The 57010-nt window shown below is 61.0% G+C and carries 55 protein-coding genes and 1 riboswitch (1 of these 56 running past the window's edge); of the genes, 31 read left to right on the forward strand and 24 right to left on the reverse strand.

All coding sequences use genetic code 11. The features are described 5' to 3' along the window. Positions 1–239: 239 nt before the first annotated feature. A complete protein-coding gene (locus ABID19_RS22150; RefSeq protein ID WP_354493099.1) occupies positions 240–1337 on the forward strand; it encodes an AI-2E family transporter in 1098 nt (365 codons plus the stop codon). Here ABID19_RS22150 and ABID19_RS22155 read toward each other — a convergent pair. The 5 genes from ABID19_RS22155 to ABID19_RS22175 all read right to left on the reverse strand — a co-directional run bounded on the left by ABID19_RS22155 (position 1307) and on the right by ABID19_RS22175 (position 7132). After that, positions 1307–3016, reverse strand: coding sequence for an ABC transporter ATP-binding protein (locus ABID19_RS22155; protein ID WP_354493100.1), 1710 nt, complete (start codon positions 3014–3016; stop codon positions 1307–1309). The genes ABID19_RS22150 and ABID19_RS22155 overlap by 31 nt on opposite strands. Before the next feature lie 252 nt (positions 3017–3268). Beyond that, positions 3269–4570 (reverse strand): LLM class flavin-dependent oxidoreductase, encoded by a 1302-nt coding sequence (locus ABID19_RS22160; RefSeq protein ID WP_354493101.1) that lies wholly within the window; start codon positions 4568–4570, stop codon positions 3269–3271. Continuing rightward, positions 4567–5580 carry an ABC transporter substrate-binding protein gene (locus tag ABID19_RS22165; protein ID WP_354493102.1) on the reverse strand — a complete coding sequence of 338 codons (1014 nt, stop codon included), beginning with the start codon at positions 5578–5580 and terminating at the stop codon, positions 4567–4569. The genes ABID19_RS22160 and ABID19_RS22165 overlap by 4 nt, the downstream gene beginning before the upstream one ends. Continuing rightward, positions 5577–6335: an ABC transporter ATP-binding protein gene (locus tag ABID19_RS22170; RefSeq protein ID WP_354493103.1), complete on the reverse strand. Its 759-nt coding sequence runs from the start codon at positions 6333–6335 to the stop codon at positions 5577–5579. The genes ABID19_RS22165 and ABID19_RS22170 overlap by 4 nt, the downstream gene beginning before the upstream one ends. Beyond that, positions 6332–7132, reverse strand: a complete 801-nt coding sequence (locus ABID19_RS22175; RefSeq protein ID WP_354493104.1) for an ABC transporter permease — start codon at positions 7130–7132, stop codon at positions 6332–6334. The genes ABID19_RS22170 and ABID19_RS22175 overlap by 4 nt, the downstream gene beginning before the upstream one ends. 123 nt (positions 7133–7255) lie before the next feature. Beyond that, a riboswitch (TPP riboswitch) is annotated at positions 7256–7368 on the reverse strand. 281 nt (positions 7369–7649) lie between these two features. Here ABID19_RS22175 and ABID19_RS22180 point away from each other — a divergent pair. The 4 genes from ABID19_RS22180 to ABID19_RS22195 all read left to right on the forward strand — a co-directional run bounded on the left by ABID19_RS22180 (position 7650) and on the right by ABID19_RS22195 (position 11102). After that, positions 7650–8426, forward strand: a complete 777-nt coding sequence (locus ABID19_RS22180) for a sulfite exporter TauE/SafE family protein (RefSeq protein WP_352933231.1) — start codon at positions 7650–7652, stop codon at positions 8424–8426. A gap of 160 nt (positions 8427–8586) precedes the next feature. Beyond that, a complete protein-coding gene (locus ABID19_RS22185; RefSeq protein WP_354493105.1) occupies positions 8587–9096 on the forward strand; it encodes a superoxide dismutase family protein in 510 nt (169 codons plus the stop codon). Positions 9097–9291: 195 nt separating this feature from the next. After that, complete coding sequence (locus tag ABID19_RS22190; RefSeq protein ID WP_354493106.1) at positions 9292–10299, forward strand: ATP-binding cassette domain-containing protein; 1008 nt, start codon at positions 9292–9294, stop codon at positions 10297–10299. Then, positions 10296–11102, forward strand: coding sequence for an ABC transporter permease (locus ABID19_RS22195; RefSeq protein ID WP_354493107.1), 807 nt, complete (start codon positions 10296–10298; stop codon positions 11100–11102). Before ABID19_RS22190 ends, ABID19_RS22195 begins: the two co-directional genes overlap by 4 nt. A 237-nt stretch (positions 11103–11339) precedes the next feature. Here the strand turns inward: ABID19_RS22195 and ABID19_RS22200 are convergent, their stop codons facing one another. From ABID19_RS22200 to ABID19_RS22225, 6 genes are all read right to left on the reverse strand, one after another. Continuing rightward, positions 11340–12176 (reverse strand): carbon-nitrogen hydrolase family protein, encoded by an 837-nt coding sequence (locus ABID19_RS22200; RefSeq protein WP_354493267.1) that lies wholly within the window; start codon positions 12174–12176, stop codon positions 11340–11342. Beyond that, positions 12173–12970, reverse strand: a complete 798-nt coding sequence (locus tag ABID19_RS22205; RefSeq protein WP_354493108.1) for an ABC transporter permease — start codon at positions 12968–12970, stop codon at positions 12173–12175. The genes ABID19_RS22200 and ABID19_RS22205 overlap by 4 nt, the downstream gene beginning before the upstream one ends. Beyond that, entirely contained in the window at positions 12967–13824 is an 858-nt protein-coding gene (locus tag ABID19_RS22210) for an ABC transporter permease (protein ID WP_354493109.1), read from the reverse strand. Before ABID19_RS22210 ends, ABID19_RS22205 begins: the two co-directional genes overlap by 4 nt. Next, positions 13821–14858, reverse strand: a complete 1038-nt coding sequence (locus ABID19_RS22215) for an ABC transporter ATP-binding protein (protein ID WP_354493110.1) — start codon at positions 14856–14858, stop codon at positions 13821–13823. The genes ABID19_RS22210 and ABID19_RS22215 overlap by 4 nt, the downstream gene beginning before the upstream one ends. 70 nt (positions 14859–14928) lie before the next feature. Continuing rightward, positions 14929–16014, reverse strand: a complete 1086-nt coding sequence (locus tag ABID19_RS22220; RefSeq protein ID WP_354493111.1) for an ABC transporter substrate-binding protein — start codon at positions 16012–16014, stop codon at positions 14929–14931. Beyond that, a complete protein-coding gene (locus tag ABID19_RS22225) occupies positions 15995–16222 on the reverse strand; it encodes a hypothetical protein (RefSeq protein ID WP_354493112.1) in 228 nt (75 codons plus the stop codon). The genes ABID19_RS22220 and ABID19_RS22225 overlap by 20 nt, the downstream gene beginning before the upstream one ends. A 414-nt stretch (positions 16223–16636) precedes the next feature. On the opposite strand from ABID19_RS22225, the gene ABID19_RS22230 reads away from it, so the two are divergent. The 8 genes from ABID19_RS22230 (at position 16637) to ABID19_RS22265 (ending at position 24025) form a co-directional block, all read left to right on the forward strand. Continuing rightward, positions 16637–17080, forward strand: coding sequence for an SRPBCC family protein (locus tag ABID19_RS22230; RefSeq protein ID WP_354493113.1), 444 nt, complete (start codon positions 16637–16639; stop codon positions 17078–17080). Between the two features lie 262 nt (positions 17081–17342). Further along, entirely contained in the window at positions 17343–18185 is an 843-nt protein-coding gene (locus ABID19_RS22235; RefSeq protein WP_354493114.1) for a MurR/RpiR family transcriptional regulator, read from the forward strand. Positions 18186–18256: 71 nt separating this feature from the next. Next, the gene (locus ABID19_RS22240; RefSeq protein WP_354493115.1) at positions 18257–19408 is read left to right on the forward strand and encodes an ABC transporter ATP-binding protein; all 1152 of its coding nucleotides are present in this window, start codon (positions 18257–18259) and stop codon (positions 19406–19408) included. Between the two features lies 1 nt (position 19409). After that, positions 19410–20345 carry a carbohydrate ABC transporter permease gene (locus tag ABID19_RS22245; RefSeq protein ID WP_354493116.1) on the forward strand — a complete coding sequence of 312 codons (936 nt, stop codon included), beginning with the start codon at positions 19410–19412 and terminating at the stop codon, positions 20343–20345. After that, the gene (locus tag ABID19_RS22250; RefSeq protein ID WP_354493117.1) at positions 20342–21178 is read left to right on the forward strand and encodes a carbohydrate ABC transporter permease; all 837 of its coding nucleotides are present in this window, start codon (positions 20342–20344) and stop codon (positions 21176–21178) included. Before ABID19_RS22245 ends, ABID19_RS22250 begins: the two co-directional genes overlap by 4 nt. A gap of 39 nt (positions 21179–21217) precedes the next feature. Next, a complete protein-coding gene (locus ABID19_RS22255) occupies positions 21218–22474 on the forward strand; it encodes an ABC transporter substrate-binding protein (RefSeq protein ID WP_354493118.1) in 1257 nt (418 codons plus the stop codon). A gap of 58 nt (positions 22475–22532) precedes the next feature. Then, complete coding sequence (locus ABID19_RS22260; protein WP_354493119.1) at positions 22533–23342, forward strand: phosphodiesterase; 810 nt, start codon at positions 22533–22535, stop codon at positions 23340–23342. Next, on the forward strand, positions 23339–24025 hold the full coding sequence (locus ABID19_RS22265) for an HAD family hydrolase (protein WP_354493120.1): 687 nt from the start codon (positions 23339–23341) through the stop codon (positions 24023–24025). The genes ABID19_RS22260 and ABID19_RS22265 overlap by 4 nt, the downstream gene beginning before the upstream one ends. A 93-nt stretch (positions 24026–24118) precedes the next feature. On the opposite strand, the gene ABID19_RS22270 is transcribed toward ABID19_RS22265, so the two are convergent. The 3 genes from ABID19_RS22270 to ABID19_RS22280 all read right to left on the reverse strand — a co-directional run bounded on the left by ABID19_RS22270 (position 24119) and on the right by ABID19_RS22280 (position 26207). Further along, positions 24119–25375 carry an RNA polymerase sigma factor gene (locus tag ABID19_RS22270; protein ID WP_354493121.1) on the reverse strand — a complete coding sequence of 419 codons (1257 nt, stop codon included), beginning with the start codon at positions 25373–25375 and terminating at the stop codon, positions 24119–24121. Next, positions 25375–25731: a YciI family protein gene (locus ABID19_RS22275; protein WP_354493122.1), complete on the reverse strand. Its 357-nt coding sequence runs from the start codon at positions 25729–25731 to the stop codon at positions 25375–25377. The genes ABID19_RS22270 and ABID19_RS22275 overlap by 1 nt, the downstream gene beginning before the upstream one ends. A gap of 89 nt (positions 25732–25820) precedes the next feature. Then, positions 25821–26207, reverse strand: coding sequence for an MAPEG family protein (locus tag ABID19_RS22280; RefSeq protein WP_354493123.1), 387 nt, complete (start codon positions 26205–26207; stop codon positions 25821–25823). Between the two features lie 220 nt (positions 26208–26427). On the opposite strand from ABID19_RS22280, the gene ABID19_RS22285 reads away from it, so the two are divergent. Next, complete coding sequence (locus ABID19_RS22285) at positions 26428–26571, forward strand: hypothetical protein (RefSeq protein WP_354493124.1); 144 nt, start codon at positions 26428–26430, stop codon at positions 26569–26571. A 152-nt stretch (positions 26572–26723) separates the two neighbouring features. Here ABID19_RS22285 and ABID19_RS22290 read toward each other — a convergent pair whose 3' ends face one another. The 8 genes from ABID19_RS22290 to ABID19_RS22325 form a co-directional block, all read right to left on the reverse strand. Beyond that, complete coding sequence (locus ABID19_RS22290) at positions 26724–27797, reverse strand: serine hydrolase domain-containing protein (RefSeq protein WP_354493125.1); 1074 nt, start codon at positions 27795–27797, stop codon at positions 26724–26726. A gap of 83 nt (positions 27798–27880) precedes the next feature. Beyond that, positions 27881–28810 (reverse strand): beta-keto acid cleavage family enzyme, encoded by a 930-nt coding sequence (locus tag ABID19_RS22295; protein WP_354493126.1) that lies wholly within the window; start codon positions 28808–28810, stop codon positions 27881–27883. 36 nt (positions 28811–28846) lie between these two features. Continuing rightward, positions 28847–29629: an HpcH/HpaI aldolase family protein gene (locus ABID19_RS22300; RefSeq protein WP_354493127.1), complete on the reverse strand. Its 783-nt coding sequence runs from the start codon at positions 29627–29629 to the stop codon at positions 28847–28849. A gap of 89 nt (positions 29630–29718) precedes the next feature. Then, the gene (locus ABID19_RS22305) at positions 29719–31224 is read right to left on the reverse strand and encodes a tripartite tricarboxylate transporter permease (RefSeq protein WP_354493128.1); all 1506 of its coding nucleotides are present in this window, start codon (positions 31222–31224) and stop codon (positions 29719–29721) included. Continuing rightward, positions 31217–31861 carry a tripartite tricarboxylate transporter TctB family protein gene (locus ABID19_RS22310; RefSeq protein WP_354493129.1) on the reverse strand — a complete coding sequence of 215 codons (645 nt, stop codon included), beginning with the start codon at positions 31859–31861 and terminating at the stop codon, positions 31217–31219. Before ABID19_RS22310 ends, ABID19_RS22305 begins: the two co-directional genes overlap by 8 nt. A 101-nt stretch (positions 31862–31962) precedes the next feature. Further along, entirely contained in the window at positions 31963–32967 is a 1005-nt protein-coding gene (locus ABID19_RS22315; protein WP_354493130.1) for a Bug family tripartite tricarboxylate transporter substrate binding protein, read from the reverse strand. Between the two features lie 362 nt (positions 32968–33329). Continuing rightward, positions 33330–34082, reverse strand: a complete 753-nt coding sequence (locus ABID19_RS22320; RefSeq protein ID WP_354493131.1) for an SDR family oxidoreductase — start codon at positions 34080–34082, stop codon at positions 33330–33332. A 98-nt stretch (positions 34083–34180) separates the two neighbouring features. Next, complete coding sequence (locus ABID19_RS22325) at positions 34181–35110, reverse strand: hypothetical protein (protein WP_354493132.1); 930 nt, start codon at positions 35108–35110, stop codon at positions 34181–34183. A gap of 230 nt (positions 35111–35340) precedes the next feature. Here ABID19_RS22325 and ABID19_RS22330 point away from each other — a divergent pair, with 230 nt between their 5' ends. Further along, a complete protein-coding gene (locus ABID19_RS22330; protein WP_354493133.1) occupies positions 35341–36288 on the forward strand; it encodes an IclR family transcriptional regulator domain-containing protein in 948 nt (315 codons plus the stop codon). Between the two features lie 11 nt (positions 36289–36299). On the opposite strand, the gene ABID19_RS22335 is transcribed toward ABID19_RS22330, so the two are convergent. Together ABID19_RS22335 and ABID19_RS22340 are read right to left on the reverse strand one after the other, a co-directional pair. Next, positions 36300–36761 (reverse strand): nuclear transport factor 2 family protein, encoded by a 462-nt coding sequence (locus tag ABID19_RS22335; protein WP_354493134.1) that lies wholly within the window; start codon positions 36759–36761, stop codon positions 36300–36302. A gap of 403 nt (positions 36762–37164) precedes the next feature. Continuing rightward, positions 37165–38022 carry an alpha-hydroxy acid oxidase gene (locus ABID19_RS22340; RefSeq protein ID WP_354493135.1) on the reverse strand — a complete coding sequence of 286 codons (858 nt, stop codon included), beginning with the start codon at positions 38020–38022 and terminating at the stop codon, positions 37165–37167. Positions 38023–38303: 281 nt separating this feature from the next. On the opposite strand from ABID19_RS22340, the gene ABID19_RS22345 reads away from it, so the two are divergent. The 16 genes from ABID19_RS22345 to ABID19_RS22420 all read left to right on the forward strand — a co-directional run. Next, positions 38304–39386, forward strand: coding sequence for an ABC transporter ATP-binding protein (locus ABID19_RS22345; RefSeq protein ID WP_435528765.1), 1083 nt, complete (start codon positions 38304–38306; stop codon positions 39384–39386). A gap of 30 nt (positions 39387–39416) precedes the next feature. Next, positions 39417–40466: an ABC transporter substrate-binding protein gene (locus ABID19_RS22350; protein WP_354493136.1), complete on the forward strand. Its 1050-nt coding sequence runs from the start codon at positions 39417–39419 to the stop codon at positions 40464–40466. Between the two features lie 22 nt (positions 40467–40488). Beyond that, the gene (locus tag ABID19_RS22355; protein ID WP_354493137.1) at positions 40489–41793 is read left to right on the forward strand and encodes an ABC transporter permease; all 1305 of its coding nucleotides are present in this window, start codon (positions 40489–40491) and stop codon (positions 41791–41793) included. Positions 41794–41795: 2 nt separating this feature from the next. Further along, positions 41796–42596, forward strand: coding sequence for an ABC transporter permease (locus tag ABID19_RS22360; RefSeq protein WP_354493138.1), 801 nt, complete (start codon positions 41796–41798; stop codon positions 42594–42596). 4 nt (positions 42597–42600) lie between these two features. Further along, positions 42601–43959 carry an NAD(P)/FAD-dependent oxidoreductase gene (locus tag ABID19_RS22365; RefSeq protein ID WP_354493139.1) on the forward strand — a complete coding sequence of 453 codons (1359 nt, stop codon included), beginning with the start codon at positions 42601–42603 and terminating at the stop codon, positions 43957–43959. A gap of 12 nt (positions 43960–43971) precedes the next feature. Next, positions 43972–44778: an IclR family transcriptional regulator gene (locus ABID19_RS22370; protein WP_354493140.1), complete on the forward strand. Its 807-nt coding sequence runs from the start codon at positions 43972–43974 to the stop codon at positions 44776–44778. 225 nt (positions 44779–45003) lie between these two features. Continuing rightward, positions 45004–46494, forward strand: a complete 1491-nt coding sequence (locus tag ABID19_RS22375; protein WP_354493141.1) for an aldehyde dehydrogenase — start codon at positions 45004–45006, stop codon at positions 46492–46494. 75 nt (positions 46495–46569) lie between these two features. After that, positions 46570–48615 carry an oxidoreductase gene (locus ABID19_RS22380; protein WP_354493142.1) on the forward strand — a complete coding sequence of 682 codons (2046 nt, stop codon included), beginning with the start codon at positions 46570–46572 and terminating at the stop codon, positions 48613–48615. A 21-nt stretch (positions 48616–48636) separates the two neighbouring features. Beyond that, positions 48637–49950 (forward strand): aspartate aminotransferase family protein, encoded by a 1314-nt coding sequence (locus ABID19_RS22385; RefSeq protein ID WP_354493143.1) that lies wholly within the window; start codon positions 48637–48639, stop codon positions 49948–49950. A 31-nt stretch (positions 49951–49981) separates the two neighbouring features. Then, a complete protein-coding gene (locus tag ABID19_RS22390; protein ID WP_354493144.1) occupies positions 49982–50368 on the forward strand; it encodes a RidA family protein in 387 nt (128 codons plus the stop codon). A 10-nt stretch (positions 50369–50378) separates the two neighbouring features. Beyond that, positions 50379–51254 (forward strand): beta-keto acid cleavage family enzyme, encoded by an 876-nt coding sequence (locus tag ABID19_RS22395; protein ID WP_354493145.1) that lies wholly within the window; start codon positions 50379–50381, stop codon positions 51252–51254. Between the two features lie 382 nt (positions 51255–51636). After that, a complete protein-coding gene (locus tag ABID19_RS22400) occupies positions 51637–52626 on the forward strand; it encodes an ABC transporter substrate-binding protein (RefSeq protein WP_354493146.1) in 990 nt (329 codons plus the stop codon). A 79-nt stretch (positions 52627–52705) separates the two neighbouring features. Then, complete coding sequence (locus ABID19_RS22405) at positions 52706–53572, forward strand: ABC transporter permease (protein ID WP_354493147.1); 867 nt, start codon at positions 52706–52708, stop codon at positions 53570–53572. A 13-nt stretch (positions 53573–53585) separates the two neighbouring features. Continuing rightward, entirely contained in the window at positions 53586–54389 is an 804-nt protein-coding gene (locus ABID19_RS22410) for an ABC transporter ATP-binding protein (RefSeq protein ID WP_354493148.1), read from the forward strand. Positions 54390–54399: 10 nt separating this feature from the next. Continuing rightward, on the forward strand, positions 54400–56004 hold the full coding sequence (locus tag ABID19_RS22415; protein WP_354493149.1) for a GMC family oxidoreductase: 1605 nt from the start codon (positions 54400–54402) through the stop codon (positions 56002–56004). Between the two features lie 146 nt (positions 56005–56150). Further along, positions 56151–57010 carry the 5' portion of a flavin-containing monooxygenase gene (locus ABID19_RS22420; RefSeq protein ID WP_354493150.1) on the forward strand. It continues 415 nt past the right edge of the window, so the window shows 860 of its 1275 coding nt (coding positions 1–860); the start codon lies at positions 56151–56153; the stop codon falls past the right edge of the window.

Consider the following 57010-nt stretch of genomic DNA (forward strand, 5'->3'; position numbering starts at 1 on the left):
TATCGCCCTGTGAAGCTGCGCGACGGCGAGCGAGCTGTAAAACCGCCGTGGTCAGAGCATCCACGGCCAAGCAGGCCGCAGAGCTGACCAGCGCACGGACGCCCAACCGCATAACCAATTTTGCCACGCTCGATAGCGGCCTAGGCGTAGGGGTGCGGCAACGGAAGCTGCCATTTTGTCAGGAAATCCACTAGGCTCTCTTAGTTTGCGAGACGGCGAGAGAGGCCTGACCGGAAAAGATGCCCGATATAAAACAAATGAGATTGCTCGGCATCGTGGCAGCGACGGCGATTGGTTTGTATGTCTGCTATCTCTTGGCGTTGCCTTTTTTGCCCGCATTGACCTGGGCGCTGGTGTTGGCGATTATCTTGTACCCGGCTCATCGGCGGGTCGAGCAAAGGCTCAGGAATAAAAACCTGGCCGCGCTGATATCGGTGAGCGTCGCGGCGGTGGCGGTCGGCCTGCCGCTCATCTTCATTGCACAGCAGCTTGTTAGCGAGGCGGTAAACGGCGCTACCTACATGGAAGGAGTTATCCGGGGTTGGAACACGGATGCCTTCCTGTCGGACTATCCCAGGCTATCGGCCGTTGCCCAGTGGGTCGAGAACCAACTCGATCCGGCAGGCACGGTCGCCGCGTTTGTACAATGGCTGACAGGACGAAGCACATCGCTGTTGCGCGGCTCGATCAATCAGGCCGTGATGTTCGCGCTGACGTTCTATCTGCTGTTCTATTTTCTGCGGGACCGCGAGCCCATTCTGCAGGGAATCGAGGGTCTCTCGCCGCTGCGTGCAGCGGAGACGGCATATATGCTGCACCGCCTTGCAGAGACGGTGCATGCGATCCTGATAGGCACCGTGCTTGTCGCCGCTGTGCAGGGAACGCTGGGCGGCCTGATGTTCTGGTGGCTGGGCCTGCCCACTCCGGTCTTCTGGGGCCTGGTAATGGGACTTCTTGCCATCGTGCCAGCGCTCGGCGCATTCGTGATCTGGGTGCCGGCAGCGATCTATCTCGCACTGGAAGGGGCGTGGACGAGCGCGGCGATACTGACCATCTGGGGCGGCGTCATCGTCGCCGGTATCGACAATCTGCTCTATCCGATGCTTGTCGGGAGTCGCCTGCGGCTCCACACAGTGGTGGCTTTTATCGGCGCGGTCGGTGGCATCGTCCTCTTTGGAGCATCCGGGCTCGTGCTTGGCCCTGCGGTGATAGCGCTCACGATCAGCCTCATTGACATCCTTAAGAAGCGATTGAACGACAAACCCGAGGCGGAACCGTCGTCAAAGCGCGACACGAAGCCATCACATCAGTCCGGAGCCGCGCCCAGTCGTGAGTAGGCACCGCCGCGCGCGACCAGTTCATCATGCGGACCTTGTTCGACGATGCCCGTTTCGGCGACCACGACGATGCGATCGGCATTGCGGATTGTCGCCAGCCGATGCGCGATCACTAGTGTCGTCCGGCCCTGCGCAAGCTCTGCCAGCGACCGCTGGATCTCCCGCTCGGTCTGCGTGTCGAGTGCCGACGTCGCCTCGTCCAGGATGAGGATCGTCGGGTTCTTCAGGAACATCCGCGCGATTGCCAGGCGCTGCTTCTGACCGCCCGACAGTTTTACGCCACGTTCGCCAATGATCGTGTCGAGGCCTTCCGGCAGGGAAGCGATGAGTTCGTGGAGGCGCGCGCGGCGCGCGGCCTCGACGATCTCGCTCTCGACCGCGTCCAGCCGGCCATAGGCGATGTTCTCGCGGATCGTACCGCCAAACAGGAACACGTCCTGCTGCACGATACCGATCTGGCCGCGCAACGAGGCCAGCGTCATGTCGCGGATATCCAAACCGTCGATTGTGATGGCGCCGCTGTCGACTTCGTAAAAACGCGGCAGCAGCGAGCACAAAGTCGTCTTGCCGGCCCCGGACGGCCCGACGAAGGCGATGGTCTCTCCTGCTGTTATGTCAAGATTGATGTTGTTCAAAACCGGCCGTTCGCCGCTATAGCCGAAGGTGACATCGCGGTAGCTGATGTCACCTCGGAGCGTCGGTGCATCAACAGCGCCAGGCCGATCCGCGATGTCGGGTTCAGTGTCGAGGAGAGCCGTATAGCGGCGGAATCCGGCGATGCCTTTCGGATAGGTTTCGATCACCGAATTGATCTTGTCGATCGGCCGGAAGAACACATTGACCAGGAGCAGGAAGCCAACGAAGCCGCCGCTGGAAAGTTCGCCACGCAGCACGAGGTAGCTTCCAGCGATCATTACCACCAGCTGGATCAACCGCATGCTCATATAGCTCAGCGACGTGCTGGCAGCCATGATGCGATAGGCATCGAGCTTGGTCTTGCGGTAGCTGGCGTTGTCGCGCGCGAAAAGATTGCGCTCGTGGTCCTCATTGGCGAAAGCCTGCACCACCCGCATGCCGCCGACATTCTCCTCGATGCGAACATTGAAATCGCCGACCCGCCCGTAAAGCGCCTGCCAGTTGCGCGTCATGCGCGCGCCATAGCGGCTTGTCACCCAGGCGACCAGCGGCACAATTGCCGCCGTAATCAGTGCAAGCTGCGGATTGACCAGGAACATCAGTGCGAAGGCGCCGAGGAAGGTCATGATCGCGATGAACAGGTCTTCGGGACCATGATGGGCGACCTCGCCGATTTCCTCCAGGTCCTTGGTGACGCGGGCGATGAGGTGGCCGGTCTTGTGGTTGTCATAGAAGCGGAACGAGAGCTTCTGCAGATGATCGAAGCTCTTCCGGCGCATCTCGGTCTCGATGTTGATGCCGAGCATATGACCCCAGTAAACCACAACCGCCATCAGTCCGGTGTTCAACACATAGATGGCAAGCAGGCCGGCCGACGCAGCAAGGATCAGCAACCATTGCTGAGTCGGCAGCAGTTCGTCGACGAACACCTTGACCGCCATCGGGAACCCGAGCTCCAGCATGCCGGATAGAACCGCACAGCAGAAATCCAGGATGAACAGACCCTTCCAAGGGCGGTAGTAGGAGAAGAATCTAAGAAGCATTGGAACCGCTTTTTCTGGCTCGAAGGTCTGGACTGCCAGGAGCATGGCTATGCGAGGGTGTCAATTCCGGCATTCTCGAAAGGGCGGGACATAACGCTTGCAAGCGGCCGACACCGGTGCATCGACCGAGCCCGATTGCGCAGGAGAATCGATGTGACGATGGACGATGATGACCTGCTCGCGCAGGCAAAGCAGCGCCTGACGGCTTACGGCGCTCTCACCGGACGACGGGATTGGGTCTGGACTCTGGACCTAAAGTCTTGGAAGACCGTATCGCTCGCGAAGGGTGCGGCTAACCCCGGCGTCGAAAATGTCCGAACGCTCAAGCAAAGGCATCACATCGTCGATGAAGCTTTGCAGGTCACCGGGCATGACGGGCGTCATGACGTTGAAACCGTCGGCCGCTCCGCCCTCGAACCATTGCTGCATCGTGTCGGCTATATCGCGGCCATTTCCGACGGCGAGCAGATGACCGCGGCCGGCTGCGAGGCGCATGAGCAATTGCCTCAGCGTCAGCCTGTCCCGCCTTGCGATTCCGACCAGCACGCCGACCCGGCTCTGGCTGGACTGGTTCGGCCGTGTGTTCAATGGGGGCGGTAGCGGCGCATCGAGATCGGCATTGGTTAAATCCTCGCCGAGGAACTCGCCGAGCTTGGCAAGGACATGGTCGGTTACAGTAAAACCGTTCAGCACTGTCAGCCGCTCTTCGGCTGCTTGTCTGGTATGCGCGACGATCGGCACGATCCCCGGAAAGACCAGGATCGTATCCGGATCGCGCCCGACGGCCGCCGCTCGTGATTTGATGTCGCGATAGAATTCCTGCGCTTCCGTCAGCGTCGCCTGCACGGTGAACACGATGTCGGCGTAACGAGCGGCGAAGGCACGGCCTGCTTCCGACGAGCCGGCCTGTGCCAGGATCGGCCGACCTTGAGGCGATCGCGGCACGTTGAGCGGGCCAGCGGTGCGCACGAACGGACCGGCGTGATCGACTGACCGCACCTTGTCTGGATCGAAGTATCGCCCGGCGGCCTTGTCCGGCTTCCTCGCATCGGGAGCCCAACTTTCCCAGAGCGCTATGGCTGCGTCGACCACGTCGGTTGCGCGGGCATAGCGTTCGTCATGCTCCGGCATGGCGTCCAGTCCGAAATTACGGGCCTCGAGCACGTTGGACGAGGTGACGATGTTCCAGCCCGCACGGCCTTTGCTGATGTGGTCGAGAGAGGCGAAGCGCCGAGCCAGGTGGAACGGGTGATCGAAGCTGGTCGATGCAGTTCCGATCAGTCCGATCCTGCTGGTGACGGCTGCGAGCGCCGACAGAATGACCACGGGATCCATGGCGTCGGAAAGATGCCGATCAGCGCCGCTCTGCAGGGCCAGCACGTCGCCGAGGAACAGGGCGTCGAAATCGGCAGCCTCGGCGCGACGGGCGATATCGACCCAATAATCGAGGCTGGTCGAGGCGAGCGGGTCGCTTTCGGGCATGCGCCAACCGGCCTCGTGACTGCCGAGGCCAAAAATCACAGCATTGAGATGCATGCGCCGCGGCGGGCTCATTTTTCGTCGGCCAGGTAGGCGTTGCTGTAATAGGCTGCGAAATCGGGTCGTTCGCCGACCGGGTTTCCATCGCCGTCGCGCAGGATTCCGGCCTTGAACAGGTAGTCGCCGATAGCCTCCATCTTTGCGGGATCGATCGTGCCGATCGCGCCGGCGGGGCTTTGCAGATAGTGGCCGTCGACCAGAGCCTTGAGTGATGCCTCGATCAACGGACGGTTGGTCAGCACGTCGCTGTTTGCTGCGATCAGCATCTCGGCCGCTTCTTGCGGATGTTCGACGGCGAAGGCATAGCCGCGCCTGGTCGCGGCGATGAACGCGGATGCCGTGTTCTTGTTCTTCTCGAGGTAGGCTCGGCTCGAGCCAATGAAATTGGTGTGTTGGTCGGGCACGCCGAAGTCAGCGTAGCGGAAGGCGCGCTGGGCCTTGCCCTCAAGTTCCGCTTTGATCCCCTCCCAAGTATAGACTTCGAGGGTAAAATCGACTGCGCCATTGGCCAGGGCCTCATAGGCGGAGGTGCCCAGCGTCACCGTTTCGAATTTGCCGTCGCCGCCGTCATGGCGGATGATGGTGCCGATCAGCGCATTCTCCCAGGCGCTGCCGAAACCGCCATAGGTCAGCCCGTCCAAGTCCTTGGGGGAGTGTATATCGGCGCGGTCGGCATTGAACACCAGCCTGCCGGTTTCTGTCTGCATGATGGCGTAGGTGGCGACGAGGTCGGCGCCGGCCGTGCGTTGGGTGAACAATCCTATGGATCCCAGTATACCGAAATCGGCCACGCGGTTGGCGATCAGCGTACCGGCCGCTGTGTCGGTGTAGGGCAGGATCTGCACGTCGAGCCCGGCCTCGGTGTAGAAGCCTTTCGCCTGGGCGACATAGAGCCCGACATGGTTTGTGTTCGGCGTCCAGTCTAGCGCGACGGTGACAGTCTGCTGGGCGCAGACGGATGTGACGGGTCCGAGCCCGGCGATCAATGCGGCAGTGATGAAGAGGCGTCTGGAAAGCATGGTCATGTCCTTTGATCGGGCTGTTGATCGAGAAGAGTGTCGAGGATGTCGGCTTCGATGGCGCTGGCTTCCGGCGAGGCAAGATCCTTGCGCGGGTGCGGAAGAGGTATGGCGATTTCGCGCAGCACGCGGGCAGGGCGGCGGCTCAGCACATAAATGCGATCGGACAGGAAGACCGCCTCGCGGACATCGTGGGTGATCAGCAGGACGGTCCAGCGGTGCCAGTTCCACATCGTCTGAAGCCAGCGCTGCATGCCGGTGCGCGTGAGGGCATCGAGTGCGCCGAACGGTTCGTCGAGCAACAGCATGGCGCGGTCCTGCACGACGGTGCGCAGCAGCGCGGCGCGCTGGCGCATTCCGCCCGAGAGCTGTGCGGGATACTTGTGCTCGAAGCCCGCAAGGCCGAATTCCCCGAAGAGCGGTGCTACTTTGCTGCGGGCCGCCTTGCGGGACATGCCCTGCACTTCAAGTCCGAGCGCGGTGTTGTCGATAACCGTGCGCCAGGGCATCAGGGCGTCGCGCTGCGGCATGAAGGCAAACGGTCGTCGCGCTTCGGCAAGTGGCCGGCCGTCGAAGTTGACATCGCCGCCGTGGCCTTCGAAATCGCCCGTCAGCAACCTGAAGATCGTGGATTTGCCGGCTCCGGAGGGCCCGAGGATTGAAACGAATTCGCCCGCCTCGACATGCAGGGTGATGCCGGCAAGCACGTCGATATCGCCAAGACTCTTGCTGACTTCGCGCAGTTCCAGCCGCCTGCTCATGGTTTTCGTGCGGTATCGAGCCGCTCCCATGGCATGGCGGCGCGCTGGATCAGCACAGTCGCGGCAAACAGGGCCAGCGTGAGCAAGGCGCTGACCAGCACAGCCGCGAGCACGAGATCGGGCCGGAAATTGTTCTTGGCGTTGAGCATGTAGATGCCGAGCCCTTTGGCCGCGCCGGCATATTCCGCGAAGATGGCGCCCACCACTGCATAGGTGATCGAGATGCGCAGTCCGGCGAAGAAATAGGGCAGCGAGGAGGGCAGGCGGGCCAGCAAAAAAATGCGCATGCGCGAAGCGCCCATCGAACTTAGAAGCGCCGAGATATCCCGATCGGTCGATTCATAACCCTGCACCAGCGCGACCAGCATGGGGAAGAAAGTCACGAGCGCGACCAGCATGATCTTCGGCGTCAGCCCGAAGCCGAACCAGAGAACGACCAGCGGGGCGATCGCCACCAGCGGCAGGGTCTGGCTGATGATGAACACCGGGAACAGGGCGCGGCGCAGCGGCTTGAAGAAATCGATCAGCACCGAAAGGATGAAGGCAACGGCCAGCGAGCAGGCGAAACCCGCTAATGTGGCGCTGATCGTCGGTATGGTGTTGTCGAATAGCGCCTGGCGCTGCTGGATGACCTGGGCGAGGACTCGTGACGGCGCCGGCAACGTGGTGGGCGAGATGCCCGAGATACGCGCATAGAGCTCCCAAGCCAAAACCAGCGTGCCGGCCGATAGTAAGGCCGGTCCAACCTTGGCGAACAAGACCGCGATTCGCGGTGCGGCGCAGAAGGGCTGGGACATGCGGGACCTCCGGCGCGAGAGATCAGCGCGGGGTCGGGCTGTTGGCCGAGACCGCGATCGTGACATGGCCCTCGAGCGGGCCGACGAAATCGCCGGACATCGGAAAAAGAAAGATCTGTGCGCCAGAAAACATCGCCCGCCTCGCTCCGCTGGTATTATCCAGATCAGCTCTAGGGTTTACGGGCTTGCAGCCCATCTCTCAGCCCCGACGATACGGAGCACCCCTGTGGATGGCGGCAATTAAACAGATAAAGCGTGGGGGTGCAAGTCTGCGTCTAGCGTGAAACTTCAGGGTGGGAGTTTGAGGTGCCGTCAGGGACATTTGAGCAAAACAGAAAAGCCGGCATCCTGTCGAGATTTGGGAACAGGCGTCGGTCGAGCGGATGTTTTCCGTTCGTCGCCACCATTATCGATGCCGCGCGTTTGATGAATTGTGGAAGCGTGAAGATATAATTGCATACGTTGTAGGCAACGGGTTTCTCTATCGCCAATTGCGACCCGCGCCTCGGAGAGCCAAATGCAAGAATTCATTCTTTTTGCGATCGTGGGGTTTGTAGCCCAAGCTGTAGACGGGGCTCTCGGCATGGCCTATGGGGTGGTTTCCTCGACGACACTACTGGGGTTTGGTGTGTCTCCTGCGCACGCTTCGGCGTCAGTTCACGCAGCTGAGCTGTTTACCACCGCAGCCTCAGGTTCGGCTCATCTCTATCACCGTAACATTGACTGGAAGCTCTTCTGGCGGCTGATGCCATTTGGCGTGCTCGGCGGCGTTCTCGGCGCTTTTGTGCTCACCTCGTTCGAGGGAGCCGTCATGAAGCCATATGTGACCACATATCTTGCGCTCGTCGGAGCTTGGCTCCTGTTCCGTTCATTCCGGCGGATTCCCAGTAACCCGGTCCCTGCAGGCGCGGTGCCTCCTCTTGGACTTGGTGGTGGCTTTCTGGATGCAGCAGGCGGTGGCGGATGGGGACCCATCGTAACGACGGGCCTTCTCGGTTTTGGCGGAACGCCCCGCTACGTTATTGGTACGGTAAATGCCAGCGAGTTCCTCATCACGCTCTCAGTGTCTCTGACCTTCTTGTTTGCATTGCTGACGGGCCATTGGGAAGAGGCAGGAGAGCTGACCGAAAATCTGGTCGCCGTTGCCGGCTTGGTTCTTGGCGGCGTGATCGCAGCGCCGATGGCCGGATTGATGGTGAAGTCGATCGCTGAAAAGACGCTCCTCAGACTCGTTGGAGGTGTCATCATACTGCTGGCAGGCTGGCAAACCGCGGAACTTTTCGAATTGGTGTAAATGTCGTGAGGTTCCAGTTCCCATGACACGCAGACTATCGAGTTCCACGCACTGTCTTCGTTTCTCCGGCAGCCGTGACGGAGACAAAAACTCACTTCCAAAATGGAACGAAGAGTCCCCTTTGTTGTTTGGCTCGCTTGGACAACCGGAGGCCGAGTCTATGAACAAATTGCTTGCGACAACAGGATTGGCTCTGGCGGTTGCGATGCCTGCAGCGGCTCAGGACACCGCGACCGCGAAAGCCGAATTCGTCAACATGGCTGGCGAGAAGAACGGAACGGCCACGTTGACCGAGACGGCCAAGGGTGTGCTGATAGAGTTGGAGGTAACAGGACTGCCGGCGGGTGAATGGGTGGCGTTCCATGTTCATGAAACCGGAAAGTGCGACCATCAGGCCGGCCATGAGTCGGCAGGCGGGCACTTCAATCCGACCAATGCCAAACATGGGTATCTCACTGAAAAAGGCCCGCACGCAGGCGATATGCCAAACCAGCGGGTCGGCGCCGACGGCGTTTTGCGGGCGCAGGCTTTCAACAGCATGGTCAAGTTGGATGGTGGAGAAACGGCGATACGAGGCAAGGCATTGATGATCCATGGCGGACAGGACGACTATAAAAGCCAGCCTGCCGGTGATGCCGGAAATCGTCAGGCCTGCGCCGTGATCGAGTGAGAAGCCCAAGACGAGTATAGGCCTCTCCGATATTGATCTGACTGGCTCGTAACCCTCGAGGGTTAGGTCACCTTGCGCGGTCGGGGCCTCTGGCATGATGATAAGCCGGACGGCAAGCTCGTGCGCCTGAAGAGGATTGACAACGCAGCCATCACGCCGAAATTGGCGTTCATTCTGTGACTGCCGGATGATTGCATGAACGATACTTCTCCCATGGGTGTGCCCTCCACGGGTCTTGCCCAGTCAGCCATTTCTGCCCGCGGCCTCGTCAAAACCTTCGGCAAGCTGCGCGCGGTCGATGGTATCGATCTCGACGTGCCGCGTGGCATGATTTTCGCCATCCTTGGCCCGAACGGCGCCGGCAAGACAACGCTGATGCGTATGCTCGCGACGCTGTCGCGCCCCGACGCCGGTTCTGCGACCGTGATGGGGCACGACCTCGTGCAGGCCCCGCATGAGGTCCGTGCGGCTATCGCGATGACCGGGCAGTTCGCTTCGCTCGACGAGGATCTGACGGGTCGGGAGAACCTCGTCCTGCTCGCCCGGCTCTGGGGCTTTCGTGGCCGCGCCGCGAAAGCCCGTGCGGACGACCTGCTTGCGGCTTTCGGCTTGTCCGAAGCGGCGACGAAGCAGGTGAGGGACTATTCGGGTGGCATGCGAAGGAGGCTCGACATAGCCGCGTCGCTGGTCGTCACGCCGGGCGTGCTGTTCCTCGACGAGCCGACCACGGGCCTCGATCCCAACGCCCGCAAGGATGTCTGGGGCATGATCCGCGGCCTCGCCGAGTCCGGCGTCACCATCCTGCTCACCACGCAATATCTCGAAGAGGCCGATCAACTCGCAGCGCGCATCGCCGTCATCGACCACGGCAGGAAAATCGCGGAGGGTACCAGCCGCGAATTGAAGGCGGCCACCGGCTCCGGCTATCTCCATGTCGCGCTCGCCGATGTTGCGCGGCTGGACGAGGCGGCGGCCATCCTGGAGCGACGGCTGGAACATCCCGTCCAACGCAGCGCCGAAGGTGGTGAGCTCTCCGTCCTTGCCGGCACGGCGAAGGCCGCCAACGAGGCGCTGGCCGATCTGGTCGCCGGCGGCATCGAGCTGTCGGATTTCTCCATGGGCCAGCCCAGCCTCGAGGAGGTCTTCTTCGCGCTGACGGGCCAGCCGGGCTTGGGTGAAAGCCGCAAGGACGACAGGCCATGATCGACACGACATCCCTGCAGCGGCTGCAAACGGTCGCTCGGCCCAAAACCCCATCAGCCGTTTCCAACGCACTCGTCTTCGGATGGCGCGCGGTGCTGAAATTCAAGCATGTGCCGGAGCAGCTCTTTGATCTGGTGATGACTCCGATCATGTTCACGCTGCTCTTCACCTTTGTCTTCGGCGGCGCGCTTGCCGGTTCGCCTGGTGAATACCTGCAGTTCTTCCTACCCGGCATCTTGGTTCAGACCGTGGTGTTCAACGCAGTCTATTCGGGCATGGGATTGTCGACTGACCTCGGCAAGGGTTTGTTCGACCGCTTCCGATCGTTGCCGATCTGGTCGCTCTCTCCGTTCGCCGGCCTGATGGTGGGTGACATCCTGCGCCATTTGATTGCCGCCTCGATCATTCTCACGATCGGGCTGATCCTCGGCTACCGGCCTGAAGCGGGCATCCTCGGCGTGCTTGCCGCCTTTGCCATGCTGATCGCCATCGGATTCGGCATGGGCTGGGTGTTCATCGTGCTCGGCCTGCTGATCCGCACGCCGACCACGGTGATGACGCTCGGCTTCACCTTCCTGTTCCCTCTCGTCTTTGCCTCCAACATCATGGTCGACCCCGGCACCATGCCGGCCTGGCTGCGGGCTTTCGTCGACGTCAATCCAGTGTCGCTGATGACGACGGCACTGCGCGGGCTGATGGGTGGCGGGGCGACACTCAGTCAGGTCGTCCTCGCCCTGATCGCGCCGGCGGCGCTGACCGCTATCCTGGCGCCGACGACACTGTGGCTGTATCTCAGAAGGTGAGAAGGCCGAACGGTCGCGATCCTGATCGCCTGCGCATCAACAATGCGCCCCGGCCGGATCTGCGCTTCTTAAAAGTCGACGCAAGGCGTGTCCTGCATCTGGCGCTCGATCAGAAGCCAGAACGGCGGTCCCCGGTTTCGGCTCCAACATCGTTCGCTCCTGTGAACCTGCGCGCCCTGGGGCGATACCAGCGACTGCTCTGGGCACGGAGGGACCACAGCTCGTTGAGCTCGAACTTCATGGCGCGAAGTGCCCATCGCGCGCATGAGCCGCGCCCTGATCCTGAGACCACTCGCTGCAGTGGTGCACGTCACGCAGATAGGGAGCGGCGATAGCTGACGCTGCGAAGTCGTCCGGCCGGATGTCGGCGACAAGCAGTGCTTCGGGCTTGCTGTCGGCAGCGGCCAGAAGGGTGCCGTCGGGGGCGGCGATTGCCGACAGGCCGGCATAGCAGAAAAGATCGTCGGCGCCGCAATGGTTCACATAGGCGACGAAGACCTGGTTCTCGAAGGCGCGGACCGGGATCATCTTGCGGGCAATGAGCTTGGCGTGGCCGGTTGCGGGCAGGGCCGTCGGAACGGCGATAAGATGTGCGCCGGCGACTGCAAGGCGACGCACGTTTTCGGGAAATTCGACATCGTAGCAGATGAGAATACCGATCCGGAGGCCGCGATACTCGATGATCGAGGCCGACGGGTATCCGGCGGTAAAGATGCCGCGTTCGTAGTCGCCGTAGAGGTGCGTCTTGCGGTAGACGATGGGGGGATTCCGGCCATCGACGAAGACGGCGCTGTTGTGGATCTCCTCCTCTGCCATTTCGGCAAAGCCGGCGATGATGGCGATCTTCAACTCGCTCGCAACCAGGGCAAGCCGGGTGACAAGATCGCCACCGGATGTTTGCGCCAGCATGCGCATGTCATCTCCCGCGCCGTAGCCGGGGAGCGCGAGTTCAGGTGCGATCAGGAGACTTGCCCCGGCGGCAGCCGCGGCGCGCGCGGCCTCTTCGATCCGCGCAAGGTTGGCTTCCTGGTCGCCGGCCACGGCGCGCGTTTGAATGGCGGCGATGCGCATCAGCTCTCGTCCAAAGCGCCCAGCAGCTTGCGCAGATCGCTGAACCTCGCAACGAGCGCGAAGACCAGCGCGGCAATCGCCGCGAAGAACACCGAGACCGAAGCCATGACCGGCGTGTAGCCGTAGCGCAGCGCGTTGAAAATCTTGATGGGCAGCGTTTCCACTGTGAAGCCGACCGTCATGTAGGCCACAATGTATTCGTTGAGAGACAGAACGAAGGCGAAGGCATAGCCGGAAATCAGATAGGGCAAGATCAGCGGCAGCACGACGGTTCGAAGCACTGTCCGGCTGTTTGCGCCCATGGTCGAAGCCGCCTCCACCAGCGAGCGGTCGATAGCGGAGAAGCCGAGCGACAGCGTGACCAGGGGTAGCGTCACAAAAAAGATCGCGTGGCTGATGACCGCTGTCCATGGCGCGCCGTAGGAGCCGGCCATCGCCCAGAAGGTCAACATGCCGAGCGCCGTGATGACCGGCGGCAGGATGAAAGGCGCCACGCCGAGAAGACGGAAGATATTCGCCCACGGCGCCACGTGCCGCCAGACAAACCAGGCGAGGGGCAGGGCAACGAGCACGGCGAGCGCAGCGGAAAGCCCTGCCAGCACGAGCGATGCGATGAGAGCTGCCCGCCAGCCCGGATCGGTGAAGATCTCGCCGTACCAGGCGAGCGAGAAGCCCTGAGGCGGGAATGTGAGAGATCGCTGCTCATTGACGGATACGCCGGCTACAACCGCTAGCGGTGCCGCCAGGAAAACCGCGACCGGGGCGAAGCTGAGCCCGCGCAGGAATTTGCTGGTCATATCGTGGCCTCCTTGCGGCCGCCGATGAGCAAGGTCAGCCCGACCAGCGCCAGCGAGATCAGCACCAGGAACACCGCCATGGCGGCAGCGAATGGCATGTTCGACTGATAGATCGCCTGGTCGGTGATGAGCACCGACAATGTCCAATGCTGCGGCCGGCCGAGGATCTGCGGCAGCAGATAGCAGCCGAGCGCGAAGACGAAAACCATGACCAGCGTGGCGACGATCGTGTTCCGGAGCGCCGGCACGATGATGCCGAGGAAGCCTCGGGCAGGCGAAGCGCCGAGGGTGCGAGCGGCTTCAAGGAGTGTCGGGTCAAGCCTGACCAAGGCGGGGTAGAGAACCAGGATCGTGTAAGGCAGCGCCTGGTACACCATGGCCGTCAGCACGGCGCCGAAGCCGGGCAGCAGCGCCCGCGGTTCGGCCATGAGGCCGGCCGCCGCAAGCAGGTTGGTGATGCCCGCCGTACGCGAAAACAAGATCGACCAGGCAAAGCCGGTAATGACCTCGGACAGCGACAGCACCGACAGCAGACAGACGAGCCACACGACCTGCACGCGCCGGGATGTCTGCGTGAGCAGGTAGGTGAAGGGAACGGCGATCACCACGCAGGCGATGGCGACAGTGACGGCCAGCATCAGCGAGAAGCCGAGCACGCCTGCGAAGAACGCGCTGACGAAGCGGGCGTAATTGTCGAAAACGAAATCGGGTGTGTAGAACCCGCCCTGCTGCCGCTGGAAGAAGCTGACGGCGATCATAGTCGAGAAGGGCACGACGAAAAAGACGATGAGCATGATGGCCGGGAAGACCAGCGGTGCGCAGTCGGCAACGGTACGGGGCGGCTCGTGTTTCATTGCTTGAGCATCACGCAGCACTCGGACGGCAGCACGACTCCGACGTTCCCGCCGGCTTCGAAACTGCCGCGCTCGCGCGGTGTCGAAACTGCGACGATGGTCGTCCCGCTCACATCGATGAAGGTCTCTATGGTCCCGCCGAGGTCGCGCACGAAGGTGACCTTGCCGGACATCGCGCCATCGGTGTCTCGTGTGAGGCGCACGTCCTCCGGACGGATCGAGACAAGGCCCTTCGGCATTCCGTCTGGCAGCGACAGGCCTGAAATGGCGTGGCCGAGAGCGATTGCGCGTTTGTCGCCATCAGCCTCGATCTGAAGCAGGTTGGTCGAGCCGATGAAGTCCGCCACGAATGCATCGGCCGGTTTGCGGTAGATCTCGAGCGGCGAAGCTATCTGCCTGATCCTGCCGTCGCCCATGACCACGACCAGGTCAGCCATGGTCATGGCCTCGCGCTGGTCATGCGTGACGACGATGGTGGTGATGCCGAGCTTTCGCTGCAGCTGCCGAAGCTCCACCTGCATGGCTTCGCGCAGCTTGGCGTCCAGGGCCGAAAGCGGCTCGTCGAGCAGGAAGAGAGACGGCGACAGCGCCAGCGCACGGGCGATCGCCACGCGCTGGCGCTGCCCGCCCGAGAGTTTTGAGACGGATCGGTCGGCGTAGCCGTCAAGGTGGATGGAAGCGAGGAGCTCTTCGATGCGCTTCTTTTGTCCTTGCTTTCCCGTGCCGCGGATGCGCAGCGGATAGGCGATGTTCTGGCCGACCGTGAGATGCGGGAACAGCGCCAGCGACTGGAAGACCATGCCGAGGTTGCGCTTGTGGGTAGGCACCCGCGTCAAGTCTTCGCCATCGAGACGGATCGTGCCGATGGTCGGTTCCTCAAGGCCTGCGATCATGCGCAGGAGTGTGGTCTTTCCGCAGCCCGACGGTCCGAGTAAGCAAACGAACGTGCCGTGCGGCACATCGAGGTCGACCTCATCTACCGCGGTGACTTTGCCGAACTGCTTCGACAGCTTGTCAAGTTTCAAACCGCTCATGACCAATCCCCGCCTCGCGTGATCATTCCTGTCCTTCCGACCCGCTCTGCGGACCGGAAGGGATGCGCCGTCAGCCGGCGATCAGTTCCGTCCACTTTTGGTTTAGCCAGTCGGATTTCGTCTGATAAAGATCGTAGCGCGGTACGATCGGGTCTATGTCCGACGCGACGGCTGCGAATTCCTTGTCCGTCAGGTCGAGCTTGTCGCGCTTCAATGTCGGCGCGGTGCCGACATTGCGCGACAACAGCGCCTGGGTCGCCGGCCGGCTCATGTAATCGATGAAGACATGGGCCTCATCGACCTTGGTCGATGCGCGCGAGAGCACCCAATTGCCGGAGTCCTGGATGCCGCCCTCCTTCGGGAAAGTGGAGCGGACCGGATGGCTGTCGGCGGCGGCAAGGCCGGTGACGTCATGATAATACTGGCCCATCGGGATCTCACCCGACTTCAGCGCCTGCTCGAACTGCGCCTCGTCGCGATACCACAGCCGCACGTTGGGCTTTAGCTCGGCGAGCTTTTCGAAGGCTTTAAGCAGGCCAGCCTCGGTGTCGAGCGCACTGGTGCCGCCCATGAAGGTCTTGGCCGTCACCTCGAGCAGGAAGGAGTTCGTAGCCAGCGCCAAAAGGCCGAGCTTGTCCTTGTTGGCCGGGTCCCAGAGTGCGGCCCAGGAATCGGGCGCCTGCGGGTAGGTGTCGGTGTTGGTCACCAGCGTGACGTACCATGCGACTGCCCCGATGCCGGCGATGCGGCCGTCCGGGTATTTGGAAATAAAGCGGTCGAGCAAGTCGCCGTAATTCGCAATCCTGGACGGATCGAGCGGCGTCCAAAGCTCGGTCTCCAGTCCCTTCAGTGTCGGCACTTGCGCCATCATCGAAAGGTCGGCCGGGGCTTGTCCTGCCCGGGCGGCCTGCTCCATCTGCACCAGCCAGGCCTCGCCGGTGGGCTCGGCGATCGATTCAACCGCTATGCCGGTGGCCTTGCTGAATTCGGGAAAGATGTTCTTGTCGAACGAATCCTTGAAGTAGCCGCCATAGACGCCGACCTTCAGCGATTTCTCCTGGGCACGCAGGACGGCAGGCATGGCAAGCATGCCCGCAGCGGCAAGGCCCAGCCTCAGGACCGAACGCCGGCTGGCGTTATTTGCATAAATATTCATTTTGATTTTCCTCTACAAAAATTATGTTTCTTGTCGCCGTTGTCGTGCCAAATGCTTCGTTCAAGCCTGCCTGCACTTGCGGGCGGGTTGAAAAATCACCAAGCTCGGAAACTCTTAGGGGGCGCGTCTTCGATATCGGGTTCGATTTGCATGGCGTCAGAAATCCCAGTCGTTTTCTGGCGCCACCATTGGCGGTGAGATGTTTCACTGCTTTGTCGGATTTCCACGCCACGGTTTCATTTGTGTCACCCCGTCGGTGAAGTTGGTTCTGAGCATCCGCAGACCCGCCGATCCAAATGAAACCGTCGAAAGCCCGCTGGCGTGATGTGCGCCTCGGCTCTTGATCGCTAAGCGCCGTCTTGGAGTCGGCTATGCAGATATTCCCTACGCGACATGCACCGTGCGCTGCCTCGGCTTTGATCGCGGCGGCCAGCAGGGCGACGATAAAGGCTGCGCCATCTCGATCTGTTATGACGTCGGAAGTCCGAGCCAGACGGACCTCAATGACCTGGGCATCGGATACGAAACTTTTTTCGATAAAAGCTCGACCCGCTGTCGGGCTGGTAAAGTTCCGTTCGTCCTTAGGGGCGTCAGTTTCGTCAATCTAAAAGGATAAACGATTATGCCGAATACCGTACGCTTGCACCGCGTTCTGGCGACCAGCCCTGAGAAAGTTTATCGTGCATTCATCGAGGCGGACGCGCTCGCCAAATGGCTGCCACCCAATGGCTTCACCTGCACGGTGCATCACTTCAAGCCAGAAGTGGGCGGCACGTTCAAGATGTCTTTCCGGAATTTTACGACGGGCGAGAGCCATGCGTTTGGCGGCGAATATGTCGAGCTCGTTCCGGGCGAACGCCTGCGCTACACGGACAAATTCGACGATCCCAACTTGCCTGGCGAGATGCAGGTGACTGTGACGTTAAAGAAAGTGTCGGTCGGAACCGAGCTTGATGTAACGCAGGCAGGTATACCGGACGCCATTCCGGCCGAGGCTTGTTATCTCGGTTGGCAGGAATCGCTGCGAAACCTGGCAAGGCTGGTTGAGCCTGAGATCAATCAATAGCCGCATCACGATAGCGCGAAGGCCAGGTTCGGATCGGGTCGACAACGACTTGCGCGATCCGTTCCGGGACCTTCAGCCTCGCTGAGGTGTGCACTTGCTATGCCGAGCGATCTTTAGGCCAAAGTCGCATCGGATGCATTGGGATCCTTCATTATCCCGACCTAATCCACTGTCCATAGCTTGGCCTATGCATTGCGGAAATGATGGAATAGTGAAGTACTGGATCCGACGAGCCCAAGCGGACACCGGAGAGATTTCCATCATGGCGCCCCGTCCAAACAGTGTAGCCAAGAACACCTCTCACGACGAGGAAACGATCGTCGACCGTCTCCAGCGCGAGATCGAGGAACTGCCAAATGCTCTCGCCCGTATCGCCAAATACATCCTCGAGAATCCGGAAAAGGTCCTGCGTCAATCCGTGGCCGAACTCGGCGAATTCTCGGGAAGCGGCGAGGCGAGCGTTGTCCGGTTGTGCCGGCAGGTTGGGTTCAGCGGGTTCCGCGATTTCAAGCTCGCGCTAGCCGCAGACCTGGGCAGGTCAGGGGTGCCGGCCCTTGCCAGCGCAGATCCAGACAGTGCGCTCCAGGCACTCCACGCCTCTATGGCCCAGTCTCTCGACAAGGCATATGGCCGAATAGACCCGAAGACCCTGGACGCTGTGGCCGAGAAGCTCTCGGTCGCGCGACGTATCGACCTCTACGGAGCGGGAATGTCGGGACTGATCACCGAAATGCTGGCTTATCGGCTACTGCGGGCAGGGCTCACCGTTCAGCTGTTTCGGGATGCCAACATGGCGCATGAACTGGCAAATGGCCTCGGTCCGGATTGCGTGGCGGTTGCCTTTTCCGTCTCCGGCCTGACAGTCGATACGCTTCACTTCGTCAAGGCGGCAGCAGCCGCCGGCGCCAGCACGGTGGCGATAACGAACCGGGCCCGTAGCCCGTTGGGGGAGGCTGCTCAATACACCTTGCAGACAGCGCGTGCGCATGACGGGGCCATAGGAGGCACGCTCTCGACCGTGACAGGTCAGATTTTCGTAATCGAGTCTCTTATGCTGAGCCTTGGTCGAGCGATGGCAACGCAGAAGCCGCCACTTCATAAATGAAATAAAACTCCATATTGTCACACATATGAAATAAAGCGCCAATATGGTCGCCCGCAACTGGGAAGCGGGACATGGCGTCACACGGACTTGATATTCAATCGGTCAGCAAACGTTTTGGCGACGTGGAGGTCCTCAGCGACATCTCGCTGAGCGTCCGCGCGGGAGAGTTTGTAACCCTGCTTGGGCCTTCCGGCTGCGGCAAATCCACATTGCTTCGTATCGTTGCCGGTCTCGAACATCCGGATACAGGATCGATTGGCATAGACGACCGCTCGATCGATCATGTCGCTCCGAAGGACAGAGGTGTTGCCTTCGTCTTTCAGAACTATGCGCTTTATCCTCATCTGACAGCCTATCAGAACATCGCTGCGCCGCTCGTCATGCGCGAATTGACGGCGATGCAGCGGCTGCCCTTCATCGGGCGCCGGCTGCCGGGCGCAGCGTCGGTGCACGTGTCCATCGATGAACGCGTTCGCAAGACGGCCGACAAGCTGCAGATTGGCTCGCTTCTTCATCGCCGACCAGGTGAACTCTCAGGCGGACAACGCCAGCGCGTGGCTGTCGGCCGGGCGCTGGTGCGGGCGCCGCAACTCTTCCTGATGGACGAGCCGCTCGCAAACCTGGACGCGGGCCTGCGCATCCACATGCGCTCAGAGATCGCACGACTGCATCAGGAAATTGGCGCGACCACGCTGTTCGTTACCCACGATCAGGCGGAGGCGGCGGCACTTTCCGACCGGGTTGCCGTCATCTTCGGTGGTCGCATCCGGCAGTTTGCGGCACCGCAGGAACTTTATCGCGATCCGGTCGATCTGGAGGTGGCCCGGTTTCTCACGCAGCCATTTCTGAATGTGCTGGAGACGCCCGTGCCAATTGCCGGGAGGGTGACGATCGGCGGGCTGCATGTGGCCGTCCGCGATACCGAAGGCGCCGCGAAACCGGGCAAACTGGCATTCCGGCCGGAACACGCAACGCTCGTCGCGGCTGGAAAGCCCGGCGCGCTGCCCGTCATCGTGAAACGTATCGAGCATTCCGGCACGGATGCTCATGTCTTCGTGGACTTGCAGGCCGGAGCGACAGGTCTCGTCGTACGGATTGCGTCAGAGGAAGCATCGTCGTTGCGGCCCGACGCGGCGACGGCTCTCCTCATCGACAGCGAGCGTGCCTGGTTCTTCCCCAATGGCGGCGCTCGCCATCTTGTCGGGCGCGCCAGGGCGGCGTGAGATGGCAATACTGACAGAGAATGCTGGCCCCTCGTATTTCCGACCCCGGTCGTCCGCAGCCGCTCGCGAGCGAAGCCTGGCAGGAACGGTACTCGCCCTGCCGGCTGCGCTGCTGCTCGCAGCGCTTCTTCTAGGCCCGTCAGGCCTGGTTCTGGTGCTGTCCTTTAGCGATGCCTCATTGGGATTGAGTTCGGTCCATTTCGTCGGTTTGAGCAACTATCTCCGGATGTTGGACGATCCCGGCTTTGCGATCAGCATCAGGAACACGGCGCTCTACGTCGTGATTGTCGTGCCGCTCTCCATCCTGCTCGGGCTTGGCGCGGCACTTCAGATCGAACGGCGAACGGCGCTGAAAGGCTTCTATCGGACCGCCTATTTTCTTCCCGTCGCCGCCACGCTGGTCGCTCTGGCGACGGCTTGGGAGGTGATCCTGCATCCGACATTCGGCTTTGCCAACGCCGTCCTTTCGCGCGTCGGGGTCGAACCGGCCCGTTTCCTCTCCAGTCCGGACAGCGCGCTTTATGCCCTCGCGGTCATCGGTGTATGGCAGTTGATCGGCTTCAACATGATCCTGTTTCTGGCAGGGCTCTCGACCATACCTCGCGAGCTCTACGAAGCGGCGGCGATCGATGGCGCCGACCGCGGACTCAACCGCTTCCTCCTGGTGACCTGGCCGATGCTGGCGCCCGTCACCCTGTTCGTCACCGTGATGACCGTCATCCGGGCCTTTTCTGTCTTCGAGACCGTTGCTGTCCTCACACAGGGCGGGCCGATGAAGTCGACGACCGTTGTTCTCTACACACTCTACGAGGAGGGGTTCCGGTATTTCCGGGTCGGCTACGCCTCTGCGATCGCCGTCTCGTTTTTCGCTTTTGTCCTGCTGCTCTCGCTTGTCCAGACACGCGCCAGCGACCGCAACCGCTGGAGCACGCGATGAGCCGGCAATTCCCCGCCTATCTCGCCAGCTTGTCGGCGCATGGCGTGCTGATGGCCGGTGCGATCATCATGGTCTTCCCGTTCTTTTGGATGCTGCTCGCCTCGTTCACGGCGCAGAGCGAGATCTTTAACGGCGGCCTGCTGCCCTCGCCGAGTTTCGTTGGGGCGATCGAGAACTACACCACTGCGCTGACGGCCATCCCATTGTTTCGTTTCATGCTGAATGGCGTCATCGTATGCGGGGCGATCCTGGTCCTGCAGATCCTGATAGCGGTGCCCTGTGGTTACGCGCTGGCGAAGCTGCCGTTCCCCGGCCGGCCACTGTTGTTCTCGGCAGTCCTTCTCGGGCTGCTCATACCGATACAGATACCGACGATCCCGCTCTACATCGCCATCGCCAACCTGGGACTGCTCGACAGCTATGCCGCCCTCATCCTGCCATGGGCGATTTCCGTCTTTGCCATCTTCCTCTTCCGCCAGTTCTTCGCGTCCTTTCCCGATGACGTGCTCGATGCTGCCCGGCTTGACGGCTTCAGCGAGTTCTCGATCGTCTGGCGCATCGTGCTGCCTTCGGCCTGGCCGGCCATCGCTGCCTTCTCGATCTTTTCCATCGTGTCCCACTGGAACGATCTCTACTGGCCGCTCGTCGTCATCACCGATCCCGATCTGATGACGCCGCCGCTTGGCATCGCCTATTTCCGCCAAGCCGGAGAGGGGGCGGGCCATGTCGGCGCGCTGATGGCGGGCGGAGTGCTGGTCACCGCGCCTCTCATTGTCCTTTTTCTCTTCACCCAACGCCATTTCGTCCGGGGCCTGACCTTAGCCCGGCACTAGCACCGCCTGCTTCGGCAGGCACAACCTCAGGAGACAGTCGTGAGACCAATCGCCGTCACATTTGCAACCCTAGCACTTGCCGGATGCCTGGCCGGAACGGCACGGGCCGAAACCAATCTCGAAGTGTTCTACGCCTGGCCCGACCATAAGGTGTTTCACGAACCGATCGCCGAAGCGTTCACCAAAGCCAATCCGGATGTCAGCATAAGCTTCCGGGCCGCGGCGCCAAGCTATGACGAAGCCGTGCAGACGCTGATCCGCCAGGGCATGGCGAGCCAGCTTCCCGATGTCCACTATGTCGGCTTTAACGTGATGCGGACCCTGGTCAATCGCGGGCTTCTCGATCCGATCTATGATCTGGTCGGTGAGGAGGATATGATTGCCGAAGGCTACACGAAACAGGTGCTGGCGCTGGGGCAGGTCGACGGCAAGCAATATGGCCTGCCTTTCGCGATGTCGACGCCGGTCGTTTACTGCAACGCCGATCTGGTCGCTCAGGCCGGTGGCGATGCCGACCACATCCCCACGAACTGGAACGATTTTATCGCGCTTTCCGGCAAGATCGCTGCGCTCGGCGACGGCACTGCGGGCATGTACTACGAACTCGGAGTCGACGATTGGACGACACAGAATCTCGTACGGAATTTCGGCGGACAGATGATGAACGATGCCGAAACCGAGATCGCTTTCGACGGCCCGGCGGGGCAAGCAGCGGTCAAGCTCTTCGAGCGGTTCCACACTGAAGGCGGCCAATTGCCGATCGACCAGCGTGCGGCGCGGCAGATGTTCACCGCCGGCAAACTGGGCTTCTATTTCGCCTCGGCGGGCGGCGTCCGCGGCATGGAGAAGGATATCGGCGATCGCTTCAGGCTGCGAACGGCGCAGCAGCCCCTGGGCGTCGAGAATGCGACGATGCCGACAGGCGGCATGGTTGCGGTAATTCTGACGAAGGACCCGGAAAAACGTGTTGCGGCATGGAAGTTCATCAAGTTCGCGACAGGGCCGGAAGGGCAAAGCATTGTGGTGCCCAACACCGGCTACATGCCGACGAACACGCTGGCATTGGACAAGGATCATCTCGGCACCTTTTACGAGAAGAACCCGAACTGGTTCACGAGCGTCAAGCAGACGCCACGGGCGCGCCCGTGGTTCTCGTGGCCCGGCGACAATGGTGTTGAGATCGGCGTCGTGATCCGGGACGAAATGACTGCGATTGCCAACGGCACCAAGAAGCCCGACGCAGCGCTCGCCGATATGACTTCGCAGGTGCGCGCGCTGCTGCCCAAAACCAACTGATTTTGCTCGCGGCGCCGAACGTCACTTTTCGGCGCCGTCCCATTTCGGAAAGCCTACAATGAAACTCATTCATCTTACGGACCTTCACATCGTCGCGCCGGGAGAAGCACTATTCACGCTCGATCCGGCCGAGCGCCTCCGCCGTGTGATCGAGCGCATCAATCTCGATCACAGCGATGCCGAGCTTTGCGTCATCACCGGCGATCTCACAGACAAGGGCCTGCCGGCGGCCTATGGCCTGCTGCGTGAGTTGCTCCAGGAACTGCGGGTTCCCTATCGGCTGCTGGTCGGAAATCACGACGATCGCCAAAACTTCGTCCAGGCTTTTCCTGAACAGGACCGCGACGAGCGCGGCTTCATCCAGTCGGTCTACGATTGTGCCGAAGGCCGGCTGATCTTCCTCGACACCCTTGTTCAGAGCCATGGTTATGGTGCGCTGACTGACGGTCGCCTGGAATGGCTGTCCGCGCGCCTGGCAGAAACACCCCAGCCCGCGGCCTTCCTCTTCGCGCATCATCCCTTGCAGTCGATAGGCATGCCGCATTTTGAACCTTATGATCTCCTCGATCGTGTCGCCGTCGCAAACGTGCTCGCCGCGTCGTCCCAAATCCGCCACATCTTCTGCGGCCACGTACATGTCGACGTTTCCGGCAGCTGGCTTGACGTTCCGTTCAGCGCAAGCCGTGGCGTGGCGCATCAGATCGTGCCGGATCTTGTCAGTCGCGATGCCGTATTCATAAAGGACGCACCTGCCTTCGATGTTGCGCTGATCCAGAATGGCAACGTGCTGCTGCACCGCTTCAGACTCGGTGAACGGGAGATCATTGGAGGATGGCCGAAGAACCCTGTTCTGGAGCCGGTGCAATGAGCCGTGGCAAGCCATTTGAGCTCGTCATCTTCGATTGCGATGGGGTGCTGATCGACAGCGAGATTCTGGCCTGCAGGATCGATGCCGAGGAACTGAACGCGATCGGTTATCCCATCACTCTGGAAGAAGTGGTCCTGCGCTTCACCGGCCTGCCTTCGGGCTCAATGCGAGCGGTGGTCGAACGGGATCTCGGGCGCCCCTTGCCGGACAATTTCGAAGCGATTATCCGCAAGAAGACCAGCGATGCTTATCGCACAGATCTCACGGCGATCGCGGGAATGGCCGAATTCATCGACGCGCTCGACATTCCGGCATGCGTCGCGTCGAGCAGCGCGCCCGACAAGCTTCGATACGGTCTCGAACTTACCGGCCTATATCAACGTTTCGCGCCCAACGTGTTCAGCACCACCATGGTCGCGAATGGGAAACCCGCGCCTGACCTCTTCCTCCACGCCGCTCGAACAATGGGAGTTGAGCCTGACCGCTGCGTGGTCGTTGAAGATAGCACTGCCGGGGTTCGAGCAGGCGTTGCGGCCGGCATGCATGTGGTGGGGTTTACAGCCGGCAGCCACTGCGGGCAGGGTCATGGCGAACGACTTCTAGAGGCAGGTGCCCTCTCAATTGCCAGCCATCCAGAAGTCCTGGCCACCCTGTTTCGTTCGACATCGACCGTTGCAATGTGACAGTCGCGCCAGCACGGTAGGCTGGCCGACCTTAGCTCCACAGGGCCGAGAGGGTCAGGATGGCATGGGTGCGGTCTGCAGGACACTGTCCGATCATTCCGGCATTGCCAACTCGTCCCGTCGCCCCATCAGATACTTTCTTTCTGCGTCTGTGCCCGATAATCGGATGGCCGCATCGAAGGCTTCGCGCGCCAGTGTAACCTCGCCGAGCCGTGCGAGAATGTCGGCGCGTACCGCATGATATGGCTGGTACGAGGCGAGTGCCGCCCCAACCAGCCCGAGACGGGTCAGCGCCGCCTCCGGTCCCTTGGCGTAGGAAAGCGCCACGATGCGGTTGAGTTCGAATACCGGGTTGGGCTGTACGGCAATCAGCGCGTCGTAGATGAGCGCGATTTCCTGCCAATCGGTCGCCGCAAAACTTTCCGCCTCCGCATGCACTGCCGCGATCGCAGCCTGCAACTGGTAGGAGCCAGGCCGGCCACGCCGCAAGGCCCTCACCAGAAGGGCCGCACCCTCCTCTATGCCCTTCCTGTCCCAGCCGCTGCGATTTTGTCGCTCGAGGGTGATGATTTCTCCCGGCGCGCCCATCCGGGTAACGAAGCGGGAACGATGAAGCAGCATAAGCGCCAGCAAGCCTTCGACTTCCGCCTCGTGCGGAATAAGCGCCAGCAGAATCCGGCAGAGCCGGATTGCCTCCTCGCAAAGATCGACGCGCAGATGCTGCTCGGACGAGGCGGCGTAACCCTCGTTGAAGATCAGGTAGATCACCGCAAGCACCGCATCGAGCCGGTCGCGCCAGCCTTCCGGTCCGGGCACCTCGTAAGGGATGCCGGCCCTGACGATCTTGTGGCGGGCGCGCACCAGCCGCTGCGCCATTGAATCGTGACTGACCAGATAGGCCCTGGCAATCTCTTCGGTTTTCAATCCGCCGATCGAGCGCAGCGTCAGCGCCACGCTGGTCTGGCGCTCGAGCGCCGGATGGCAGCAAGTGAAGATGAGCTTCAGTCGCTCGTCTGCGATCGCGTTGTCTTCCGCGGGCTCGATCGCCTCGTTGTCCAGCGCGATGAGGGCAGCGAGTTCCGCCGACTTCGTGCGGAAACTGGCGGCGCGACGGATGCGATCGATCGCCTTGCGCTGCGCCGTGCGCATCAGCCAGGCCGAAGGCGAAGCGGGCACGCCGGACCGCTGCCAGTGCAGCAGCGCCGACTCCAGCGCGTCCTGAAAACTGTCTTCGGCGAGCTGGAAATCCCTGAGAATGGCAACCAGCAGGGACAGCAACCGGCCGCCGTCGTGGCGGACGATCTTCTCGATCGCTTCCGCCACGACGTCCGCTGTTGCCGCTGCTGGCATCAGGACTGTTGCAGGTTCTGGATCGGCCGCACCTCGACCGAGCCATAGGTCGCCGTTGGGATCATCGCCGCGTAGCGCAGCGCCTCGTCGAGGCTGCGGCACTCGAAGACGTAGTAACCGCCCAATTGTTCCTTGGATTCCGCGAAAGGCCCGTCCAACGTCTCGGTGCGGCCGCCGCGGATGCGCAAGGTGGTTGCAGTTGAGCTTTCCTCCAGCGCCTCGCCGGCTACCAGTACACCGTCCTTGGCGAAGCGTTCGTTGGCGGCCTGATAGGCGGCCATGAACGGTCCGAATTCCGGCGTGCCGTAGGCCGGAGACGATCCCGGCGTGCTGTAGATCAGCGCGATGTATTTCATGTGATGCCTCCAGTTTGACCATTCGCCCGTGCGATGGTGCTCCATGACGAATGGCCGCGGCCATGATCGACAGGGCGGGAAGAGAATATTTATAACTGCAACCACAACAAGTAGGCGACAGCGCCAAGCATGGCCAATTGGGTGCCGATGCCGCCCGCAAGTCGCAGTGGCGCCTTCGGGTTGTCGACAGACAAGCCAACGGCGTGTGCTACCCGGGCGGCAAGGAACATAATTCCCATGGCGTGGAGCCACACCGGCGCTAGGCCGTTTGCCTCGCACAGGCCCATCAGGATCAGCATCAGCGGGGCATTTTCGACCAGGTTGCCGTGGCGCCTGATCGCCAGCGCCAAGTCAAGCTTGTCGCCATGCAGGATCGAAATTCCGGCCCGCCCGCGTTTGGCGCTGACGATGTTGGCGAGAGCGAAGACGCCGAGGGCGACAAGCGACGCATAAAGCGCGGTGATGTGAAAAGTCATTGCAGTTTCTCCGTTGGCGCTGCCAATTGCAGCGCGCTATGACGAACGGAGCCAAGCGCGATCGACATCTGTTTTCGAAAAATCGCCCGGAACGCAGCTCGTCCGCAAATCGTGATGCCAGGAAACGCAATCCTGCCGCCTGCTCGCTGTTCAGGAGGGCTCGTGCCCGAAGAAGGTGCCAACAGTACGACGTCAACGCCCCGGCCCACTCAGCGTGCTTTTGAAAAAGATCGACGTGGACATGAAAGGCACGCCGATCGCCTATTCAGAAACGGTCTGGCCCAGTGAGCGCGTGCAATTCTCGATAGACAACACCAGCCAGCTTTTGAATGTGCTTGCGCAGGCGTCGAACTCTCAAGAGTGAGGCTTTCTTCATCCTGCTCGGCTCGGCAGGGAGCGGGACGACCAATTTGCCCCTTCCTGTGGTTGGAATCCGACCGGATCACGCTTTCTGAGCGGCGTTCACCCGAGGATCTTGCAACAAGCCAAGGTCCCCAAAGGGAGCGGTTTTGGCGATCAAGCTGCAAGCGCGGCCGGTAGGGCGTACCGGCGCAGGATAATCTCTGGGACCATCGATTGGAGAACAGGATTGTCATAAAGGCCCGCCATGACCACCACAACCAACTCCATGCTTGGTACGATGTACATACGCTGGCCACCGTATCCCACTGCGGAGATCCATTTGATTTCCTGGCGATTGACGAGTGAACGCCCGAGCCACCATTGGAAGCCATAGAAGAACAGGCCCACTCCGTTGATGTGCGAACTGGTCGATTCTTCGATCCAGTCCTTTGAGACAATTTGCGTCCCTTTCCATACGCCGCCATCGAGCACCAACTGACCGACCTTGGCAACGTCGCGCGGGCGCATGCGAAGACCGGATACCGCATTCGGTGTGCCGTCTGCGTAACGCACCCATTCGACATCCTGAATACCCAAGGACGTGAACAGCGTTTTCCTTGCAAGAACATCAATCGGATACCCAAAGGCCTTCTGCAAGACCGCTGCGAGAAGAGCAGTCAGGCCACCATTGTAGGTATAAGCGGCTCCGGCCGGCCGGATCGTAGGCTGTTCAAGAACATAGCGGTACGGATCGGGCGCATCGATCATCCGCCGTTCGCTATTAGCTGGATTGCTGTAGGGGATGTCCTCATTCCAAGCCAAACCCGCCGACATTGTGAGGAGGTGCCGCAGATTGATTTGCGCCTTCTCTGCCGTGTTAAGGTCAGCGTATTCGGGAAAGAAGTCGAAGACCGGTTGGTCCAGGTCCTCTATCAATCCTTGATCGAGGGCAATACCGAAGAGCAGCGACGTGATGCTCTTGGTGATTGATCTCAGGTCGTGTTTGAGGCTGGCATGGTAGGCGACGCGGCCAAGAGGCGTCGCCCAGGCCTTGTCGTCCCCTGTGAAGTAGCGTTCGTAAACGAGCTTGCCGCGGCGAACCATGAGTGCGGCGTGAAGATTTGCCTCATCCCAGGCTTCAAACTGGCGAGCAAGCCCGCCGAGCAGGTCGGCATCCATACCTGCGGCATCAGGGGGAGAGACCACCCAGCCGTCATGCTGATCAGTCGAGTGAGTTCGTTCTTCCACCACAACCCTCCGGGCTGATGTTCCACCGGCAAGTTGCGACGAATTTTCCACGGTCTGCAAGGGCTTCACGACGAGAACGCTCGTCAAAACGCGACGCGATCGGCTCCCTTGAGTTGAAGGATCTCGCGCGCCTCGGTGGGTGTGGCGACCGACAGGCCCAGCCCCTCGACGATGCCTCGCACCTTGACCACCTGCTCCGCATTGGTCTTGGCGAATTGGCCCGGCCCGAGCCACAGCGAGTCTTCCAGCCCGACACGGACGTTTCCTCCCATCGCAGCCGCCTGCGCGGCAATGCGCATCTGGTTCGCGCCCGCCCCCAACACCGACCACGAATAGGCATCGCCGAACAGCCGGTCGGCGGTCCGCTTCATGTGCATCACGTCCTCCGGGTGAGGACCTATTCCGCCGAGGATGCCGAACACGCTCTGCACGAAGAAAGGCGGTTTGACGATGCCCCGGTCGACGAAATGCGCGAGCGTGTAGAGGTGGCCGATGTCGTAGCATTCGACCTCGAAGCGGGTGCCGTTTTCGGCACAGGTGGTCAGGATGTGCTCGATATCCGCAAAAGTGTTCTTGAAGATGCGGTCGCGCGAGCCTTCGAGATATGGCCGCTCCCAGTCGTGCTTGAATTCCGTGAAGCGATTCAACATGGGGTAGAGACCGAAGTTCATCGAGCCCATGTTGAGCGAAGCTACCTCCGGCTTGAAGGTGACGACAGGCTTCATGCGTTCCTGGATGGTCATGGTGGCCGCACCGCCGGTTGTGATGTTGACGACACAGTCCGAGCGCTGCTTGATCACTTTCAGGAACGGCTCGAAGGCCTCCGGTGACTGGTCCGGCAGCCCGTTCTCGGGGTTACGCGCATGCAGGTGGACAATCGCCGCACCGGCCTCCGCCGCACCGATCGCGGCGTTGGCTATCTCCTGCGCGGTCACCGGGATATGCGGCGACATCGACGGGGTGTGGATCGAGCCGGTCACGGCACAAGTGATGATCACTTTGCGAGTAGTCACTATGCTTTCTCCTGTCAGTGCATTGCAGCGACTGCGTCAGGCGCCCTTGGCGCCCACCACAGAAATCTCCGAATAGGCCTTGAGCCCGGCCTGACGCATAAACCCTTGGTCCGACCCTACGATAAAGGTCGTTGCGCCCATGGCGTGGAAGCGCTTCGCGTCTTCGGCATTAGCCACCATCATCGCGACCGGCTTGCCGACTTTCCTGGCTGCCGCGATGATCTTCTCGCAGGTCGCCATGATCTGGGGCGCGTCCATAGCCTCCGCGCCGAGTGCCACCGTGAGGTCGCCACGTCCGATAAAAACACCGTCGAGACCTTCCGTCGCGACAATCGCATCGATCTCATCGAGCGCCTCGGGGTCTTCGATCATGGCAATGAAGGTGACAGCGGCGTCCTGAGCCTCGACATGCGGCCAGACGCCGGTCGCGCCGAAATCGCCCGCGCGCGTGGTATTGGAGAAGCCGCGCCGGCCGCCGCGGAAGCGGCACGCCTGTGCGATGTCCTTTGCCTTCGCGGCAGAACTGACATGCGGGACCAGCACGCCCGTGGCTCCGTCATCGAGTACGGCGAGTATTTTGGCAGCGCTGGGCTCCGCAACGCGCACAATTCCGGCGGTCCCGGATGCGCGCGCAGCAAGCAGCGCTCCGTCGATCTTCACACGGTCCCACGGTGCATGTTCCTCGTCGATGACGACGAACTCGAAGCCGATATTGCCGAGGATTTCCACGGGGTGTGTTGCCGGGGTCTTGATGAAGGTTCCGACGAGTGTCTCCCCCGCGATGAAGCGTTTGCGGAAGCCGGTAGCTGTGGCAGTCATTGTCGTAGATCCTTTCTGATGCTTATTAAGGCCATGGGTTGACACCCGCGGCTGATCCGCGGCGATCGCTGTATCCCGAACGTCTTTTGCTAATTCTCCTCGGCGAGGATCTGCCGGTTTCTGCTGATGGACGGCAACAGCGCCGAAACGACAATCACCGCGGCGATGGCAAGCAAAGTGAGCGTCAGCGGCTCGCTCAGGAAGGTCCACACATGTCCACGACTGAGGATCAGACCGCGCTGGAGACTGTCTTCAAGAATTCCGCCGAGGACGAGGCCGAGCAATAGCGGTGCGGGCTCAAGTCTGAGTTTGTAGAGAACGTAACCGACAACCCCGAATATCGCGACCTGAACCACGTCGGAAGGTCGCATGTTCACCGAATAAATTCCCAGGCAGCAAATCAATACGATCATCGGAAAAAGAAGGTGGTAGGGGACCTTCAGGAATTTCACCCATATTCCGATCAACGGCAGGTTGATGATGACGAGCATCAGATTGCCGATCCACATGGAGGTGACCACGCCCCAGAAAAGATCGGGATGAAGATCGATCACTTGTGGACCGGGAACGACGCCGTGGAGGGTCATCGCGCCGCCAATCAGCGCCATGGTCGCCGTCGATGGAAGACCCAGCGTCAACAGAGGCACGAAGGTCGTCTGGGCGGCGGCGTTATTAGCAGATTCAGGTCCTGCGACGCCCTGTATGGCGCCCTTTCCAAATTTCTCCGGATTGCGGGCTATCCGTTTTTCCATGACGTACGAGGCGAAGGAAGAAAGGGTCGCGCCGTTTCCCGGGATGATCCCGACGATGCTGCCCAGGAGAGATCCTCGCACAATGGCGCCCGCGGATTCCCGCAGGTCCTTCCTGTCGGGCAGAAGTCCACCAATTATCCCCCCGACGAAGGGCTTTGCCTCGGGCGTTTCAAGATTGCGCAGGATCTCCGCGATGCCGAACAGACCCATTGCGACGATGGCGACGTCAAAGCCGTCGTAGAGCACATCGGTGCCGAAGGTCAGGCGCGGTTCGCCGGTCACCGGATCCGCGCCCATCAGCGCCATAACGACGCCGATGATCAGCATGCAGAAGCCCTTCAGCACGGATCCGCCGTTCAGCACGATGGCAAGGGCCAGCCCCAGAACCATCAGGGCGAAGTAATTTCCGGCCGTGAAGCTAAGTGCCAACTTGGAGAGCGGAATTGCCACGGCGGCGATGACGAGTGTGGCGAAGGTCCCCGCAACGAACGAACCGATCGCAGCGATACCAAGCGCCTTCCCGGCCTTGCCTTGGCGCGCCATGGCATGGCCGTCCAACGCCGTGACCACCGACGAGGATTCCCCCGGCATGTTGACGAGGATCGCCGTGGTCGACCCGCCATATTGTGCGCCGTAATATATGCCGGCGAGCATGATCAACGACCCGACTGGCTCGGAGTTGTAAGTCAGCGGCATCAGGATCGCGATCGTCGCCAACGGCCCAATTCCGGGCAGCACGCCGATCAGGGTGCCCACAAGGGTGCCTACCAGGCAGAGCAGAACGTTCTGAATGGAGAGGACGACGGAGAAGCCGAGCGCCAGATGGTCGAAAAGTTCAGCCACGCCTGTCCCCTCCCAATCCGAAGACCGCAGCGTAAAGGACGGCAGCGAGAACTCCGTAGATACCGTACGCCAGCCGAGTAGCGGTATCGGGACCCAGTGAACTCGGGATGGCGTTCTGGAGGAATTTGGGGAAGACAGGAACGCCAACCCCGAGCAGATCGGCGAATATCAACAGCAGCGCCGCGGTCAGCCCGAATGCCGTCACCAGAAGTTCTCCAGGGCGTACATTGGGGGTCGCGCAACCGGCAATGAATACGGTGAGCGGACCGACGACCGTCAGGCCGAGTTGCGGCGTCGAGACGATACCAAAGTCTCCGCCTCGGATGAAAAGTCCGAATATCAGCATGGCGATGACGACGATTGACGCAGGCCCCAACGCGAGTTGCAGACGCTCGGCCTCATCATCGCGCTGCATCAGCCCCTTTGCCATGACTCCGCATCCGGCGGCGAAAAGCAGAATCGACAGCGCTTTCGGCATGGCTCCGGATTCGAGACGTGTCAGTTGGCCGACATTGAGTTCGATCGCGCCGTACCAGATCAGACCGGCGATGAAGATGACGATCGCACCACCGATCACGTCGACGCGAGCATGACGCGGAACAGCGTCGGATCGCGGCCTATCTGTCGCTTCGGACATTCTCTCGCACCCTCTACCGATTTGGTCGGTCTGGCGTCACACAATGGATCGGCCCGATCGCCCCGGACAGCACAATCCGGCTCTGCAGCTTCAGCGGTCAGCTATTTTGCTGCGCCAGCCTTTTCGATGAGGGTCTTCCAGCCGGCAACCTGCTTCTCCATGAATTCCCGTGTCTGGCTGACGTCATAGTCCCGGAACTCGATCGCCAGCTCGTCGAAGCGAGCCTTCGCCTTCTCCGACTTTAGCGCTTCACGCGTCTTTGCGTTGAGATATTCGACGATCTCCTTCGGCGTATCTTTCGGAGCGAATATGGCGGTCCAGGAGTCGATGAAGTAATTCTTCACGCCGGCCTCGTCGATCGTCTGCACATCCGGGAGCGCGCTCGACTTGTCCGGACCGGTCATGACGATCGGGGTTACGCTGCCCGACCGGATGAAGGGAAGTGCCGAGGAAATGTCCAGGATGGCTGCCGAAGCTCGGCCGGCGATGACATCAGTCATCGCTTCCGTATTGCCCTTGTAGGGGACTGGGATCATTTTCAATCCCGTCTGCAATTCCAGGCCCTTGCGAGCAAATTCGCCCACGGTCGTCCAACCTGCATAGGTGAGCTCGCCTTCATGCGCCTTACCGTACTCGATCAGTTCGGGCAGCGTCTTGATGTTCAGATTGTTGGCGACGACCATCACGTAAGGCGTGTAGCCGGTCAGCGCGACCGGCTGCAGATCTTCGAGCGGCTTGTAGTCCGCTGCCTTGTTGATCACTGGATTTATGGCGATTGTCGAGGCCACTCCCATGACCACCGTGTAGCCGTCGGGCTCAGCGGCTATCCCCTGTTTTGTCCCTGACACGCCTGCCGTAGCAGGAACATTTTCGACAATTATGCGGTGCCCTATCAGCTGCGCCATGGCCTCGCCCCAGATCCGGGTCTGGGTGTCAGAACCGCCGCCGGCTGCGAAAGGTACGACCGCCGTGATCGACTTGGCGGGATACTCCTGCGCCAGCGCGCTATCCAAACTCAGTGCAACCGGCAGCAGAGCGACTGCGGCGGCGATGCGCTTGAGCGCCGACCTGCGGATGTTACGAGCGGACACGAGTGAAATGTTCACGGATATTCCTCCCTGGTACTACACCGAAGTCTTTTGGTCCTCCGCATGGCTCCCAGCATGCGGTCGTAAGCACGAAACCGAACCGGCGGCACGGCGAAAGCGTTTCAAACTAGATCAAACTTCTTCCCGTCCCACAGTCCCCGCACATTATGTTTCGCACAATGAAACAGGGATCGCGATCAGTGGATTGCCATTCTCCCAAATCGAACAGCTCGGTGGCTCGAGATCGGCTGCTCGGATCGAAACTCGTTGGTCCGAAAGCCCTGCCTCAGCAGGCTGCGCTCTCTAAACGCAGAAGTCCGATGTCATCGAGACAAGTCCTTGCGAGGGTGGTCTTTAACGTGAGGTCGCCCCCTTGAGACCTAACGTTGGGCGCCCATCACATCGAGTACGGCGCCGGTGACGAGGGATGCCTTGTCGGAGAGAAGCCACACGATGGCCTCCGCCACCTCTTCGGGGAGGCCCGCACGTCCAAGCGGGTTTTTGGAAGCAAACTCCTTGACCCTGTCGGCCTGCCCAGCCTTCGCATGGATCGGTGTGTCGATCATACCGGGACGGATGGCGTTGATCCGGATGCCATCCTTCGCGACCTCCACGGCCAGCCCCTTCGTCATCGTGTCAACCGCAGCCTTCGACCCGGCATAATGGATGAAGCGGCCAGGTGATCCGGTTAGCGCGCCGATGGAGGAGATGTTGACGATGCTGCCGCCCTTGCCTCCGTGCTTCGTCGACATCCGCTTGATTGCCTCACGACATGCGATGAGAACGCCGACAGTGTTGACGGCAAAGATGTCCATCGTTTCCTGGAATTCATAATTATCCGCCGAACGGTGTTTCGGACCATTGACGCCGGCATTGTTCACCAGCCCGGTCAAGGGTCCGAATGCCCTATCCGTCTCTTCGAACATGCGAAGAATGTCGGCCTCCGAACCCATATCCGCCTGGACAGCAATGGCCTTGCCGCCGACAGCCTCGACATCGGCCACCACAGCCTGCGCTAGTTCCCGCGAGTTTTTGTAATTGACGACGACGTGCGCACCGGCGGTTCCGAGCAAACGCGCAGTCGCAGCCCCTATACCGCTGCTGGCACCAGTTACGATTACAACGTTCTGCATGAGTCCTCTGCACTTCGTTGAATGGATGGCGGGAACCTTTTCGCCTTGCCGGCATGGCATATCAAAACGAGGCGGCCGATCGCGAATTCCGGGGCCGGCTAGGCTGATTTCTGCCAGCTTAACAGCGTTCCGCCGGTCTTGGCCTTCTGCTCGCCCTCGACGACAGGCAGCGGATACTCATCGGCATTGATCACGAAGCCGGGTTTCGAGGCGAAGTCGAGCCGCGGCGGGCAGAAGATGTCGTAGAGTGAACTTTCGGGGCCATCCTCGCCGACGTCCTGGCTCGTGTGGATGGCGCGCGCCGGTATGACCGTGACGGACGGCGAAGGAACTTCGGCGTGATCATCAGGGATCCACTCTCCCGCGTCGGCACCCCAGTTATAGCGCAGGTGATGGATCCAGACGCCGTCGAAACAGAGCGATGCCTGCTCGAAATCATCATGCCAATGCGGGCTGAGCGACGTCGTCCCACGACGCGTCGCGAATTGGCCGAACAAATTGACCATCATATTCGTGGATCGGAAGCAGCGAGGCTGGATGCGCTCGCCGTCCGGCTTGAGATATTGCGCGAGCGGATAGTGGCGCAGCTTGTAACCGTCTTTCGGCTCCGGCCAAAGATCGACGGGAGCAAGTTCGGGGGCCCCATCGGCGTAGACGCCGTCATTGACGGCGAGCGCCATCACGTCTTTGGAGGCTTTCGAGAATATCCGCGCGATCCTGCCGGAACTCCGGGCGACGACCCGGCTCCGTCCCGGCGGTACTATCGTCAGCGATTCCGGTTCGGCTTCAACGGATTCGCTGCCGGTTTCCACGGTGACAGACGCAGAGTTCGGCGGCAGGATGAGCATGTATTCTTCAGGATTGTCTTCCCTCTTCAGGACACCGCCCGGCAGCACCTCGGAGTAACAGACGGCAAAGTTCCCACCACGCGTGATCCAGGTCTTGGAAAGGCCGTCGCCGCCGACATGTTGAGGCTCCTGTTGTGCAAACACGGATTTCGACGCAATGCGTCGTGACAGGTCACTCATGGCAAATCTCCTCCGCGGCGAGGCCGTCTCCGAGCCTGCCTCGATTTCAATTGTGCCTAGCATGCGACGGCAGACCATGCCGAAGACATGCAGATGACGTCGTATTTCGAACCGTGAAATTAAGGCGATCTCCGACTCCAGCGGGTTTCACCTTGTGAAACACAAGTCGACGTGATCTCGTTCGGTGACGCTGGAGGAGCGCCAGGACCTTGGATGCGGGAGGAGATTTGATGCGAAAAGGTGCCCACAAAGACCCTTCTGACGATGTTGGCCGCGAAGATGTATCCGGCAAGATCACCGCGTCCACAAGCGCGCATTGCCGCACCAATTCCAGGCGCGGTTACACAGACCCGTCCGATCGCTCGTACCCGCCCGTCAACTCGGTCTGCCGTGCGTTGCACGTCCTTAAAGTTTTGAATCAAAAACGCATTGCGACGGTCAATGCCATCTACGCAGACACCGGAATCCCAAGGCCAACGATCGTGCGCATGCTGGAAACGCTGATGCACGAGGGTTACGTCGTTCGCGACAACATGTGCGGCGGATATCGCGTCACCGAGCAGGTAGCCGAGCTTTCGCAAGGTTATAGCGGCATATCGCGTGTCATCGAAGTTGCCCGGCCGCTGTCCATCGGTCTGACGAGAAAAATCAAGTGGCCGATCGGACTGGGCGTCCTCGATGACGACGCAATCGAGATTCTTTATTGGACGGGCACGATCAGCCCTGTCGTGCATACCAATACCGTTCTGCGCAAACGCGCAGATCTGTTCAAGTCCGCAATGGGTCGCGCCTACATGGCCTTCTGTAATGACGAAGAACGAGAACGGCACATCGTTCGCATTCGGAAAAGCTTTTCCATGGAGTTTGGCGCCAAGGAAGAGCTGGCGTTTCGGAACCGCCTGGACCGTATCCGGCGCGCAGGCTACGCCGTGCGTGACCCGCGCACTGAACCGCTTCGAATGACGACTCTCGGAGTTCCCATCATAGAAAGGGACAAGGTCGCGGCAGTGATGTCCGTATCATTCTTCAAGTCGTCGGTGGACCCCGGAAGGATCAGGGAAGACGTGCTGGCCCCCCTTCTCGATACGCGGACCAACATCGAGCATGCGCTGGATTTCATCCGCAATCGTGCCGGTCTGGATGCTTCGGTGCATCGCGAATATTCCGTTGCGCTGTAGCCAAGCCAACTTCACTTGCTTTCAAGGACCGGGTTGGTCGGCGGCGTGCCGCCTTCGAACCACGGCTCGAAACGCCGGTAAGTGACTTTCCAGCCCTGTGGCGTGTTGACGAGCCGATCGGTCATGTAGGCGATCTGGATAGGAGGGTGCGTCGGGAGCACGGGCTTCCCATCCGCGGCGTACAGCATCAGCACCCAATGGCAGAGCGCCGTGTCGGGACTGCCGTCGAACATCGCCTGGAAATTTTGCACCGAATGGACAACCGTGCGAGCGCCCCGATCTTCCCGCCACTTGTAGAATGCGCGAATTTTCTCGCGCCCTTGATAGGTCGTCGCCGACCCCGCGAATGTCGCATCCTCGGTGTAATAGTCCGGTGCGTTCCGTCCCCAGTTCGTGTCGACGTCATGCCAGTAATCGACGATGAGCGCGTAGAGCACTTGCGTCAATTCAAGGCGTTCTTTGTCGATTTGCATGCTTTTTCCTGTCTTTTCGAATTACGTCCGCGGCCGGCTGGGCCCCTGGTCGTTGCCAACATTTTTCCTGGAGACGAAGAGTCGGAGCCTCCCTTCCCCCGGCTCGTGCTGGAATCTGCGATGCAGCAGTTCGCTGCGCGCCACTCCTTACGCCTGGTATCAGACGCGTCCTGCTCGCGCGGCTGTAACAGCCTTTGTTTTCGGTCCGTGAAATAGCTGTGCGCCGCACATCGGCCATTGAGAGAATAGCTGCCGCTTAGCAAAAGCGGACATTGCAGGGACGACGGCGCGAAGCCGACATAGTACAAATGTCCGAGATCAGCAGCTTTGCTCTGCCGATGCTCCCTGGACGAAGTGCTGAGCACTCATTTGACACTACGCTGTCAGTTCTGACCCCGCTTGCTCAAAACTGGGCAGCCCGCAAAGCTTGAGGCCAGTCACCATCTCGTCCAAGATGATATCGAGGACCTTCGCCACGCCGACCTCTCCTGCCACGGCGCCGAAACAGCGCGGCCCGGCCGATCGCTGCCGCGGAGGCGCCGCTTGCACCGGCCTTGATGACGTCCATTCCGGTGCGGATGCCGGAATCGATGAGGATCGGCACCTCGGAACCCAGCGCATGGCGGACTGCCGGCAGCGCATCGACGCTCGAAATGGCGCCGTCGAGCTGCCGGCCGCCATGGTTGGAGACCCAGATGCCATCGGCGCCTGCCGCTACAAGGCATGCCGCATCGCCCGCATGCAGGACGCCCTTCACCAGCAGCCGGCCCTTCCACCAGTCGCGGATCCGGCGGAAGTCGTCCCAGTCGAAACCGGCGTGGAGGTTGGCGCCGACACGCGCGGCGATGGTCAATCCGGCGCTGGTGTCGCCGAGATAGCCACCGATATTCTCAAATTGCGGCAGCCCGCCGCGCAGTAGCCGCAGCGACCAGCCTGGATGAGCCAAGCCTTCCCAGAAATGATGGGGCGAGGGGCGCAGCGGGATCGAGATGCCGTTCCTGAGGTCTTTCTCGCGCTTGCCGCCGGCCTGTAGGTCGACGGTCACCACCAGCGTCGAATAGCCTGTTTCCTCGGCCCGCCGCACCAGTTGCCGGTTGAATTCGAAATCTTTGAGCACATAGAGCTGGAACCAGAGCGGTCCCTGCACCGCCCTGGCCATGCGCTCGATGCTGGTCGTGGCCATGGTGGAGAGCGTGTAAGGGATGCCGCGCGCGGCCGCCGTTCGCCCATTTGCCAAATCGAGCAATTCGGCCGGGCTCAACGATGCCTGCTGCCAGCGAAGGCACTGCTATCTCCCGCTTGATTCAGCCGCCCCAACAGCAGCTCGTATTTTTCATATGCCGATTGCCAGGTCCCGGTGAAGGCCAGCGACCGCGCTCCACCATCCCCAAGCTGATCCCCACATCGAAGAATGCTGCCGTCGCACGCTCGGAATTTGTGACCAGGGGATTGACGCAAGCTAGTCCGGGTGCTCTTATTCTCGATATTCAATAATGATTCTCAATAATCGAGAACAATGAAATGGGAGCAGCGGTTTCAGCCATGGTTCAGCCAGCGACGCATGTCGGCATGACCGGCATATCCAAGACCTACGATGGCCATAGTTTCGTCGTGCGCGATCTCAACCTCGACATCGCGAAGGGGGAATTCCTGACGCTTCTTGGCCCCTCGGGCTCGGGCAAGACGACGACGCTGATGATGCTCGCCGGCTTTGAACATCCGTCAGGCGGTGAAATTACGCTCGACGGGCGGCCGATCCAGGACAAACCACCGGAAAAGCGGAACATCGGAATGGTGTTCCAGAACTATGCGCTTTTCCCGCACATGACGGTCGCCGAGAACGTAGGTTATTCCTTGCGGGTGCGAGGCCTGTCCAAGGAGCGGATCGCCACTCGTGTCGGCGAGGCGCTGGCGACGGTCCAACTTTCGAACCTTGCGCAGCGCAGGCCCACGGCCCTTTCAGGCGGCCAGCAGCAACGAGTGGCACTCGCTCGAGCGCTGGTCTTCGAGCCCAGCCTGGTGCTGATGGATGAGCCGCTCGGCGCCCTGGACAAGAAGCTGCGCGAGGACCTGCAGCTCGAGATCCGCCGGATCGCCGATCAGCTGGACCTGACAGTCGTCTATGTGACGCACGATCAGCACGAAGCGCTGACGATGTCCGACAGGATCGCCATTTTCAACGACGGGCGAATCCAGCAAATCGGTTCAGCGCAAGATATTTACGGCCATCCCGCGAACCGCTTCGTGGCGGAATTCGTCGGCGATAACAACTGTCTCGATGCGAAAATCGTCTCGATCGAAGGCGGCCTAGCGCGCGCAAGGCTCGCCGGTGGCCAGGAAATTTTGGCGCGCAGCAGCGTTCACACGAAGCTCGATCAACGCGCAACGATCGCCATCCGGCCGGAGAGCGTCCGCATCGCCGGGCAGAGCAGCGCCGGAGCGCTTACCGGGCGGGTCAGCGAAGTCATTTACTGCGGCGACCAATTCCGGATCCACGTCGAACTGCCGGGCGGGGAACGGTTGATTGCTAAAAGTCCGTCATCGGTGGGAGCCCAGATGGAGATGGGCAACCCTGTCCTTCTCAACTGGGAACCACGCGATGCATGGGCGCTAGACGGCAGATAACACAACTGAAAATCCAGAGAGGACATAAAAATGTTGCGAGCGTATTCGTTCAAGCAGTCATGCCTTGTCGGGCTCGTCCTGGCAGCAGTGAGTTTTCCAGCCCTGGCGGACGGTCTGACCGTCGTGTCCTGGGGCGGGGCTCTGCAGGAGGCGCAGACAAAGGCATTCCTCGATCCATATGCGAAATCAAAGAACATCACCGTCACCCAGGACACCTGGAGCGGTGAATTGGCCAAGCTGCGTGCCATGGTCGACAGCGGCAATGTCGCCTGGGATGTTGTCGACGTCGATCCGCAGACGGGGGCGACCGCCTGCGACCAGGGATTGCTTGAGAAGATCGGTGCCGATGCGGCCTTTATGTCAGCGGGTCTCGTGGATGGCGCCCTTACCGACTGCGCAGTGGGAACGAGCGTCTACGCCACGATCCTGGCGTTTCAGAAACAAGCATTCCCGAAGGCGCCTACCAAGTTGACGGACATTTTCGACACCGCGGCCTTCCCCGGCAAACGCGGCTTCCGCAAAAGTCCGGTGGACACACTCGAACTCGCCTTGCTCGCCGATGGCGTACCGGCGTCGGAGATCTATGCGGCGCTTGCCACTGCCGCCGGCGTCGACCGGGCCTTCAAGAAGCTCGACACGATCAAGAAGGACATCGTCTGGTGGGAGGCCGGCGCCCAGCCGCCGCAGCTTCTCAAATCCGGCGAGGTAAAGATGGCGCTGGCCTGGAACGGCCGTATTGCGGACGCCAACGCCAAGGAAAATGCCGACCTTGGGATCGCCTGGACCAACCAGATCCGCGGCTTTGATATGTGGGTCATTCCGTCCGGTTCGAAGAACCTTGCAGCCGCCAAGGAGTTCGTGGCCTTCAGTCTCAAGCCAGATATCAACGCCGCCCTGAGCAATTACATCGCCTACGGCCCAACGGTAAAGGCTGCCAGCGATCTCGTCGCCAAGGACGTGCTGGCGAACCTGCCGTCAGCCCCTGAAAACAGCGAGGGCGCCTTGGCCCAGGACGGCGCATTCTGGGCCAAAAATGGCGATGCCCTGAACGCCCGCTTCTCCAGCTGGATTTCCCAGTAAGCCGAGTGGTGGGAGTTTTCGGATGACGCTGCCGTACGGTGATGTGGGCTTGGTAATGACGCAAACTGATACGCCTGCGCCAAGCATCGCGTCATCGACGGCGCATGTCGTCATTCGCTCGCCGGTCAAGAGCGACAACCGCCGGAGGACAGTTCGGGCTGCTCTTCCGGCCGCACCGCTCCTGATTTTCCTGCTTCTGTTCCTGGTGATCCCGATCGGTTCGATCGTTCATACGGCGGTATCGGACGGAGAAATCGCCAGAGCGCTGCCGCTGACAACGCAGGCGCTTCAGGCCTGGGACGGGGATAAGCTTCCGACCGACGCCGTCTACATGACGCTTGGACACGAACTCGAGGCTGCAGGACATGCCGGGTCAGTACGCCCGCTAGGCCGTCGTGTGGGCTACGAATTGTCTCGCGGGATGAACGTCATCCTCAACGCGCAGCGGGTGCTTTCCAGCGATTTCGACCGCGCCGACCCGCAGGCCTGGAAGGCCCAATTGATCGAAGCCGATCCGGCATGGGGACAAAGCGGTGTCTGGAGCATTCTCAAACACTACGATGGCCGCTACAGCGCCTTCTATCTGCGCTGGGCGACGGGCTTTCCCACGAAGATCGAAGCCGACGGTCGATCGTCCCAGGAAACGAGCTACGATTTCCGGTCGATCTATCTCCGGACGATCCTGATCAGCCTCGTCGTGACAGGCCTCACAGTCGTGATCGGATACCCGGTCGCGTATGTCATAGCCAACGCAAGCGGGCGGACAGCAGCAGTCCTCCTGTTCTTCATTCTCCTGCCGTTCTGGACCTCGCTGCTGGTGCGAACCATGTCGTGGATAGTCTTCCTTCAGACCAATGGCGTCCTCAATAACGCGCTGGCCGGAGCGGGATTGATATCGGAGCCACTGCCCCTGCTTTACACGCGCATGGCGACCATCGTCGCGATGATCCAGATCCAGCTTCCGTTCACGGTCCTGCCCATGATCAGCGTGATGCGGGCCATCCCGGCGAACCAGGTCAAGGCCGCCCGCAGCCTCGGCGCCGGCCCACTTCTGGCACATCGGACGATTTTTCTGCCACAGGCGGTCCCAGGCATCGCCGCCGGCGGACTTCTCACCTTCGTTCTGTGCCTTGGCTTCTACTTGACACCGGCGCTGGTGGGTGGTCCGTCCGATCAGATGGTGAGTTTCTTCATTGCAAGGTTTACCAATGAGGATCTGAATTGGGGGCTGGCTTCGGCACTCAGCGCCGTACTCATCTTTGGAGCTGGTCTCGTTGCTCTCCCCCTTGGGCGACATATCGCACGTCATTCGTCGGATCGGATATGAGCATGGGTCGCCGCGTCTATTCCGAGTTTCCGGCCTACATTCGGATACCGCTCTATGCGTTTGTGGGGATCATCCTGGCGCTGCTGGTGCTGCCGCTGGCGGTCGCTCTTCCAATCTCGCTCAATGCTGATCCCTGGTTCACCTATCCATTCCGTGCGCTGTCCCTTCGTTGGTTCGAGCAGCTCTTTTCCTCGCCTCTGTGGACCGGGGCAATGGTCAACAGTCTGGTGATCGCGGTTGCGACGACCATCCTGGCCACGACCTTGGGCACGCTCGCGGCCATCGGGCTTGTCAATCCGCGGTTTCCTTTCCGAACCGCCGTGATGGCGTTGGCCATCTCGCCAATGATCGTTCCTGTCGTGGTGCTCGGCCTCGGGCTGTTCATTTTCTTTTCGCCGCTCGGCCTCAACTATTCCTATGCCGGCGTCGTAATTGCCCACACCATCCTGGCCTCGCCTTTCGTCGTCATCACGGTTACGGCGACGCTGACGCGCTTCGACTTCAATCTGATGCGGGCTGCGGCAGGTCTCGGTGCCGGCCGCGTGACGGCATTTCGGACGGTGATGCTTCCCATAATAGCGCCAGGTGTAGCGGCGGGAGCGATCTTCGCCTTCGCCTCGTCATTCGACGAAGTGGTGATGGTGCTGTTTATTGCCGGGCCTCAGCAGCGTACGCTTCCGAAGCAAATGTTCACGGGACTACGCGAACAACTCGATCCCACGATCCTGGCCGCCGCCGCGGTGATGATCATACTGACGAGTTGCATGATGGCTGTGGCCTACAACCCCAATAAGAAAAGGTAAATTGATGCTGCACGTCATGTCGCAGGACAACGGGAAGATTGATGCTGCGCAAGCCGAATTGTTCGCCGACGACTATCTCGAGGAGCCTTATTGGTGGTCGGCGGCGCCGCTGCCCCCCGCCCACGAGAACACTGAACCGGCCAGCCTTGGCGGCAGGGCCGATGTCGTCATCATTGGCAGCGGCATTACGGGTCTGGTCGCCGCGCTGCATCTGGCCCGCGCGGGCTGCGACATTGCCGTTGTCGACGCGCAGAGGATCGGCGAGGGCGCCGCGCGCCGCAACGCCGGCTTCGTCGGCCGCACCCTCAAGCGATCCGTCGAATGGCTGGCGGAAAGGTCGGGGCGCGAATACGCGGTGAAGGTCTATCGCGAGCTCGATGCCGCTCTGCGCGGTGTCCGGGCCTTCGTCGAGCGTGAGCGTATCGATTGCCATTATCAGACCTGCGGCCGCTTCATTGCCGCCAATTCGAAAGCCCATTTTCGAGCTTTGATCACAGAGCTCGAACAGACCCGCCAGGCCGTCGGGTTCGATTATTCCGTCGTCGAGAAAGATGAAGTCCGCACCGAAATAGCCTCCGACATCTACCATGGCGGCGCGGTCATTCCGGATCTCGGTTCGATTCATCCGGGGCTCTATCACGCTGGCCTCGTCCGCAAGGCGCTTGAGGCCGGCGTCAGGCTGTACCCTCTTACCAATGTGGTGGGCGTCGATCACAGTGCGAGGGAGAAGATCGTTCGGACTTCGAGGGGAAACATCGCTGCTCCTCATGTCATCGTCGCCACCAATGGCTACACGAGCCGAGACCTGAAATGGCTCGCAAGGCGGGTCATTCCGTTCCGTGGTTTTGTCGTTGCAACCGAGCTGTTGCCGACGGAAACAATCGACAAGATGATACCGCGCCGCCGCACCTATCTCGACACCAGGATGAACATCGATTTCATCCGCCCGGCCCCTGATTCAAGCCGCATTCTTTTCGGCGGCATGACTGGTACGGCGAGCCCGACGGCGACGCCGCTCGCCGGTGCGCTTCGCGATCGCCTCGTGAAAATCCTGCCAGACCTTAGAGGTGTCCGTCTCAGCCGGGCCTGGACCGGGCAATGCGCCGGAACTTTCGATTTCATGCCCCATATCGGCGTGAAGGATGGCGTGCTCTTCGCCCTCGGCTACAACTTTGCCGGCATCCCTCTTGGAACGCATTTCGGTGAGAAGCTTGCTGCCCGGATTCTTCAACGGGGAGACATGTCCTCGGCCTTCGATGTCGAAAAATTCCCCACGGCGCCCTTCTTTAACGGCTCGCCGTGGTTCGTGCCCTTGGCCATGCGCTATTTCGACTGGCATGATGATCGAATCGCAAGGGGCTAGAGCACCGACATCATGGCAAAGACTCCGACCAGCAAAGCGGCCGCTGAAAAGCCTTTGGAGCGCTATGTGCGTATTCTTGAGATCGTCGCCGGTTTTCCGGGCGGCATATCGGGAACCGCCGTCGGCGAGATGCTCGATCTGCCGAAGGCCTCGGCCTACAGGCTGATGAAGAGCTTGGCCGATGTGGAATTGATCGAACAGAGCGGCCCAAAGGCGGCCAATTTCAAGCTCGGGCCACGGCTGGAAAGACTGCTCTTTTCGGGGGCGAGCGACGATTGGTTCAAGGTGGTTGCGCGCCCGACGTTGCAAGAACTTTCCGAAAAGACCGGCCAGGCCTGCTTCATCGCGCGGCTGGCCGGCGACAGCGTGCGCAGCCTCGACATGGTCGCGCCCGGCAATCTGGTCCGGGCTTACATCGTTCCAGGGCTTGAAATCCCGGCCCATGCCGGCGCCTCCGCCAAGGCGATCCTCGCCTTTCAGGATGCGGACTTCATCGCCTCGGTACTCGACAAGCCGCTCAAGCGGTTCACGGCGTCGACCAAGGTCGACTTCGACGTTCTCGCGCACGAGCTGCAACTCGTGCGCAAAACCGGGGTGGCTTATTGCATCGGAGAAGATGTGGATGGATTTGCCGCGATCGCCGCCCCGATCAGGATCGACGGACAGCGTACACAGCATAGCCTGTGCGTGACAGGAACCATCCAAGGCATCATCGACACCAACCAAGACCTCAATGTCGCGCTGGTCAAACGTATGGCGGAAAAGCTTTCCAAGCTCATTGAGAAACAATTTCAGCAGACATTGAAAAGTACTAATTGAATTTAGGAATTTTTTATAGCTCGCCCCTGCTTTAATCAAAGCGGAGCTATTCTTGTTATTTATCGTAGAAAAGCTACTGCTAGTGCAGCCTGTATTCTTAATGCGCGCCCTTTTGACTGCAATCGAAATGGCTAAAAGAGCGATTTTATGTTGACAGTCGACAGGTGATTGGATACATTCTCGTAAATCGAACTATTGTATCATTTATCGAGAAAAGGTTATTCCATGAGCGTGATCGACTGGCGCCAAGCCGCCTCAAATCTCAACCTCCGCAAGCAGGCGTTCATCGGTGGAAAATTCGTCGACGCGGTGTCGGGCGGAGTGTTCGACGCAATCAATCCCGCCAATGGGACAACGCTCGCCCAAATAGCGTCGTGCGACGCGGCGGATGTCGACCTTGCCGTACACTCCGCGCGCAAAGCTTTCGACGCTGGCTCATGGTCGCGGCGCTCGCCGACCGAGCGCAAGAAAGTGCTGCAACGGTTCGCCGATCTGATGCATCAGCACGGTGATGAACTGGCCTTGCTCGAGACCTTGAACATGGGCAAGCCGATCTCCGACGCACGGTCCGTCGACGTGCCGGCATCGGCGAATACGATCGCCTGGTATGCCGAGGCGATCGACAAAATCTATGACGAGATTGCTCCGACCGGCAGCGGTGCACTGGGCATGATCACGCGCGAGCCTGTCGGCGTCGTGGCTGCGGTGGTTCCATGGAACTTTCCTTTGCTGATGGCATGCTGGAAACTCGGGCCAGCGCTCGCCGCAGGCAACTCAGTCATTCTCAAGCCAGCCGAACAGTCGCCGCTGTCCGCGATCAGGCTCGCGGAGCTGGCGGCGGAGGCCGGCATTCCGGATGGCGTGTTCAACGTTGTCACCGGCCTTGGAGAAACTGCCGGCAAGGCGCTTGGACTGCATATGGATGTCGACGCGGTGACGTTCACCGGCTCGACCGAGGTCGGCAAGCTCTTCATGAATTATTCCGCCCAATCGAACATGAAGCGCGTCGCACTCGAATGCGGCGGCAAAACCCCGCATATCGTCATGGCCGATTGCGGCAATTTGGACGAGGCCGCGACAGCGGCTGCCTATGGCATTTTCTTCAATCAAGGTGAGGTCTGCAACGCCGGCTCGCGACTTCTCGTCGACGCCAAGATCAAGGATAAGTTCCTCGACAAGGTGATCGCTGTCGGGAAAACGCTTACGGTTGGCGATCCCCTCGATGCGGCCACGAAGCTTGGCGCCATGGTCAGCCAGGTTCAAATGGACCGTGTGCTCGACTACATCGATATCGGTTCCAAGGAAGGGGCCGAGCTCAAGTCCGGCGGCAAGCGCGTCCTTAGCGAGACCGGCGGCTACTACATCGAGCCGACCGTCTTCGACAATGTCAGCAACAAGATGCGCATTGCACAGGAGGAGATATTCGGCCCAGTGCTCGCCACCATCTCCTTTTCCGGCGCGGAGGAAGCAGTCGCGCTCGCCAACGATACCATCTACGGCCTGGCTGCCGCGGTGTGGACCGACAATATCGACGTCGCGCTGTCCACCGCGCGCCGGTTGCGAGCAGGCTCCGTCTGGGTCAACAATTTCGACGAGAGCAACATTACGATGCCCTTCGGCGGTTACAAGCAGTCAGGCTTCGGACGGGACAAATCGCTGCACGCGATCGATAAATACACCGAACTCAAGGCGACCTGGATCAAAATCCGCGCCTAGCGATCGTCGAGGGCTTCATCCTCTTACCAACCATGCCTCCTCGCTCTTTGCCGCGAGGTACAGAAAGAAACACGTATGCGGGATCCGCGCTTCGATATCCTGTTCCAGCCGATACAGATCGGGCCCGTCGTCGCCCGCAACCGGTTCTACCAGACACCTCACTGCAACGGCATGGGCAATTTACGACCGCAAGCCCATGCCGCCATGCGCGGGATCAAGGCCGAAGGCGGATGGGCGGTTGTCAACACCGAGCATTGCTCGGTTCATCCCTCCGGCGACCTCATGCCGGAGGTTTTGCAGATGCTGTGGGATGATGGCGACATTCCGCCGCTCGCGCTGATGGTCGAAGCGGTCCATGAGCACGGTTCGCTCGCCGGCGTGCAGCTCGCCTATCCCGCCTACTACAATGCCAATCGCATGACCCGCGACGTGCCGCTCGGTCCGATGGACCGCCCCGTCAGCGGACACCATCCGGTCCAGGTTCGCGCCATGGACAAGTCCGATATCAAGGCATTGCTGGGCTGGTGGAAGGCGGCCGCGCGGCGGGCGCGAAAGGCCGGCTTCGATATCCTCAACGTCGACGGCAATTTTTCCACCATCGCTTTCCAATTCATTTCGCCCCGCAATCAGCGTACCGATGAATATGGCGGCTCGTTGCAGAACCGGGTGCGGCTTCTGAAGGAGTTGATAGAAGTGACGCGGGAGGGCGGCGGTGACGCCTGCGCCGTAAGCGTACGCCTCATCATCGATGAGCTGTTTGGCCCGGAGGGGCTTCGGGTCGCGGAGGAGGGGATCGAGGCGATCAGTCTGCTCGCCGAACTACCGGATCTGTGGGACCTCGTGGTCGGGACCTGGGCAGACGATTCGCCGACCTCGCGCTTCGCATCGGAAAACGATCACGAGCCGTTCATGACAGGGATCAAAGGCGTCACCACCAAACCGGTCGTCGGTGTCGGGCGCTTCACCTCGCCCGATACGATGGCAAGTCTGATCCGCCGCGGCGTGCTCGACATGATCGGCGCCGCGCGCCCCTCGATCGCGGATCCCTTCCTGCCGAAGAAGATCGAGGAAGGTCGCTACGAGGATATCCGCGAGTGCATCGGTTGCAACATCTGCGTGTCGAGCCATTTTGCCATGACGAACCTGCGCTGCACGCAAAACCCGACCATGGGCGAGGAATGGCGGCGTGGCTGGCACCCCGAACGCATTTCCACAAAGTCAAGCGACGCGACCGTGCTCGTGGTCGGCGGTGGGCCGGCGGGGCTCGAATGCGCCCGGGCTCTCGGCCAGCGCGGCTATCAGGTAACCCTGGCTGAACAGCAGAGCCGTCTCGGCGGTCGCGTGACCCTGGAGGGCGAGTTGCCCGGCCTGCGGGAATGGCTGAGGGTTCGGGACTGGCGTGTCACCCAGCTCGACAAACTCCGCAATGTCGGGGTGTATCTCGAAAGCGATCTCGGATTGGCCGAAATTCTCGAATTCGACGCCGACGAGGTGGTGCTGGCGACAGGATCGCAATGGCGCGCCGATGGCGTTGGACGCGCGGCGTTCAAGCCGCTCGCCCTGTCGGCCGACGTGCCTGTATTCACACCAGACGACATCATGGGCGGCAATATCCCGTCAGGCCGCATCATCGTCTACGACGACGATCATTACTACATGGGCGCCGTGCTCGCCGAAAAACTGGCGCTTGCCGGCAACGAAGTCACCTTGGTCACACCGGCGGCCGACGTCTCCTCCTTCACCATCAACACACTCGAAAACATCCGGACCGCCAGGCGGCTCCATGAGCGCGGCGTCGGGATGGTTACGCACACCGCGCTCACCGGCACGCATGAAGGCCAGGCCTTCTTCGTCGATGCGCGAACCGGAACCAAGGGGCACAGGCAGACCGACGCCCTTGTTCTCGTCACGGCGCGGTTGCCACGCAACGAACTCTTTGCGGCGCTGACCAGCCGTCTCGAGGAGGGACAGGCGGGGCGCTTGCGCCGGGTGTCACGCATTGGAGATTGCGAAGCGCCGGCCGCCATCTATGCGGCCGTCTATTCAGGCCACCGTTTTGCGCAGGAATTCGAGAGCAGCGGCCCGACCTTGCGTCGCGAACGGATCAACCTTGCCGCCTAGAACCAGATGACGAGCGACCTCATGTCAGCACCCGCGACACCAAATTCCGAAAAGCTCTATGCCCGTGCCCGCGAGGTTATGCCTGGCGGGAACACGCGCACGACCGTCTTTCGCAAACCGCACCAAATCTATGCCCAGCGTGGCGACGGTTGCCGGATCACCGACGTCGATGGCCATGTCCGGATCGACGCATTGGGGAATTTCACCTCTCTGATCCATGGCTATGGCAATCGCCTGATCATCGAGGCGGCGACACGGCAGCTCGAAGCCGGAACCTGTTTCGGCATGCCGACCGAGAGCGAGATCCGGCTGTCCGAAATCCTGTGCGATCGTCTGCCGTCCGTCGAGCAGCTTCGTTATACGAATTCCGGCACCGAAGCGGTGATGAACGCGATCAAGGCGGCGCGCGCCTATACCGGCCGACCGAAGATTGCCAAATGCGAAGGCGCCTACCACGGCACCTACGACCCGGCCGAGACAAGCCAGGACGCCAGCCCCGCTACCTGGGGCGACGTCGACAGGCCGGGATCGGTGCCGACCGCCAAAGGAACACCTCAGGGCGTGCTCGACGATGTCGTCGTCATTCCCTTCAACAACACCCCGATCGCCGAGGCGATCCTGCGCGCCAGCGGCAACAGCCTTGCCGCCGTGCTCGTCGACGTCATGCCCAATCGCGCCGGCCTCGTCCCGGCAAAGCCCGAATATCTGGCGATGCTGCGGCGCGTTACGCGTGAGCTTGGGGCCTTGCTGATCCTCGACGAGGTCATCACGTTTCGCCTTGGCTACCATGGCGCGCAGGGCCGTTTCGACGTCGAACCCGACCTTACCACGCTCGGCAAGATCATCGGAGGCGGCTTTGCGATCGGCGCTATCGGTGGCCGTGCGGAAGTGATGTCGGTGTTCGATCCGAGCAAAAGCCCGCCGGCGGTGCCGCATGGCGGGACGTTCAGTGCCAATCCCATGTCGATGTCGGCCGGGATAGCCGCTCTGGAGGAATTGACCCCTGCCGCATTCGAGAAGCTCGAGGCGCTCGGCGATCGCTTCGACCAAGGTGTTCGCGCCTGTTTCACCCGGCACGGGATCAAGGGGCAGGTTACCGGGCTGGGCTCGCTGCGCCGCGTCCACCTGACGGACGCACCCTTGAGCGATTACCGTTCCACATTCGCCGCGGCGGATGGCGCCACGCGGGTTTCGGCCCTCGCCAAGGTGCTGTTCGACGAAGGCGTGATCATTGCGGGCAACGGGCTGATGGCGTTTTCCACCGCCATGGAAGATGCGGATATCGACGAGATAGTGCGGGCCTTCGACCGAGCATTGCTGTCCCTCGCGCAATGACGCGGCAGGCAAACCACTCAAGGAGCGGCACATGAAAAGGCAAAAGGTCGACGTGACCAATAAGTGGGGAGCCGCCATCGGCTATTCCAGGGCGGTCCGCGCCGGAAACGTCATTGTTGTATCGGGCACTTCCGCCTCTGGACCCGACGGTGCACTTCACCCCGGCGACGCGGAAAGGCAAACCATCGTGGTTCTCGAGCGCATCGACGCTGCCCTGCGCGAACTCGGCGCCTCGATAGACGATGTCGTCGAGACGCGTATTTTTCTTCGCGACATGAATGATTGGGAAGCCGTCGGCAGAGCCCACGGCGCGATCTTCGGCGACATTCGACCGGCAACGACGATGGTTCAGGCGGGAGCGCTCATCGACGAGAATCTTCTCGTTGAGATCGCCGCCACAGCCATCCTCACGAACTGAGAGAAGCCTCATGTCGAAGGACACCATCATTACTTGCGCGGTGACCGGCAGCCTGACGAGGCCGGAAGACAACCCCAATCTGCCGGTGACGCCGCAGCAGATCGCGGGCTCGGCGCTCGAGGCCGCCGATGCTGGCGCGGCAATCCTGCATCTTCACGTTCGCCACCCCGACGGCCGGCCGTCGATGGAACTCGATCACTACCGCGAACTCGTTCGGCTGATCCGCGCCAAGAACACCGAGGTGATCCTCAACATCACCACCGGCCCCGGTGGTCGGTTCCAGCCCGGTGAAGAGGATCCCAAAATTGCCGGTCCGCGGACGAATTTCGTGACGGCCGAACGCCGCGTCGAGCATATCCGCGATTTACGGCCCGACATCTGTACACTGGATCTCAATACGATGACGTTCGGCGGCGAGGTCGTCATCAACACGCCAACCAACGTCAGGAAAATGGCGGAGATCATCTACGACTGCGGGGTTCGGCCCGAGTTCGAGCTTTTCGACAGCGGAGACATCAATCTTCTCAACGATTTTCTCGCCAGCGGGGTGTTCCGCGGTCCGCCGCTCGCAAGCCTTGTGCTTGGCGTAAAATATGGCTTCGCGACGACGCCGGAGACCATGATGTTCGCCCGCAACATGCTGCCCAAGGACGCTATCTGGACGGGCTTTGGTATTGGCCGCGCCGCTTACCCGATGTTGATGCAGGCCTACCTGCTCGGGGGCCATGTGCGGATCGGCATGGAGGATACGATCCGGATGTCGAAAACCGAGCTCGTGAAGAGTAATGCCGAACTGGTCGCGAAGGCGAAATGGCTGCTGGAAGGCCTCGGCGCGACTATCGCCACCGCGGATTCGGCCCGATCTCAGCTCGGTTTGACGGCTTAGCCCGTAGCTTGAATGCAGTGACGTCGCGCGGAACCCGCCGCGAGCGGCAAGCACTGTACATAGCTTTGGGCGCGCTGAGATGGTTAGCCAGAAGGCAATTGGTCGAGCGCACTCCAACGATGATGTTTCGAATTGGCTGCGGCCCGGCATTGTCGCTCTGCCAGTGGGTGGCGCAGACGCGGCAGCGCCGGGCTTGGTTAGGCCCAGCCTAAGCAGAATTATCGAAAATCATTATTTGTGCATCGCACACAGCGTGCTTTGCTCCATCCGCCGGCTGAAAGAGAACACAAAGAACGTCAGGCGGCAGCCTTCGGCGATGCGTCCGAAGCGGGTTGTTTCGGTGCGGACAGCGCCTGACCTCAGAAAAAGACAGGGGAACGTGATGACGACAATAATCTCGAAGTTTCGCCGTGCCGCGCTTGCGGCCGGCATTGCGCTGAGCGCCCTTTCGGTGAGCCTCCACGCCGAAGCCGGCAGCTTGAAGCTGGGCATGACGACCTGGGTCGGATACGGCCCGCTCTTCCTTGCGCGTGACATGGGCTACTTTAAGGAAGGGGGCCTCGATGTCTCGCTCGAAATCATCGAGGAAGCATCGCTGTACATGGCGGCCGTCGCCGCTGGCGAGCTCGACGGCAGCGCCTCGACCATCGACGAAATCATGAAGTACCGCTCGAAGGATGTCTGCTTCAAATCGGTCTATGCCCTGGATGACAGCCACGGCGGCGACGGTGTCCTGGCGGCGAGCAGCGTCAAGAGTGTCGCCGACCTCAAGGGCATGGAGGTCGGGCTGAATGAAGGCTCGGTGTCGCAGTTCTGGTTCAACATCCTGCTCAAGCAGGCCGGTCTCAGCCAGGCCGATGTGAAGGTCACCAATATGACGGCGGATGATGCCGCCGCCGCCTTCATGGCCGATCGCATTCCCGTTGCCGTCACCTGGGAACCGCATCTGACGCTGGCCAAGAAGGAAAACAAGGGCCAGGTCCTGATCGACTCGTCGAAGACGCCCGGCCTGATCGTCGACGTGGTGGCGCTGAACTGCGACTACATCACGAAGAACCCAGGGGATGTCGAGGCGCTGGTGAAGGGGCTCTACAAGGCCAACGAGTTCATCAAGGAAAATCCCGAGAAAGCCTATGAAGTGATGGCCAAGGGCGTCGGCGGCTGGCTCAAGGATCCGAAGGACTTCGCCTCCTCCGCCGCGGGCGTGAACTTCTACGGCAAGGAGCGCAATGCGCAATTCTTCGCTGGTGGCGAGAGTGGTGAAGCCGGCAAGCTGATCAAGCTCGGCGGCGATGTCTGGGGCGGCTTCGGCAAGCTCAAGATGGACATCAAATACGACGACCTCGTCGATCCGTCCTTCCTGACAAAGTAATCTGGCCTCGCAAAGTGAGTTCGCTGGACCGCAGGCCGAGCCTATCGTCTGCGGTCTATCCAGACCAAAGGGTTTCCCTGTGACACTGGCACCGAATGCAACGTCTCCCGTCAGCCATGTCGTGACCTTGAGCGTCGATAAAAATCAGCCCGGCCGATCCGCCTGGAAAGCTGTCGCCACGCCGTTTCAGGCCGTGTCGCGCCCTCTCTCCATCACGCTCAGCGTCCTGGTCTGGTGTGCGGTCATCGGCGGCTGGTTCACTCTGACCTATTCCGGAGCGGTCAAGGAAATGTTCCTGCCGCGCCCGGAATCCGTCTTGTCCACCACCATCAGGATGGCGCTTGACGGCTCCTTGTGGGAGCATGTGCTCGCCAGCGTCCAGGTGGTGCTGATCGGTTTCGTCATTTCGAGCATCGTGGCGGTGCCGCTCGGCTTGACGATGGGCACCTACCGCATCGTCCAGGCGGCGCTCGATCCGCTCGTCAATTTCATCCGCTATCTGCCGGTGACGTCCTTCGTACCACTGTTCATCCTGTGGATCGGCATCGGCATCGAGCAGCGCGTGGCCGTCATCATCTTCGGCATCTTCTTCCAGCAGCTGGTGATGATCGCCGACAGCGCGCGCGGCGTTCAGCGTGACCTCGTCAACGCAGCCTATACGCTCGGCACGAAACGCGGCGACACGGTCTTCCACATCGTCTTTCCGGCCACGCTTCCGAACGTGCTCGACGTGCTGCGCGTCACCATGGGCTGGGCCTGGACCTATCTCGTCGTCGCCGAACTCGTCGCCGCGCGCAGCGGGCTTGGCTATATCTCGCTCAAGGCCATGCGCGGCTTTCAGGTCGACGTCATCTTCATGGCCATCGCCATGATCGGTATCCTTGGTCTGTGCACCGACCAATTGTTCCGGGGCATCCGCCGCCTCGTCGCTCCCTGGACCAATTGAGGAGGTCGCTGACATGGACACCCTTACTCTCACGACGAAACCAAAGACCTCCGACATCGGCGTTGACAATGTGGCCCTGCGCTACGGCACGGGCGACAACGCCGTGCTGGCGCTGGACGGCATCTCGTTCCATGTCGTGCCCAATGAGTTCTGCGTGATCGTCGGCCCATCCGGCTGCGGCAAATCGAGCCTGCTCTATCTCATTGCCGGCCTCGAGGAGCGCACCGGCGGCATGATCTCTGTTGGCGGCAAGCAGGTTACCGAGCCAGGCCCGGATCGCGGCATGGTGTTTCAGGCCTACACGCTGTTTCCCTGGCTCACCGTGGCGCAGAACGTCGAATACGGTCCGAAGCGCAAGGGCATGTCGGCGGTCGAGCGCAGGGCCCTCGTCGAGCATTTTCTCCAAGAGGTCGGCCTGGCTAAATTCGCCGACCATTATCCCTCGCAGCTGTCGGGCGGCATGAAGCAGCGCGTGGCGATAGCGCGTGCGCTCGCCAACGATCCGCAGGTGCTGCTGATGGACGAACCCTTCGGAGCGCTCGACAGCCAGACCCGGCACTCAATGCAGAAGCTTTTGCTGAGGATCTGGGACCATTCCAAGAAAACGGTTCTGTTCGTCACGCATGACATTGACGAGGCGATCCTGCTGGCGGACCGGGTGCTCGTCATGTCCGGCCGTCCCGGCCAGATCAAGAAGGAAATTCGCGTCAGCCTCCCGCGTCCGCGCAGCATGGACCTGGTCATGGAGCGAGACTTTATCGCCATGAAGCGGGAAATCCTCGAGCTCTTGAAGAACGACGAAGACGAAGAGCACTAGCAGGCAAGGCATGAGCAACGAGGCGGCGGAATTCGACTATATCGTCATCGGCGCGGGCTCGGCCGGTTGTGTCCTGGCCAACAGGCTGAGCGCTAACCTCGCTAACCGCGTCTGCCTGATCGAGGCTGGCGGCAGCGACGACCGCACAAGGGTGCGTGTGCCCGCCGGCATTCTCTCGCTCTACGGCAATCCGAACTTCGACTATGGTTACAAGGGCGTGCCGCAGCCGCTGCTCAACAACCGCCGCATACCGGTCAACCGCGGCAAGCTTCTTGGCGGGTCGAGTTCGATCAATTCCATGGTCTATATTCGCGGCGCCGCCCAGGATTACGATGAGTGGGAAGCGCTTGGCTGCGCGGGCTGGTCTTATGCCGATGTGCTGCCGGTGTTCAAGAGACTGGAGCGGAACCTTCTGTCGCAGAACCCGACCTATCACGGCTTCGACGGCGAACTGCTGGTCGACAATCCGCGTGATCCCAACGCCGTATCCAGCCTCTGGGTAGAGGCGGGCCGGGACGTGGGCCTGCCCGAAAACCGCGACTTCAACGGCGATGGCCAATTCGGCCTCGGCATCTATAACGTCACCCAGAACAAGGGCGAGCGCTTCTCGGCCTATGCAGCCTTCATTCGTCCGGTTCTTAGCCGCCCGAACCTCCAGGTCCTGTCAGGCGTCGAGGTGCTTGACCTGGCAGTCGAAAGCGGGCGCGTCACCGGCGTCAATGTGATCAGGGACGGAGCAGCCCAAAGGCTGTCTTGCCGCGCTGAAGTTGTGCTCAGCGCAGGCGCGATCGGGTCGCCGCGCATCCTGCTTGCTTCCGGCATCGGCCCGGCCGACGAACTGAAGGCGGCGGGGGTAGAACCGGTCATGAACGTGCCGGGCGTCGGCAAGAATTTGCGGGACCATGTCGACGGCATGATCACGGTGCGGTCGAACAGCACCAGGACGCTCGGCCTGTCGCTCGCCAATCTGCCGGCGATGCTGGTGGCGCCCTTTCAGTATTTCGTCCGGCGCAAGGGCATGCTGACGACCAATTACGTCGAGGCCGGCGGCTTCGCTAAGACGAAATATGCCGGCGATATTCCCGATGTCCAATTCCACTTTGTTCCCGGCTATCGCAGCCATCGCGGCCGGCTCGTCGAATATGGCCATGGCTATGCCGTGCACACCTGCGTGCTGAGACCCGGAAGCGTTGGCGAAATCACGCTTGAGCGTGACGGCACCCGCCGCAACGTGCTGATTGATCACCGCTTCTTCAGCGACGAGCAGGATGCTCTGACCCTTGGTGAAGGCATCAAGCTGGCACGCTCGATCCTGGCCTCGCCAGTCTTTGCCGATATTCGCGGAGCGGAAATCCTGCCGGGACCCGATGTCGTCACCGATAACGAAATCCTCGCCTATCTGCGTGCCGAGGCGCTCACCGTCTATCATCCGGTCGGCACGGCCAAGATGGGCACCGACACCATGGCAGTGGTCGATCCCGCCGGCCTCAAGGTGCGCGGCTACGACAATCTGCGTGTGGCGGACGCCTCAATCATGCCGACGCTGATTGGCGGCAACACCAATGCGCCGTCCATGATGATCGGCGAAAAAGCAGCCAGGGCGATGCTGTCGTAGTCTCTCGTTGCCAGCCTCCTGGGCATTTAGGGACAAGCTAACCACTGCCACGTGAAATCGTAATTTTCGCTATCGAGTCCCTCCAGTACACCAGCAATCTGAGCTGCTCGCATCCGCAGAAACTCTTGGGGGGAAAGGACGCAGAAATGTCGGTGGAAAAAATAGACACGCTTGTCGTCGGCGGTGGCCAGGCGGGGGTGGCTATGTCTGAGCATCTGAGCAAATGCGGCGTGCCGCATCTCGTTCTCGAGCGTGGCCGGATCGCCGAGCGCTGGCGTTCGCAGCGGTGGGATTCGCTCGTTGCCAATGGGCCGGCCTGGCATGACCGTTTCCCGGGCATGGAATTTCCCGTGACGGGTCCTGACGGCTTTCCCTCCAAGGAAGAGGTTGCCGACTATTTCGCCGCCTATGCAAGGCAGATCAAGGCGCCGATCCGCTGCGGCGTCGAGGTCAGGCTCGCGCAAAGAAATGTCGGTCGACCCGGGTTCCGCGTCGAGACGTCGGACGGGGTGATCGAAGCCAACAGCATCGTCGCGGCGACCGGACCTTTCCAGGTCCCGGTCATCCCCGCCCTTGTCCCCGACAATGTAGGCATTCTGCAGATTCATTCTAGCGCGTATCGCAACCCAGGACAGTTGCCGAAGGGCGCGGTGCTGGTGGTCGGGGCGGGATCGTCGGGCGTGCAGATCGCCGATGAGCTTCAGCGCTCGGGGCGGCGCGTCTACCTCTCGGTCGGCCCGCACGACCGCCCGCCACGCGCCTATCGCGGGCGCGATTTCTGCTGGTGGCTTGGCGTTCTCGGCAAATGGGACCTCGAAACCCCGGGGCCTGGCACGGAACATGTCACGATCGCGGTGAGCGGCGCGCGTGGCGGCGAGACGATTGATTTCCGTCGACTGGCCGCGCAGGGGCTTACCCTTGTTGGCATGACCAAGACATATCAGGACGGCGTGCTGACTTTCGCGCCCGACCTGGCGAAGAACATCGCTCGCGGTGACGCCAACCT

This window comes from Mesorhizobium robiniae (genome assembly GCF_040545535.1).
GTDB classification, from domain to species: Bacteria; Pseudomonadota; Alphaproteobacteria; order Rhizobiales; family Rhizobiaceae; genus Mesorhizobium; species Mesorhizobium robiniae.

Bases quoted from the DNA above. Each gene is read 5' to 3' on its own strand.
- ABID19_RS22150 (WP_354493099.1), top strand. From the start codon at position 240: ATGCCCGATATAAAACAAATGAGATTGCTCGGCATCGTGGCAGCGACG.
- ABID19_RS22155 (WP_354493100.1), bottom strand. From the start codon at position 3,016: ATGCTTCTTAGATTCTTCTCCTACTACCGCCCTTGGAAGGGTCTGTTC.
- ABID19_RS22160 (WP_354493101.1), bottom strand. From the start codon at position 4,570: ATGAGCCCGCCGCGGCGCATGCATCTCAATGCTGTGATTTTTGGCCTC.
- ABID19_RS22165 (WP_354493102.1), bottom strand. From the start codon at position 5,580: ATGACCATGCTTTCCAGACGCCTCTTCATCACTGCCGCATTGATCGCC.
- ABID19_RS22170 (WP_354493103.1), bottom strand. From the start codon at position 6,335: ATGAGCAGGCGGCTGGAACTGCGCGAAGTCAGCAAGAGTCTTGGCGAT.
- ABID19_RS22175 (WP_354493104.1), bottom strand. From the start codon at position 7,132: ATGTCCCAGCCCTTCTGCGCCGCACCGCGAATCGCGGTCTTGTTCGCC.
- ABID19_RS22180 (WP_352933231.1), top strand. From the start codon at position 7,650: ATGCAAGAATTCATTCTTTTTGCGATCGTGGGGTTTGTAGCCCAAGCT.
- ABID19_RS22185 (WP_354493105.1), top strand. From the start codon at position 8,587: ATGAACAAATTGCTTGCGACAACAGGATTGGCTCTGGCGGTTGCGATG.
- ABID19_RS22190 (WP_354493106.1), top strand. From the start codon at position 9,292: ATGAACGATACTTCTCCCATGGGTGTGCCCTCCACGGGTCTTGCCCAG.
- ABID19_RS22195 (WP_354493107.1), top strand. From the start codon at position 10,296: ATGATCGACACGACATCCCTGCAGCGGCTGCAAACGGTCGCTCGGCCC.
- ABID19_RS22205 (WP_354493108.1), bottom strand. From the start codon at position 12,970: ATGACCAGCAAATTCCTGCGCGGGCTCAGCTTCGCCCCGGTCGCGGTT.
- ABID19_RS22210 (WP_354493109.1), bottom strand. From the start codon at position 13,824: ATGAAACACGAGCCGCCCCGTACCGTTGCCGACTGCGCACCGCTGGTC.
- ABID19_RS22215 (WP_354493110.1), bottom strand. From the start codon at position 14,858: ATGAGCGGTTTGAAACTTGACAAGCTGTCGAAGCAGTTCGGCAAAGTC.
- ABID19_RS22220 (WP_354493111.1), bottom strand. From the start codon at position 16,014: ATGAATATTTATGCAAATAACGCCAGCCGGCGTTCGGTCCTGAGGCTG.
- ABID19_RS22230 (WP_354493113.1), top strand. From the start codon at position 16,637: ATGCCGAATACCGTACGCTTGCACCGCGTTCTGGCGACCAGCCCTGAG.
- ABID19_RS22235 (WP_354493114.1), top strand. From the start codon at position 17,343: ATGGCGCCCCGTCCAAACAGTGTAGCCAAGAACACCTCTCACGACGAG.
- ABID19_RS22240 (WP_354493115.1), top strand. From the start codon at position 18,257: ATGGCGTCACACGGACTTGATATTCAATCGGTCAGCAAACGTTTTGGC.
- ABID19_RS22245 (WP_354493116.1), top strand. From the start codon at position 19,410: ATGGCAATACTGACAGAGAATGCTGGCCCCTCGTATTTCCGACCCCGG.
- ABID19_RS22250 (WP_354493117.1), top strand. From the start codon at position 20,342: ATGAGCCGGCAATTCCCCGCCTATCTCGCCAGCTTGTCGGCGCATGGC.
- ABID19_RS22260 (WP_354493119.1), top strand. From the start codon at position 22,533: ATGAAACTCATTCATCTTACGGACCTTCACATCGTCGCGCCGGGAGAA.
- ABID19_RS22265 (WP_354493120.1), top strand. From the start codon at position 23,339: ATGAGCCGTGGCAAGCCATTTGAGCTCGTCATCTTCGATTGCGATGGG.
- ABID19_RS22270 (WP_354493121.1), bottom strand. From the start codon at position 25,375: ATGCCAGCAGCGGCAACAGCGGACGTCGTGGCGGAAGCGATCGAGAAG.
- ABID19_RS22275 (WP_354493122.1), bottom strand. From the start codon at position 25,731: ATGAAATACATCGCGCTGATCTACAGCACGCCGGGATCGTCTCCGGCC.
- ABID19_RS22280 (WP_354493123.1), bottom strand. From the start codon at position 26,207: ATGACTTTTCACATCACCGCGCTTTATGCGTCGCTTGTCGCCCTCGGC.
- ABID19_RS22300 (WP_354493127.1), bottom strand. From the start codon at position 29,629: ATGACTGCCACAGCTACCGGCTTCCGCAAACGCTTCATCGCGGGGGAG.
- ABID19_RS22310 (WP_354493129.1), bottom strand. From the start codon at position 31,861: ATGTCCGAAGCGACAGATAGGCCGCGATCCGACGCTGTTCCGCGTCAT.
- ABID19_RS22320 (WP_354493131.1), bottom strand. From the start codon at position 34,082: ATGCAGAACGTTGTAATCGTAACTGGTGCCAGCAGCGGTATAGGGGCT.
- ABID19_RS22325 (WP_354493132.1), bottom strand. From the start codon at position 35,110: ATGAGTGACCTGTCACGACGCATTGCGTCGAAATCCGTGTTTGCACAA.
- ABID19_RS22330 (WP_354493133.1), top strand. From the start codon at position 35,341: ATGCGAAAAGGTGCCCACAAAGACCCTTCTGACGATGTTGGCCGCGAA.
- ABID19_RS22335 (WP_354493134.1), bottom strand. From the start codon at position 36,761: ATGCAAATCGACAAAGAACGCCTTGAATTGACGCAAGTGCTCTACGCG.
- ABID19_RS22345 (WP_435528765.1), top strand. From the start codon at position 38,304: ATGGTTCAGCCAGCGACGCATGTCGGCATGACCGGCATATCCAAGACC.
- ABID19_RS22350 (WP_354493136.1), top strand. From the start codon at position 39,417: ATGTTGCGAGCGTATTCGTTCAAGCAGTCATGCCTTGTCGGGCTCGTC.
- ABID19_RS22355 (WP_354493137.1), top strand. From the start codon at position 40,489: ATGACGCTGCCGTACGGTGATGTGGGCTTGGTAATGACGCAAACTGAT.
- ABID19_RS22360 (WP_354493138.1), top strand. From the start codon at position 41,796: ATGGGTCGCCGCGTCTATTCCGAGTTTCCGGCCTACATTCGGATACCG.
- ABID19_RS22365 (WP_354493139.1), top strand. From the start codon at position 42,601: ATGCTGCACGTCATGTCGCAGGACAACGGGAAGATTGATGCTGCGCAA.
- ABID19_RS22370 (WP_354493140.1), top strand. From the start codon at position 43,972: ATGGCAAAGACTCCGACCAGCAAAGCGGCCGCTGAAAAGCCTTTGGAG.
- ABID19_RS22375 (WP_354493141.1), top strand. From the start codon at position 45,004: ATGAGCGTGATCGACTGGCGCCAAGCCGCCTCAAATCTCAACCTCCGC.
- ABID19_RS22380 (WP_354493142.1), top strand. From the start codon at position 46,570: ATGCGGGATCCGCGCTTCGATATCCTGTTCCAGCCGATACAGATCGGG.
- ABID19_RS22385 (WP_354493143.1), top strand. From the start codon at position 48,637: ATGTCAGCACCCGCGACACCAAATTCCGAAAAGCTCTATGCCCGTGCC.
- ABID19_RS22390 (WP_354493144.1), top strand. From the start codon at position 49,982: ATGAAAAGGCAAAAGGTCGACGTGACCAATAAGTGGGGAGCCGCCATC.
- ABID19_RS22395 (WP_354493145.1), top strand. From the start codon at position 50,379: ATGTCGAAGGACACCATCATTACTTGCGCGGTGACCGGCAGCCTGACG.
- ABID19_RS22400 (WP_354493146.1), top strand. From the start codon at position 51,637: ATGACGACAATAATCTCGAAGTTTCGCCGTGCCGCGCTTGCGGCCGGC.
- ABID19_RS22410 (WP_354493148.1), top strand. From the start codon at position 53,586: ATGGACACCCTTACTCTCACGACGAAACCAAAGACCTCCGACATCGGC.
- ABID19_RS22415 (WP_354493149.1), top strand. From the start codon at position 54,400: ATGAGCAACGAGGCGGCGGAATTCGACTATATCGTCATCGGCGCGGGC.